The sequence below is a fragment of the Kingella potus genome, from assembly GCF_900451175.1.
Classification (GTDB): domain Bacteria; phylum Pseudomonadota; class Gammaproteobacteria; order Burkholderiales; family Neisseriaceae; genus Neisseria; species Neisseria potus.
The window spans coordinates 166,396-220,788 of record NZ_UGJJ01000002.1 but is presented as its reverse complement, the minus strand read 5'-3'; the positions used below and the strand labels follow the sequence as shown (position 1 = coordinate 220,788).

At 55.5% G+C, this 54,393-nt stretch carries 62 protein-coding genes and 2 pseudogenes (2 of these 64 cut by a window edge); 11 read left to right on the top strand and 53 right to left on the bottom strand.

Translation table 11 applies throughout. The features are described 5' to 3' along the window. From DYE40_RS07560 to DYE40_RS07545, 3 genes are all read right to left on the bottom strand, one after another. Window positions 1–81: the beginning of a hypothetical protein gene (locus tag DYE40_RS07560; protein WP_115308935.1), read on the bottom strand. The gene continues 264 nt to the left of window position 1, outside the view; 81 of the gene's 345 nt are visible here — the first part of the coding sequence; the start codon lies at window positions 79–81; its stop codon lies off the left edge, out of view. 150 nt (window positions 82–231) lie between these two features. Further along, on the bottom strand, window positions 232–453 hold the full coding sequence (locus tag DYE40_RS07555; protein WP_115308518.1) for a hypothetical protein: 222 nt from the start codon (window positions 451–453) through the stop codon (window positions 232–234). A 124-nt stretch (window positions 454–577) separates the two neighbouring features. After that, window positions 578–937: an immunity 8 family protein gene (locus tag DYE40_RS07545; protein ID WP_002215099.1), complete on the bottom strand. Its 360-nt coding sequence runs from the start codon at window positions 935–937 to the stop codon at window positions 578–580. Between the two features lie 257 nt (window positions 938–1,194). Between DYE40_RS07545 and DYE40_RS13300 the strand changes: the two are divergent. Then, window positions 1,195–2,090, top strand: a pseudogene (locus DYE40_RS13300) (integrase core domain-containing protein). Window positions 2,091–2,198: 108 nt separating this feature from the next. On the opposite strand, the gene DYE40_RS07530 reads toward DYE40_RS13300, so the two are convergent. The 6 genes and pseudogenes from DYE40_RS07530 to DYE40_RS07505 form a co-directional block, all read right to left on the bottom strand. Further along, on the bottom strand, window positions 2,199–2,432 hold the full coding sequence (locus DYE40_RS07530) for a hypothetical protein (protein WP_115308934.1): 234 nt from the start codon (window positions 2,430–2,432) through the stop codon (window positions 2,199–2,201). Between the two features lie 10 nt (window positions 2,433–2,442). Further along, window positions 2,443–2,715 (bottom strand): annotated as a pseudogene (locus DYE40_RS07525) (hypothetical protein); the annotation flags it as partial. A gap of 42 nt (window positions 2,716–2,757) precedes the next feature. Further along, window positions 2,758–3,072: a MafI2 family immunity protein gene (locus tag DYE40_RS07520; RefSeq protein ID WP_115308516.1), complete on the bottom strand. Its 315-nt coding sequence runs from the start codon at window positions 3,070–3,072 to the stop codon at window positions 2,758–2,760. Further along, entirely contained in the window at window positions 3,072–4,502 is a 1,431-nt protein-coding gene (locus tag DYE40_RS07515) for a MafB family polymorphic toxin (RefSeq protein WP_218564339.1), read from the bottom strand. The genes DYE40_RS07520 and DYE40_RS07515 overlap by 1 nt, the downstream gene beginning before the upstream one ends. Window positions 4,503–4,541: 39 nt before the next feature. Then, the gene (mafA, locus tag DYE40_RS07510; protein WP_115308515.1) at window positions 4,542–5,504 is read right to left on the bottom strand and encodes an adhesin MafA; all 963 of its coding nucleotides are present in this window, start codon (window positions 5,502–5,504) and stop codon (window positions 4,542–4,544) included. Window positions 5,505–5,544: 40 nt separating this feature from the next. After that, window positions 5,545–6,240: a replication initiation protein gene (locus tag DYE40_RS07505; protein WP_115308514.1), complete on the bottom strand. Its 696-nt coding sequence runs from the start codon at window positions 6,238–6,240 to the stop codon at window positions 5,545–5,547. Window positions 6,241–6,806: 566 nt separating this feature from the next. On the opposite strand from DYE40_RS07505, the gene DYE40_RS07500 reads away from it, so the two are divergent. From DYE40_RS07500 to DYE40_RS07490, 3 genes are all read left to right on the top strand, one after another. Next, entirely contained in the window at window positions 6,807–7,889 is a 1,083-nt protein-coding gene (locus tag DYE40_RS07500) for an alkene reductase (protein ID WP_115308513.1), read from the top strand. Window positions 7,890–7,999: 110 nt separating this feature from the next. After that, a complete protein-coding gene (locus DYE40_RS07495) occupies window positions 8,000–9,235 on the top strand; it encodes a YihY family inner membrane protein (protein ID WP_172461255.1) in 1,236 nt (411 codons plus the stop codon). Between the two features lie 189 nt (window positions 9,236–9,424). Further along, window positions 9,425–9,925: a MarR family winged helix-turn-helix transcriptional regulator gene (locus DYE40_RS07490; protein WP_115308512.1), complete on the top strand. Its 501-nt coding sequence runs from the start codon at window positions 9,425–9,427 to the stop codon at window positions 9,923–9,925. Between the two features lie 194 nt (window positions 9,926–10,119). Here DYE40_RS07490 and DYE40_RS07485 read toward each other — a convergent pair whose 3' ends face one another. The 7 genes from DYE40_RS07485 to DYE40_RS13295 all read right to left on the bottom strand — a co-directional run bounded on the left by DYE40_RS07485 (window position 10,120) and on the right by DYE40_RS13295 (window position 15,565). Continuing rightward, window positions 10,120–10,629: a hemerythrin domain-containing protein gene (locus DYE40_RS07485; RefSeq protein ID WP_115308511.1), complete on the bottom strand. Its 510-nt coding sequence runs from the start codon at window positions 10,627–10,629 to the stop codon at window positions 10,120–10,122. 356 nt (window positions 10,630–10,985) lie between these two features. After that, the gene (azu, locus tag DYE40_RS07475) at window positions 10,986–11,585 is read right to left on the bottom strand and encodes an azurin (protein ID WP_115308509.1); all 600 of its coding nucleotides are present in this window, start codon (window positions 11,583–11,585) and stop codon (window positions 10,986–10,988) included. Window positions 11,586–11,698: 113 nt separating this feature from the next. Next, the gene (locus DYE40_RS07470; RefSeq protein WP_115308508.1) at window positions 11,699–12,148 is read right to left on the bottom strand and encodes a DciA family protein; all 450 of its coding nucleotides are present in this window, start codon (window positions 12,146–12,148) and stop codon (window positions 11,699–11,701) included. A gap of 33 nt (window positions 12,149–12,181) precedes the next feature. After that, window positions 12,182–12,634 carry a ribonuclease HI gene (rnhA, locus tag DYE40_RS07465; protein WP_115308507.1) on the bottom strand — a complete coding sequence of 151 codons (453 nt, stop codon included), beginning with the start codon at window positions 12,632–12,634 and terminating at the stop codon, window positions 12,182–12,184. A 136-nt stretch (window positions 12,635–12,770) separates the two neighbouring features. Further along, window positions 12,771–13,121 (bottom strand): hypothetical protein, encoded by a 351-nt coding sequence (locus DYE40_RS07460; RefSeq protein ID WP_115308506.1) that lies wholly within the window; start codon window positions 13,119–13,121, stop codon window positions 12,771–12,773. 509 nt (window positions 13,122–13,630) lie between these two features. After that, complete coding sequence (locus DYE40_RS07455; RefSeq protein ID WP_115308505.1) at window positions 13,631–14,998, bottom strand: FAD-binding oxidoreductase; 1,368 nt, start codon at window positions 14,996–14,998, stop codon at window positions 13,631–13,633. Between the two features lie 273 nt (window positions 14,999–15,271). Then, a complete protein-coding gene (locus tag DYE40_RS13295) occupies window positions 15,272–15,565 on the bottom strand; it encodes a hypothetical protein (RefSeq protein ID WP_115308504.1) in 294 nt (97 codons plus the stop codon). Between the two features lie 178 nt (window positions 15,566–15,743). On the opposite strand from DYE40_RS13295, the gene DYE40_RS07445 reads away from it, so the two are divergent. Then, complete coding sequence (locus DYE40_RS07445; RefSeq protein ID WP_115308503.1) at window positions 15,744–16,013, top strand: hypothetical protein; 270 nt, start codon at window positions 15,744–15,746, stop codon at window positions 16,011–16,013. Window positions 16,014–16,079: 66 nt separating this feature from the next. After that, window positions 16,080–16,553, top strand: a complete 474-nt coding sequence (locus DYE40_RS07440; RefSeq protein WP_115308502.1) for an FKBP-type peptidyl-prolyl cis-trans isomerase — start codon at window positions 16,080–16,082, stop codon at window positions 16,551–16,553. Between the two features lie 265 nt (window positions 16,554–16,818). Here the strand turns inward: DYE40_RS07440 and DYE40_RS07435 are convergent, their stop codons facing one another. The 12 genes from DYE40_RS07435 to prfB form a co-directional block, all read right to left on the bottom strand. Beyond that, window positions 16,819–17,628 (bottom strand): competence/damage-inducible protein A, encoded by an 810-nt coding sequence (locus DYE40_RS07435; protein ID WP_115308501.1) that lies wholly within the window; start codon window positions 17,626–17,628, stop codon window positions 16,819–16,821. 126 nt (window positions 17,629–17,754) lie between these two features. After that, window positions 17,755–17,973: a 50S ribosomal protein L31 gene (gene rpmE, locus DYE40_RS07430; protein WP_115308932.1), complete on the bottom strand. Its 219-nt coding sequence runs from the start codon at window positions 17,971–17,973 to the stop codon at window positions 17,755–17,757. Window positions 17,974–18,107: 134 nt separating this feature from the next. Further along, entirely contained in the window at window positions 18,108–18,326 is a 219-nt protein-coding gene (locus tag DYE40_RS07425; protein WP_115308500.1) for a SlyX family protein, read from the bottom strand. Continuing rightward, a complete protein-coding gene (locus DYE40_RS07420; protein WP_115308931.1) occupies window positions 18,327–19,694 on the bottom strand; it encodes a Na+/H+ antiporter family protein in 1,368 nt (455 codons plus the stop codon). A 391-nt stretch (window positions 19,695–20,085) separates the two neighbouring features. Further along, a complete protein-coding gene (gene rpmG, locus DYE40_RS07415; RefSeq protein ID WP_003684373.1) occupies window positions 20,086–20,241 on the bottom strand; it encodes a 50S ribosomal protein L33 in 156 nt (51 codons plus the stop codon). 31 nt (window positions 20,242–20,272) lie between these two features. After that, on the bottom strand, window positions 20,273–20,506 hold the full coding sequence (rpmB, locus tag DYE40_RS07410) for a 50S ribosomal protein L28 (RefSeq protein WP_040659145.1): 234 nt from the start codon (window positions 20,504–20,506) through the stop codon (window positions 20,273–20,275). A gap of 157 nt (window positions 20,507–20,663) precedes the next feature. Further along, window positions 20,664–21,413 carry a UDP-2,3-diacylglucosamine diphosphatase gene (locus tag DYE40_RS07405; RefSeq protein WP_115308499.1) on the bottom strand — a complete coding sequence of 250 codons (750 nt, stop codon included), beginning with the start codon at window positions 21,411–21,413 and terminating at the stop codon, window positions 20,664–20,666. Window positions 21,414–21,658: 245 nt separating this feature from the next. Further along, the gene (locus tag DYE40_RS07400) at window positions 21,659–22,234 is read right to left on the bottom strand and encodes an SMI1/KNR4 family protein (protein ID WP_115308498.1); all 576 of its coding nucleotides are present in this window, start codon (window positions 22,232–22,234) and stop codon (window positions 21,659–21,661) included. A gap of 14 nt (window positions 22,235–22,248) precedes the next feature. Beyond that, complete coding sequence (gene ruvC, locus DYE40_RS07395) at window positions 22,249–22,785, bottom strand: crossover junction endodeoxyribonuclease RuvC (RefSeq protein ID WP_115308497.1); 537 nt, start codon at window positions 22,783–22,785, stop codon at window positions 22,249–22,251. Further along, entirely contained in the window at window positions 22,782–23,078 is a 297-nt protein-coding gene (locus DYE40_RS07390) for a GIY-YIG nuclease family protein (RefSeq protein ID WP_115308496.1), read from the bottom strand. Before DYE40_RS07390 ends, ruvC begins: the two co-directional genes overlap by 4 nt. 101 nt (window positions 23,079–23,179) lie before the next feature. Next, window positions 23,180–23,611, bottom strand: a complete 432-nt coding sequence (locus tag DYE40_RS07385) for a hypothetical protein (protein ID WP_115308495.1) — start codon at window positions 23,609–23,611, stop codon at window positions 23,180–23,182. A 103-nt stretch (window positions 23,612–23,714) separates the two neighbouring features. Continuing rightward, complete coding sequence (gene prfB / locus DYE40_RS07380; RefSeq protein ID WP_115308494.1) at window positions 23,715–24,818, bottom strand: peptide chain release factor 2; 1,104 nt, start codon at window positions 24,816–24,818, stop codon at window positions 23,715–23,717. Window positions 24,819–24,978: 160 nt separating this feature from the next. Here prfB and lpxB point away from each other — a divergent pair, with 160 nt between their 5' ends. Beyond that, window positions 24,979–26,136: a lipid-A-disaccharide synthase gene (lpxB, locus tag DYE40_RS07375; RefSeq protein WP_115308493.1), complete on the top strand. Its 1,158-nt coding sequence runs from the start codon at window positions 24,979–24,981 to the stop codon at window positions 26,134–26,136. Between the two features lie 116 nt (window positions 26,137–26,252). On the opposite strand, the gene DYE40_RS07370 is transcribed toward lpxB, so the two are convergent. The 3 genes from DYE40_RS07370 to DYE40_RS07360 all read right to left on the bottom strand — a co-directional run bounded on the left by DYE40_RS07370 (window position 26,253) and on the right by DYE40_RS07360 (window position 28,816). Further along, a complete protein-coding gene (locus tag DYE40_RS07370) occupies window positions 26,253–26,768 on the bottom strand; it encodes an Lrp/AsnC family transcriptional regulator (protein WP_115308492.1) in 516 nt (171 codons plus the stop codon). A 782-nt stretch (window positions 26,769–27,550) separates the two neighbouring features. After that, complete coding sequence (locus DYE40_RS07365) at window positions 27,551–28,015, bottom strand: nuclear transport factor 2 family protein (protein ID WP_115308491.1); 465 nt, start codon at window positions 28,013–28,015, stop codon at window positions 27,551–27,553. Window positions 28,016–28,159: 144 nt separating this feature from the next. Further along, window positions 28,160–28,816 carry an NAD(P)-dependent oxidoreductase gene (locus DYE40_RS07360; RefSeq protein WP_115308930.1) on the bottom strand — a complete coding sequence of 219 codons (657 nt, stop codon included), beginning with the start codon at window positions 28,814–28,816 and terminating at the stop codon, window positions 28,160–28,162. 34 nt (window positions 28,817–28,850) lie between these two features. On the opposite strand from DYE40_RS07360, the gene DYE40_RS07355 reads away from it, so the two are divergent. Then, window positions 28,851–29,882: a LysR family transcriptional regulator gene (locus DYE40_RS07355; protein WP_244731502.1), complete on the top strand. Its 1,032-nt coding sequence runs from the start codon at window positions 28,851–28,853 to the stop codon at window positions 29,880–29,882. 59 nt (window positions 29,883–29,941) lie between these two features. Here DYE40_RS07355 and DYE40_RS07350 read toward each other — a convergent pair whose 3' ends face one another. Next, a complete protein-coding gene (locus DYE40_RS07350; protein WP_115308489.1) occupies window positions 29,942–30,451 on the bottom strand; it encodes an HPP family protein in 510 nt (169 codons plus the stop codon). Between the two features lie 79 nt (window positions 30,452–30,530). Between DYE40_RS07350 and DYE40_RS07345 the strand changes: the two genes are divergently transcribed. From DYE40_RS07345 to DYE40_RS07335, 3 genes are all read left to right on the top strand, one after another. Then, window positions 30,531–31,076 (top strand): TetR/AcrR family transcriptional regulator, encoded by a 546-nt coding sequence (locus DYE40_RS07345; protein WP_115308929.1) that lies wholly within the window; start codon window positions 30,531–30,533, stop codon window positions 31,074–31,076. A gap of 83 nt (window positions 31,077–31,159) precedes the next feature. Next, a complete protein-coding gene (locus DYE40_RS07340) occupies window positions 31,160–32,032 on the top strand; it encodes a DUF808 domain-containing protein (protein WP_115308488.1) in 873 nt (290 codons plus the stop codon). Between the two features lie 53 nt (window positions 32,033–32,085). Next, window positions 32,086–32,889 (top strand): carbon-nitrogen hydrolase family protein, encoded by an 804-nt coding sequence (locus tag DYE40_RS07335; protein WP_115308487.1) that lies wholly within the window; start codon window positions 32,086–32,088, stop codon window positions 32,887–32,889. 295 nt (window positions 32,890–33,184) lie between these two features. On the opposite strand, the gene nuoN is transcribed toward DYE40_RS07335, so the two are convergent. The 21 genes from nuoN to DYE40_RS07220 form a co-directional block, all read right to left on the bottom strand. Further along, complete coding sequence (nuoN, locus tag DYE40_RS07330) at window positions 33,185–34,627, bottom strand: NADH-quinone oxidoreductase subunit NuoN (RefSeq protein ID WP_115308486.1); 1,443 nt, start codon at window positions 34,625–34,627, stop codon at window positions 33,185–33,187. A 9-nt stretch (window positions 34,628–34,636) separates the two neighbouring features. Then, window positions 34,637–36,157, bottom strand: coding sequence for an NADH-quinone oxidoreductase subunit M (locus tag DYE40_RS07325; RefSeq protein WP_115308485.1), 1,521 nt, complete (start codon window positions 36,155–36,157; stop codon window positions 34,637–34,639). Window positions 36,158–36,772: 615 nt separating this feature from the next. After that, the gene (locus tag DYE40_RS07320) at window positions 36,773–37,084 is read right to left on the bottom strand and encodes a GIY-YIG nuclease family protein (protein ID WP_218564338.1); all 312 of its coding nucleotides are present in this window, start codon (window positions 37,082–37,084) and stop codon (window positions 36,773–36,775) included. 426 nt (window positions 37,085–37,510) lie between these two features. Then, window positions 37,511–38,263: an NYN domain-containing protein gene (locus tag DYE40_RS07315; protein ID WP_115308484.1), complete on the bottom strand. Its 753-nt coding sequence runs from the start codon at window positions 38,261–38,263 to the stop codon at window positions 37,511–37,513. Between the two features lie 76 nt (window positions 38,264–38,339). After that, window positions 38,340–40,364: an NADH-quinone oxidoreductase subunit L gene (nuoL, locus tag DYE40_RS07310; protein WP_115308483.1), complete on the bottom strand. Its 2,025-nt coding sequence runs from the start codon at window positions 40,362–40,364 to the stop codon at window positions 38,340–38,342. A gap of 963 nt (window positions 40,365–41,327) precedes the next feature. Further along, window positions 41,328–41,759: a GFA family protein gene (locus DYE40_RS07290; protein ID WP_115308479.1), complete on the bottom strand. Its 432-nt coding sequence runs from the start codon at window positions 41,757–41,759 to the stop codon at window positions 41,328–41,330. A gap of 210 nt (window positions 41,760–41,969) precedes the next feature. Next, window positions 41,970–42,275, bottom strand: coding sequence for an NADH-quinone oxidoreductase subunit NuoK (gene nuoK, locus DYE40_RS07285; protein WP_115308478.1), 306 nt, complete (start codon window positions 42,273–42,275; stop codon window positions 41,970–41,972). Further along, window positions 42,272–42,931 (bottom strand): NADH-quinone oxidoreductase subunit J, encoded by a 660-nt coding sequence (locus DYE40_RS07280; RefSeq protein WP_115308477.1) that lies wholly within the window; start codon window positions 42,929–42,931, stop codon window positions 42,272–42,274. The genes nuoK and DYE40_RS07280 overlap by 4 nt, the downstream gene beginning before the upstream one ends. A gap of 50 nt (window positions 42,932–42,981) precedes the next feature. Beyond that, window positions 42,982–43,617, bottom strand: a complete 636-nt coding sequence (locus DYE40_RS07275; protein WP_115308476.1) for an SMI1/KNR4 family protein — start codon at window positions 43,615–43,617, stop codon at window positions 42,982–42,984. Between the two features lie 16 nt (window positions 43,618–43,633). Beyond that, window positions 43,634–44,113: an NADH-quinone oxidoreductase subunit NuoI gene (nuoI, locus tag DYE40_RS07270; protein ID WP_115308475.1), complete on the bottom strand. Its 480-nt coding sequence runs from the start codon at window positions 44,111–44,113 to the stop codon at window positions 43,634–43,636. Window positions 44,114–44,293: 180 nt separating this feature from the next. Beyond that, entirely contained in the window at window positions 44,294–45,364 is a 1,071-nt protein-coding gene (nuoH, locus tag DYE40_RS07265) for an NADH-quinone oxidoreductase subunit NuoH (RefSeq protein ID WP_115308474.1), read from the bottom strand. Window positions 45,365–45,367: 3 nt separating this feature from the next. Next, window positions 45,368–47,623, bottom strand: a complete 2,256-nt coding sequence (gene nuoG, locus DYE40_RS07260; protein WP_115308473.1) for an NADH-quinone oxidoreductase subunit NuoG — start codon at window positions 47,621–47,623, stop codon at window positions 45,368–45,370. A 143-nt stretch (window positions 47,624–47,766) separates the two neighbouring features. Further along, the gene (locus DYE40_RS07255) at window positions 47,767–48,732 is read right to left on the bottom strand and encodes an MBL fold metallo-hydrolase (RefSeq protein ID WP_115308472.1); all 966 of its coding nucleotides are present in this window, start codon (window positions 48,730–48,732) and stop codon (window positions 47,767–47,769) included. A gap of 214 nt (window positions 48,733–48,946) precedes the next feature. Continuing rightward, a complete protein-coding gene (locus tag DYE40_RS12615; RefSeq protein ID WP_172461235.1) occupies window positions 48,947–49,093 on the bottom strand; it encodes a hypothetical protein in 147 nt (48 codons plus the stop codon). A 45-nt stretch (window positions 49,094–49,138) separates the two neighbouring features. Beyond that, window positions 49,139–49,501, bottom strand: coding sequence for a hypothetical protein (locus DYE40_RS07250; RefSeq protein ID WP_115308471.1), 363 nt, complete (start codon window positions 49,499–49,501; stop codon window positions 49,139–49,141). A 5-nt stretch (window positions 49,502–49,506) separates the two neighbouring features. Further along, window positions 49,507–50,802: an NADH-quinone oxidoreductase subunit NuoF gene (nuoF, locus tag DYE40_RS07245; protein WP_115308470.1), complete on the bottom strand. Its 1,296-nt coding sequence runs from the start codon at window positions 50,800–50,802 to the stop codon at window positions 49,507–49,509. A 193-nt stretch (window positions 50,803–50,995) separates the two neighbouring features. Then, on the bottom strand, window positions 50,996–51,436 hold the full coding sequence (locus DYE40_RS07240) for a pyruvate kinase (protein WP_115308469.1): 441 nt from the start codon (window positions 51,434–51,436) through the stop codon (window positions 50,996–50,998). A gap of 578 nt (window positions 51,437–52,014) precedes the next feature. Then, complete coding sequence (gene nuoE / locus DYE40_RS07235; RefSeq protein ID WP_115308468.1) at window positions 52,015–52,488, bottom strand: NADH-quinone oxidoreductase subunit NuoE; 474 nt, start codon at window positions 52,486–52,488, stop codon at window positions 52,015–52,017. Continuing rightward, window positions 52,488–53,744, bottom strand: a complete 1,257-nt coding sequence (gene nuoD, locus DYE40_RS07230; protein WP_115308467.1) for an NADH dehydrogenase (quinone) subunit D — start codon at window positions 53,742–53,744, stop codon at window positions 52,488–52,490. Before nuoD ends, nuoE begins: the two co-directional genes overlap by 1 nt. Next, complete coding sequence (locus tag DYE40_RS07225; RefSeq protein WP_115308466.1) at window positions 53,734–54,324, bottom strand: NADH-quinone oxidoreductase subunit C; 591 nt, start codon at window positions 54,322–54,324, stop codon at window positions 53,734–53,736. The genes nuoD and DYE40_RS07225 overlap by 11 nt, the downstream gene beginning before the upstream one ends. 9 nt (window positions 54,325–54,333) lie before the next feature. Continuing rightward, on the bottom strand, window positions 54,334–54,393 hold the end of the coding sequence (locus tag DYE40_RS07220; protein WP_115308465.1) for a NuoB/complex I 20 kDa subunit family protein. It continues 420 nt past the right edge of the window; the window shows 60 of its 480 coding nt (coding positions 421–480); the start codon falls outside the window, past its right edge — the gene reads right to left on this strand; its stop codon occupies window positions 54,334–54,336.

The following is a 54,393-nucleotide window of genomic DNA, read 5'->3' as shown; positions in this document are numbered from 1 at the left end:
TAGAGTTATTTCTAAAAAATTATGTTGGTTTCCAGTCATTCTAGCAATCTTATGTATACTTCCATCATGCTTGATTATCATTTTATTTTTTCCAAGGATTTCCTGTCCACTTTTTCTCTGCTGCATCATGAGATTCACTGTATCCAGCATTGTGCGTTTTCTCATGTCAGATGCTCATAATTGGTACTGTCAACAGAAAAATTTAACATTTTTCCATATTTAAAAAAATTATTAACTATCAATTCTTTCGTCCAGTAAATCATATGCTTCAATTAACTGTTGCTCTAATTTTTGTACCAATTTGGGATTGCGAATTCCTGACACAATTTCAAACTCTGCTGCATCGATGCATACACCTGCATAAATTTCAATCACAAGGGAGCTAAATAGTTGAAGTTCTTCTTTTGTTAAAGAAATAATAATATTGCTTTTTTCAAAATTTATTATATTCATAATCAAGCCTACTGTTGCTTATCAAAATAAGTTTTTCCTGATGTTGGCCTAAATGCTGTTCCACCATCTTTTGAATTTGGGTCTCTAATTACAATTGTTCCAGACTTATCATCCCAAATTGCTCTTATGTGTTTGGATTGTAATCTTCGAATTCCCAAGAAAAAAATCGTAATAAGTTTGAAAGTGTCAAATCCCAAGTTTCTTTTGAGCAATATTCTAATATTTTATCAATTTCACTTTTAATAATCTTATGATCAAACTGTTCTAATATTAATGCATTAGACCAAAAAAAACCTTCTTTATTACAATGATGGGAAATCCATTTAGGAGAACAAATGCAAAGTGAAAAAATAGATGAGCCTTGTTCTCCTTCGATTCCGATATCCAAATCTATCCATCTATGAAAATTATCTGGAATTTCGGGGGTGAATTTTTCAAAATCAATATCATATAAATTTATGCTTTTTAAATCTAATTTAATCATTTTATATTCAAATGTCCATTAGTTAATGGTTTTTCCATCAACACTTCTAGTAACAAAATTAGCTTGCACTCCCGTTGGGTTAAGTGATTCAGGGGTGTTTGATTTTGTAGTTGGAGGACGATATAGCCTTGTGCCATCTGCACTTAACATACATCCTTGACAAGATGGACTATTAACTGGTTTAGCCCCGTCTCCAACCCAAGTTAGATGTAGAAATCCCTAGCGTTGTTTACAGTATTTCAAGGAAAATACCGTAAATGAACATCCACAAAAACACCCGCCTCGTCCCACACGACCGCCAAGCCATCTGGCTCGCCTACACACAGAACAAAGAAAGCGTTACTTCATTAGCACAACGCTTTATGGTCAGCCGTACCACCATCTATCGTGTGCTCAAAGCCGCACGAGTCCAATTACTTGTGCCGCAGAACAGCACCAACAACCGCTTCAAGCAGGCCTATTACGGAATGCGCCGTTTGGCCAAAGCAGAACGCGCCATCTAAGAGAAGCTTAAAAAGCAAGCCAAACGCTACAACAAGTCCTACCCGGGCGAAATGGTTCATGTGGACACCAAACGGCTGCCGTTGCTCAAAGGGCAGAGAGTTAGCGACAAACGCGATTACCTGTTTGTTGCCATTGATGACTTCTCACGAGAGCTATACGCGGCTGTCTTGCCCGACAAAACGGCAAACAGTGCCGCCATGTTTCTTAACGACCACGTTATCAAACCCTGCCCGTATCTGATTGAATGCATCTATTCGGACAACGGCAGCGAGTACAAAGGCGCGGCTAATCATGCGTTTGGCGTTGCCTGTTTTGAGAACGGCATCAATCAGAAGTTTACCCGTCCTGCGCGTCCGCAAACCAACGGCAAAGCCGAAAGGGTGATACGGACGATTATGGAGATGTGGCACGACAAACAGCAGTTTGACAGCCCCAGTCATCGGCAGAAAGAGCTGTGCCGCTTTGTGAATTTCTACAATACCGTGAAGCCGCACAGCAGCCTGAAAGGGGATACGCCTTTTGAGGTGTTGCAGGCTTATTTTTCCCAACCTGTTGTGTAAACAACGCTGTTGATTTCTACAAGTTAGAGCGGATGAGTTCTAACGCGTTTTCATACAGGGGCATTTTTGTCCTTCTGCCTGACGATTGACCAAGCAGGGGAAGCGTTTGTACAGATTAAACAGCAAGAGCAGAAACTTACGTTTTTTGGTTGTGGACGTGTCTATTGACTAAACAGCATTACGTCTTTGCTGGGTCTTCAATCCAGTCTACGCGTGCTATTGCTATTAGTTGTCATTTTTTTATAAATTTCAATAAATTGTTGCTGTAAGTTCTCTACTTCATGTTTTCTAACCCCAGAAACATTTTCAAACTCTCTTGCATCTACACATACGTCAGCATATATCTCATTCAAGATGGCTCGTAAGACAAAAACTTCATCTTGAGTTAATGAGATGGTTGAATTTTGATTGTTTATAGATAGTATATTCATAACCTTACCATTATAAGCCATCATAATATTTTCTACCTGATGTTAGTCTAAATGCCGTACCTCCATCATCAGAATTTTTATCTCGGATAACTATTGTTCCTGTTTTATCATCCCAATACGCGGTTCTACCACGAGGCAGCTCTTTCATATCTGTCGGGTTGGAAACAATATTTTCAATATGTTGGGCAAAATCTGCTCGTGAATTGATATTTAGGTCAGTAAATTCTTGTTGTCTTATGACATGCTTGTCATAAGCATAACTACCACTAATTTGTTCACCAATTGAGTTTTAACTTTATCAGGACTTAAAATACCAAGTGCATTCTTACTCTTTTCTTCTGAATACTGCACCATATGTATGATTTAGTTCCCGAGTAGAAAGTAAAGAGTAAATGCATTCACAATCACAATCATATGAACCATACCCTGCTGATAATTCTGTTATCATTATTTCCATATCTTCTCTATCATCATCAGTTACCTCTCTATCTAAATAGCATCTAATAATAAGTTTCTGTTTTAATTCATCAAATTCCGCTGTAATTAATCTTATATCGGCATGAATCATGCCTAGCATTGCACGATTCATGCCAACTATTAGCCAGTCAGGTGTAGTTAGGTTGGGATTTGAAATTTTCATTATTTAATTTTTTCTATTGTATTAGGATTGTGAGGAACAATATGCACACCTTTATTTCCAGTGTGAACAGCACCAAAATTAGTGCTTAGACCAGATGAAGCATCCACACCAATTGTTTTACCAAAATCAACTACTGGCATACCGCGGCTAGTTTTGGAAATAACTGGGTAATTGCCAGAGTGTATACCATTAAGCAGTTCTTGTGGGTCAACATTGCTATCCAGTACACTTCTACCTGGGAGATAATTATTATGGTCTAAAATGTGCTTTCCTTGCACTCCTTCATGAATTTGTTTTCCGATGCTGTCAGTGCTGAAATCTACATTTTTGGTTGCAAACATCTCCCCATCTACAGGTTGCATGATGCGCGTGGTGGGCATTTCATAGTCAGTACCTTTAACCCAATCCCACTTGGCAGGATTGACTTCTACCTTTTTGCCACCCCAAACCGTAGCTGCTGCCTCTGCACCGGCAAGAGCAGTTTGTGCCGTTGCAGTCGTATTTGGATGGGCATCTGCCCATTGTTTGGCAGAGTTGATACCGTCCCGAACCGCAAAAGCACTGTCTTGTAATGAGGTTGCAGCTGCAAGTTGTGCTGCGGGACTTAAATTTCCTAAATCATTAATACCCTGTAAAGTTTTCTGTGTGGTCGTATCGGTTACCGGATTTACCGCACTGTCTGTAATTGCCCCAATGCCCAATCCCTGAAAACCTGTTAAAAAAGGATTGGCTGCGCCTTGGATGATGCCGCGAACATCATCCATGCGGTTACCCCACCAATTTTTATTAGGGTCGCTTTCCCATATCAGTTTTCCTGCCTCATCTGCTCGGCTGAAAAAATCAGGAACGGCATCGGCATTTTCTTTTAGCCAACGGTCTGAAAAAGGGGCATATGGGACAATGTTAATTTTTGTTTTTGTAGATGTTCCTTTGACATGGTAGCTGTATATATCCCTTGCACCTTTTGGCACGGGATAGCCGCCGCCCTGCGGCCCGTCATATCCATCCGCAGGATGGATTTCCGATCCTGTCCGATGAAGTTGGTAAACAGTAAAACCACCATCTACACCGCCACTGAAATCAGAAAGGCTTTTTGAATTATGGTTATCAAACGGAGCATGTACTTCATGTCCGTGTCCTGAAAAATGGGTTTCGTAACCGATAACACCTTCAAATCCTGTTCGTTCATGCGTAATAGGCAGTACAGGTCCGACAGCAGTCCCTCCAAATGTGCGAACGGCATAAACCCGATTTGTAATGCTGCCACGACCATTGCCAAACAGATGATATTTACCACCAGGCTCGTAGTGTTTTGCCTGCATATCATCGCGTAAACGTGCATCTAAGCCGTTAGCATGGGCAATAGGCATTTGTAGTAAGGATGTTGCTACTACAAACAGCAGCATGAATTTTTGAATAGAAAATTTCATTTTATTTTCCTTGACAGCAGGCGGGTATGACAGTGTAAATCAAGGTTGCTCTTGTCTGCGTTGTCGTATTACTTCATCACTGTATCCATATCCTTTATGGCTGTTATCGTTTTCTACGGATGGAGCAGTGCTGCCTGTCTGATTGCCGTATGGTTGAATATCAGAGAAATCGACCATTAATCCTTCAGTCGGTTTAATTCCTTTGCTTACTTTGTACGGTCCCATCCATAATGCGTAATTTTCTTTATAGGCAGCTTCAAATGCGTTGGTTTTGGGTTTAATCAGCAATTGCTTGTTGGTTCTGTCTACTGCGAAATATTCCAGTTTTGTTTGGGCTCTCAATGTTTCGGCATTGTACAGGTGCATTTCGGTTCTATTACGGATAGTTCCGAATACATCAATGTTAATAAATACATCCGTATCTGCATTGGCAGGAGAAACAACATCTATGCCTCTCAGGAAAAATACGGTCTGCACCAAATGGGAAAGAAAAGCAGTGTCGCGCGGGTTGGTAGTCAAGGTTTCATTACGATAGTCGCCCATTCCGCCAATATTCAATCCGATACTGCTTCTGCTTCCACTGCCGTCTGATTGGGTACGCGATACCGCAGGGGCATTAAGTGTAGATAAAGAAGTGGTTAAACCTGTCAAGCCGCCTGATGTTGTTTCTGCGGTGGTTTCGTAACGCGGGTAGGTGTAATCGGTACGGCTGGCAGGGCTGTTTATGTATTCGCCACGCACTAAGGCATCTATGGAATAACGGCCGCCCGTCAAACTCCCTGACCCTTGGTCACCCATAGTCGCAATGTACAGTGCAACTTTTCGTCCCTGCAATGCCTGTAAATCCATATCTTTAACGGCAGCTCTTGCCGAAGCAGCTACGAGTTCTTGCTCAACCGCAAAACGTTTGCCGCCGCCATGCGACGGAATACCCGTTAGCGTACCGCAGGCGGATAAGATCAAAACTGAAAACAGTACAGGTATCAGCAGCCGTGCTTGCATAAAGTTTCTCCTTCGGACAAGTGGTAAATTAAATAAATAATTAGAAAAGACTTTTCTGTGGATTGCGTTGGAACTTAAACAGTAGTGTTGCCACTTTACGGCCACGTTTACGCGCTTCCCACTCAATCAGCCAATTATCTTTTTCGGTCAGTTCTTTAATTGCAGGCTCAATAACGCGTTTACGCAATAATTGGAAATTTGTTTTGTAACTTTCGGTTGCCTCCATAGCGTGCCAAAACTCTTCAATCGGTATAGACAGCCAACCCGAGCCGTCTGTCTTGTCTTTCATCTGTTCAAACAATTCAAGCAGCCGCCATGAGTAAATAGAGCGCAAGGCGGCAGCCTGTTGTAGTTGGTATTTGGTAAATTCTCTTTGCAATTCAAATAAAAAAGGGAAGATGTACTCAGAAAATCTGAATTTAACTAAGCCTTCATCTTTGAAATAATCATAGCCCTGAACCCAAATTGTCGTACGCGTACCGATTTTTTTACCGTCCGTTATTTGCCAAGACAGCGTTCGCTTCATCAATGTGCCTACCGCCCCTTTGAGCTCGTTATAGGCGGTACGGATATCTACGCCGTAGGTGTCGGCGTACTCTTGGGCAGTCAATTTAACTTCTCCATTCACACCGCCGAGCTTGGCAATTCCTGCCATTAAAATCCGTTTTTCCACTAAATTCAAAGTTTGAGCGGAACGCGTGATGTAATTTGAGATTACAACATGACTAGTAGTCAAATGACTAGATTTTTTTTACAAGTTTTCCCATTATTGAAACACTCTTACTACAATCAAAACTTTAAATATTATGTTTTAATATTCGAAATAAATTAAATATTTTTTTGCTTTATTTGTAGCAAAGGTGTTTTATTTTTACTTGTGGATTGAGTAGCAAAAATGTTTCAAGTTCTTTTACTCTAAATACCCTTTAGGGAAACCGTTGCGCCCAATAAAACCGCCCGCGTCCAAGCACCACAGCCCTATCCAAACAAAGGCACAACCCGCTTTCAGCCTGCCTTGCCTGATTTCCGTTCCGCCGTTCCACTCCGCTCCGCCACACAAACCGCCCCCCGATGCCGTCTGAAAAGCAGCCCGAAAACACCAAAACGCCGTCTGAACCCCATGTGCAGACGGCGTTTGATTATTCCATATACAGATAAGACTTATCCGTTTTACCCCATTTATCCCCGTTCCCATCCCCCCTATACTGGCAACACCCTCACAGGCAGCCTGAAACGCCGACCGCACCGCCCACCCCGTTTTCAGACGGCCTCCCCCAACCCCAACCCATAAGAACCAACAACATGAAACTCCTGCAACCCTACACCCTCGGCAGCCTGAAACTCAAAAACCGCATGGTAATGGCCGCCATGACCCGCAGCCGCGCCGATGCCGACGGCGTAGTCGGCGCAATAACCGCCGAATACTACGCCCAACGCGCATCCGCAGGGCTGATACTGTCCGAAGCCGTCAACATCTCCGCCGACGCACTCGGCAGCCCGCTCACCCCCAGCCTGTACACCCCCGCCCAAATCGAAGCATGGCAAAAAGTAACCGCCGCCGTACACGAAAAAGGCGGGCTGATATTCGCCCAACTCTGGCACACAGGGCGCGTCGCCCACTCCGCCGACCGCCACGGCATACTGCCCGCCGCCCCCAGCCCAATCAAAATCGAAGGCATGCAGCACTTCACCTCGCAAGGCGCAAAAGATTACGAAACCCCGCGCGAACTCACCACCGCCGAAATCCAACAAATCATCGCCGACTACGCCCAAGCCGCCCAAAACGCCATCGCCGCAGGCTTTGACGGCGTAGAACTGCACGCCGCCAACGGCTACCTGCCGCAGCAATTCCTCGCCGACAGCAGCAACCACCGCCAAGACGCATACGGCGGCAGCACCGCCAACAAAGCCCGCTTCACGCTGGAAACCATGCAGGCAATCATCGCAGCCGTGGGCGGCGAGCGCGTCGGCATCAAAATCAGCCCCCTGCACCCCTACGCAGGCATCGCGTTTGACAACCCAACCGCCACTTATGAATATCTAATCAACGAGTTAAACAAACTGGACTTCGCCTTTGTAGAAATCATGCAGCGCGCGCCCATGTTCCCCCTGCTGCCGCACTATCCGCAAAGCGACGAACTCGCCCTGTTCGGCAAAATGGTGCAGGGCAAAACCCTCATCGCAGGCACAGGCTACACCGCCGCCACAGGCGAAGCCGCGCTGGAAAGCGGCGCAGCCGATTTAATCGCCTACGGCGCAGCCTTCCTCGCCAACCCCGACCTGCCGCGCCGCTTCGAGCAAGGCGCAGAGCTGAACACCCCCGACCGCGCCACCATGTTCGGCGGCGGCGAGCAGGGGTATGTTGATTATCCGTTTTTAAAATAGCGCAGCCGACAGCAGGCAGCAAGGCCGTCTGAAAACACATTTCAGACGGCCTTTTGGGCTACAATGCCGCCGCCGCGTTTTCAGACGGCCAAACCAATACGGAAAACCATATGAATCTGCGCCTACGCCGCATCCCACAGGCCGTGCGCCGCTCCCGCACATTCGGCTTCGCCGCCTTCCTCTGCCGCCGCTTCGACGAGCTCAACGTACCGCAGGTGGCCGCCAGCCTGACCTTTACCACGCTGCTGGCACTCGTCCCCGTCCTCACCGTCGCCCTCTACATCCTCTCCGCCTTTCCCATGTACGGCCGCCTCTCCGCCGCCGTGCTGCAATTTATCGACAGCAACCTCGTTCCCCAGGGCGCGGGCGCGGTGCGCGGCTACCTCGCCACCTTCCAAAACAACGCCGCCAACCTCACCGCCATCGGCATCGCCTTTCTCGGCCTCACCTCCCTGCTGCTCATCCGCACCATCGACCTCACTTTCAACCGCATCTGGCAGGTACAAAACCTACGCCCCCTGCGTATGCAGCTCCTGCTGTACTGGATGATGCTCACTTTCGCCCCGCTGGCCGTCGGCTGCGGGCTGGCTACATGGGAAATCCTCATCAAAGACAAGCTCCTGGCCGCGTCCGACCCGTTTTCAGACGGCCTGCGCATCCTCGCCGCCACGGCAGGCGGCTCCGTCGCCCTCTTCTTCCTCTACCGCTACATTCCCAACCGCTACGTCCCTGCCCGCCACGCCCTCGCCGGCGCGGCCGCCACCGCCCTCCTGCTCGAACTGCTGCGGCGCGGCTTTGCCTGGTATATCGGCACATTCAACAGCTACACCCTGATTTACGGCGCATTCGCCGCCATCCCCGTCTTCCTGCTGTGGATTCATCTCGTCTGGATGCTCCTGCTCTCCGGCGCGGTATTCACCTCCTCCCTGTCCTACTGGCATGGCGACGCGTTCCGCACCGCCTTCGGCGCGCGCACCCGTTTCGACGACGTACTCAAAATCCTGCTCCTGCTCCACCGCGCCCGCAGCGCAAACCGCAGCCTGCACATCCAAGACTTCCGCCGCCGCATCAGCCTGGGCTACGACGAACTGGGCGGCCTCCTCGACGCACTCGTCCGCCACGGCTACATTTGCTGCGGCAAACGCGGCTGGACGCTGCAAACCGATGCCGCACACATCCGCCTCGACGAACTCTTCGCCCTCTTCGTCTACCGCCCCGCCCCCGAAGGCACCGACACCGTGGCCGACGCGGTATCCGAACGCGTCCGCCCCGTTCTCGCCCGCATGGACGACACCCTGGAAAGTTTCGCCGCCGCCCTGCCCGAACACGGCAGAGAGGCCGTCTGAAAACGGCACACGCTCCTTTCAGACGGCCTCCATCTTTTCCCCGCACCCTACCGCCGGAAAAAAATCCGCAACCGATTATCGGCGGAACCGCTCGTTTACCTGTTATCGAGCCTATGATTTGCCGCACCAAAGCTGCGGATTTCCCACACAATCCCGCTGCGGCAAACCGCTAACAAACCCGGACGCGACATGAGTTTTTCCCACACCGAATTGAGCAAACGCTTCTCCCTCCTCACCGGCACCCTGCCCGAATTCAACCTCCCCCGCACCCTCACCGCCCAGCTTCTGCGCGTAACCGCCGAACGCCTCAGCACCCACATGAACCGCTGCCTCAGAGCCGAAGGCATCACCGAAAGCCTGTGGTACGCCCTGCTCTTCGTCTACGTCAGCCCCAACCGGGAAATCATGCCCTCCCAGCTGAGCGACCTGCTCAACCTGACACGCACCAGTGCCACCCGCCTGTCCGACGAAATGTCCGCACGCGGCTGGATACGGCGCGAACGCGGCACCAACAGCCAAGACCGCCGCCAAATCATCCTGCGCCTCACCCCCGAAGGCGAAGCCTTCATCCACAAAATCCAGCCGCTGATTGCCGCCAAACGCGACCGCATCTGGGCAGACTTCACCGAAGCCGACTACGCCGAACTGCAACGCCTGTTTGCCAAGCTGCTCGACAAACTCCAAGACTGACCCGAGCGCACGGCACACGGCAAAGGCCGTCTGAAAACACAGTTTTCAGACGGCCTTTCAATATGGGGCAAACCCGCAGAGCCGGCAGAGGCAAAACAGAAATCCGCGCCCGCACCGGCCGCAAACAAAGGTTTTTATCGCGGCAGATACCGTTTTGCAGCACAAAAACCGCCGCCGCCGAACGCAAACAGCCGCTAGCCCCGCCTGCGCCGCGCCATATTTTTACCGATACGCGCCAGCTCCTCTGTGGGAATATGCGTTTTACCCAACTCAAACAAACCCTCTTCCAAAGCCAGATGCACGGCATAGCCGTCGGCAAAGGCCTTGAACACCGCCGCGTCCGGGCGGTAGGCCGCATCCGCTTCCAGCCCGGCAAACTCGGCGGCCACCGCCGACCAGTTGGCATGAAGCAGGCCGTGCTGGCGCAGAAGCTCGTCCACATCGGCCTGCGCCTGCGGCGCGTAACGCAGCAGCAGCGGAAAATAATCCAGCTCCTCGTCTTCGTGGTGCAGCGGCGCGGCAACATTGAAATAGCGGGCAATCTGACGCACGGCCTGCATCACCACATCGTTGCAGCCGTGTTCGGCAATATAGCCGTCGAGCATTGCGACCTGTCCGCAAAAGCGGCGCACCTTGCCGTGGCAGGCATAGAGCATTGCGATCGGATCGTCGAAAGTAACGCTTTTTGCATTGAAAAAATTCATGTTTTTCCGTTTCAGGCCGTCTGAAACCCGTTCCCGCAGGAAACAGGACGGCGGCACGCATTCTGTAGTTGGCAGAGGGCGCAGTATATAGCGGAACAAAACAGAAAAGATACAAGGCAGCAAAACGCAGGCGGCACGGGGCGGATTTCCCCTCATTGGTTTTTAAACGCCTGGACATCCGCCTCTTCAAACAGAAACGCGGCCGGGCCGCAGATTTTTTATTTTGTCCCGCCGCCGCATCCTGCACCGCCCCCGCCTTTTTCAGACGGCCTGATACCGTACCGCCTGCGGAACAAGCTGCGGCAGACGGCAAAAACGGCCTGCATATGCAGGCCGTCTGAACAATGGCGGATACCTTATTTCAGGGTAACGTGGCCGATCATCTGCGCAGCGTGGGCGGGGAAGGAGCAGTAGAACTCGTATTTGCCGTCGGCTGCCAGCTTGGATGTGTCTACGGTTACGCTGGTTTCTTCGCCGCCGCCGATCAGTTTGGTATAGGCGATGACGCGCTCGTCGCCGGCTTTCACATAGTCGCCGTCCGCACCGGCAGACGCACCGTCGGCAATCACGGCTTTGGTGTCTTGCGCTTTGGAAATCACGATGTTGTGTCCCATTGCGGTTTTGGGCATTTTGCCGGTGTGTTTGAGGGTTACTTTGAACTCTTTGCAGTTGGTTTTGTCGATAACCAGCTCTTTGGTGTTGAAGTTCATCATGTCGTCGGATTCGACCACGGTTTCACACGCACCTGCGGCGGGCGCGGCGGCTTCGGAGGCGGGAGCTTCGGAAGCGGCTGCGGCAGGCTCGGAGGCTTCGGATGCAGGTGCTTCGGAAGCGGCGGAAGCCGGTGCTTCGGCGGAGGCCGCAGGCGGCGCGGGCGGGGTCTCGGCGGGTTTTTCGCCGCCGCACGCGCTCAAAGCCAAAGCCGCTGCGGAAATCAGTGCCAGATATGCTTTCATGTTTCATCTCCTTGATGATGACGTTGGAAAATAATCGGAAACAAAAAACAATCCGTTGCAGACAACCAACGGAAATCGGGCGCAATTTACCATGATTTGACAACAAAGGATAATTATTTTTGATATTTGCCGACCAAACGGCGCAGGGCGGCGGCCAGCTGCGGATGGTGTTCCAGCCTGTCCGCGCCGTCTGCCAGCGCATCCAGCGCGGCAGGGCTGAGTTTGAGGCTGTTTTGCCGGGGCGGTGCGGCGGTTTTGGGGACGGTTTTGACGCGGACGGCGGTAATCAGCCCGCTGCATTGCCGCAGCTTCGGCAGCAGGGCGGGAGCGAGCATTTTCAGACGCGAGGCGGCGGTGCCGTTGGCAGCCAGCAGCACGAGGCTGCCGTCTTGGTCGATACGGGCCGTTTGCACATACGGATGGAGGTTGGCGGGCAGGTGCTGTTTGACGGCGCGGTCGAGCTGCCGCCATGCCTGCGCGCTTTGCAGCAGAAATTCAAGCTGCGTACGGGCGGAAGGGTCGTCGCCCTGCCCGCTGCGTTTGCCGATTTGTTTGAAATCCATTTTTCAGACGGCCTCTTCCGTTTTTGCGATGTGTCAGGTCTGCACGTTCCGTTTTACCGCTGCCGCACCCATGTTGGCAAGCGCGTCGGCGCGTTCGTTTTCGGGATGGCCGGCATGGCCTTTGACCCATGTCCAGATAACTTCGTGTTCGGCGACAAGGCGGTCGAGTTCGCGCCACAGGTCTTCGTTTTTCACCGGCTGTTTGGCAGAGGTTTTCCAGCCGTTTTTCTTCCAGCCGTGTATCCAGCTTTCCATGCCGTTTTTGACGTATTGCGAGTCGGTGCAGATTTGCACGCGGCTTTTGCGTTTGAGGGCTTTGAGTCCTTCGATGACGGCGGTCAGCTCCATGCGGTTGTTGGTGGTTTCGGTCTCGCCGCCGCAGAGTTCTTTTTCGTGGCGGCCGTAACGCAGCAGCGCACCCCAGCCGCCCGTGCCGGGATTGCCTTTGCACGCGCCGTCGGTGTAGAGATAGACGGTTTTTTCCATATTTCAGCGCACCGGCAGCGTTACACGGCGCGGCATGATTTTTGCCCGACTGCTTGGGATAAGTGGGTGTCTGCCATTTTCTTTCCTTTTAATCAATATGTTGAACTGGCAATAAGGTTTTAAGGCCGCCCGAACGCTATTTGCCCGTCAGCCAATATTCGCCCTGTATCACATTGCCTGCTTGCGGCGTATCGGCAAAGGCTGCGGCAGGATAAACCGCCGACCATATGCCGCCGAACGTTTCTATTTCGCAGTAGTAAAACGGGCTTCGGCTGACCGTGTTATACCGTTGCTCCGCCGAGCGCACTATACCCGTAAACAAAGCACGGGCGGCCGGGCGTGTGCCTTCGGGCGCGTTTTCGTCTGCAAACATTCCGACGGGAATAAAACTCTGCGTTGCCCATTCGAATTCCTGTTTTTCCTGCCTCGCGGCAAACGCGGCTTCGTCGGCAAACCATTCCGCCGATTCGGCAAAGGCACATACCAATTCTCTGCGCAGTACCCTCCGTGTGCTGCGGGAAGGATGCAATATCGGGAATATCCAGCACAAAAGGATAATCGCCGTCCGCGCACCCGCCGTCTGCCGCCTGACTGCCGTTTTGCCATACTTGGGCAAAACCCGTGCCGTCACCGTATCCGCTGTCTTGCACGCTTTGCACCCAAACCGGCTGCAATCGGCCGGGAAAATAGGGTTCGGCCACGCAAAGCCTGTTGTCTTTATCCGTGCCGATCCAAAGCTCTGCGCCGCCGGCATCACGCTACACCGCGCAGGCACCGACTGTTTGCGTGTGCGGCAAAATGTGTTGGACCAGGGCAGACAATGCTTCGTTGCCGGTGATGTCCGTGAAAGCAATCGCATCGTAATGGTTCATGGTTTTTTTCCTTTGCCGGCTTGGAGGCCGTCTGAAAACGGGCTTGTTTGCCGTGTGCGGCCGGGACGGCTGCGGCGGATTATAACAGGCCGTCTGAAAGCGGATTTTCAGACGGCCTTTCGTGTCAGTCGGGCAGCAGCTTGCCGGGATTCATGATGCCGCGCGGGTCGAAAGCGGCTTTCACGGCCTTCATCAGGGCAATTTCCGCCGCGCTGCGCACGCTGTTCAGGCGGTGGCGTTTAATTTGGCCGATGCCGTGTTCGGCAGCGATGGTGCCGCCGCAGGCCAAAACGTGTTCGTACACGATGTCGTTTACCGCGTTTTCAAAAGCATAAACACCGTTGTCGGACGCTTCGGGCAGGAAGGTGTTGTAGTGCAGGCTGCCGTCGCCGAGGTGGCCGAAAACGACAATGCGGATGCCCGCGAAAGCCGACTGCAAAGCCACACCGCAACGTTCGACGAAAGCGGCCACGCGGGTAATGGGAACGGCAATGTCATGCTTGATGCTCACGCCCAAGCCGCGCTGGGCGGCGGAAATGTTTTCCCGCAAAGCCCACAGGGTTTGCCGCTCGCCCTCCGATTGCGCCAATACGCTGTTGGCAAAACCGTTTTCCAGCAGACACTCGGCCAAAAGGCCGCCGAGATCGGGGCGCGCTTCGCTGTCGGTCAATTCGAGCAAAACATGCCACGGCGCATCTGTCGGTTTGGCGGTGCGGCAGAATGCGGACGACAAATCCAGCGCGTCCCGCCCGACCAGCTCGAAGCTGCTCAGCCGTTCGCCGAAGCGGCTCCGTATCAGGGCAAGCAGCTCCACGGCCTCTGCAATGCCGTCCGCACCCGTCCAAACGGTTTCGCGCACCTGAGGCAGGGGAAAGAGTTTCAAGGTGGCGGCGGTAATCACGCCCAGCGTACCTTCGCTGCCGGTAAAAAGCTGGCGCAGGTCGTAGCCGGTGGTGTTTTTGTGCAGCGGCGACAAGTGGGACACAAGCTCCCCGTCGGGCAGCACCACTTCCAGCCCCATTACCAAATCGCGCATGGTGCCGTAGCGCAATACGTTCAGCCCGCCCGCGTTGCAGGCAATGTTGCCGCCGATCTGACACGATCCCTCGCTGGCCAGACTGAGCGGAAACAGCCGCCCGGCTTCGGCCGCCGCCGCCTGCACGTTTTGCAGAATGCAGCCTGCTTCGGCGGTCAGGGCGTTGTCGGCGGTGTCGATGGCGCGTATGCGGTTCAGACGGCCTAAATTCAGCAACACCCCGCCATCAGGCACGGCCGCTCCGCACAAGCCGGTATTGCCGCCCTGCGGGGTAACGGGAATGCAGTTTTCAAAACAAAAACGCATGATCTTGCGCACGGATTCCGTGTTGCGCGGCAATAAAAGCAAATCCGCCCGCCCCGTGTAGCGGCGGCGTTGGTCGGTAAGCAGGGCGGTATTGTCGGAAATTTCGTCTGGCGCAAGCAGGGCGGCGAGACGGCGGCAGGAAGCGTGCATGGCGTATTGTTCTCTAATGTGTGCGGACGGTTTTCAGACGGCCTGTTATCTTGTTATACAGCGGAACAAAATAAAAAATCTACGGCGTGGCTCCGGCTTGGCTCAAAGAGGAGGGTTTTCCAATGCATTAAAAAAACAATACCGAGAAAATCCGCCTCCGTACCGTCCGCGGCCTTGTATCTTTTCTATTTTGTTCCACGATACCTATCGTACTCTGTAACCATAGGAAAACGGGACGCTTGCGCGTCCCGTTTTCCATACTGCAAAAGCAGCTTATTTGCTGGCAGCAGCTTCGGAAGCAACAGCTTCCATAGCGGAAGCGGCAGAAGCAGCAGCACCTTCCACAGCGGCAGTAGCGGAAGCGGCAGCACCTTCGGCAGCAGAAGCGGCGGCATCGGCAGCCTCAACAGCAGCGGATGCGGCACCTTCGGCTGCGGATGCAGCTTGGGCAGAGGCTTCGGATGCTGCGTTTACAGCGGCGGAAGCGGCCTCGGTAGCGGCTTTTTCACCACCGCAGGCAGCCAGGAACAAAGACATCAGGGTAGCGGCTAACAGGGATTTTTTCATTTTTGAACACCTTACGAAATAACTATAAATTAATTGAATGGATAAAACATCAGCAAAATATTGTTGCCTGCAACAGCTTGCCCGCAACAATTCGGTTTGCAGGCTTCGGCATATGCTGAACCCCGACATTATGCCCATGCGCAAGTGCAAAATCAATTGCGCTTTGATTTGAATCACAATGCGCCGCCGCCGCACAGGATATGATGCGCAGTTTTCCGCAGTAAAAATGCAGGCCTTTCCCGCACATCACGCGGCAATCCGCCTGTTTTTTCAAATTTATCAGACAATTGTTTTATTTTTTGCACTGCTTCGCCATTTCCTGCTGCTCCGTCCGCATCCGCCATACTTATTAGTAGCAAAAATGCAACAATCCTGCATAGCCCTTGGAAAATACCGCATACAAAACCTCTGTCCCGTTCGGGAAAAGCAGGCCGGAAAGGCAAAATAATACAGGCCGTGCCGCTGTCATGATGTTACAATCCGCGTTTTCCAAATCCTGTTCCGAAAGACAGCCATGATTAAAAAAGACACCGTTGTCGGCCTGCATTACCAGATGTTTGATGCCGACGACCAGCTCATCGACGAAACCCAACAGCCCATTGTGTATCTGCACGGCGGCTACGACGGCATTTTCCCGCTGGTGGAAGAAGCCTTGCACGAAAAGAAAGTCGGCGACGAAGTGGACATCGTCCTGCAACCGGACGACGCTTTCGGCGAACAGGATCCCTCTCTCGTCCGTATCGAAGCCGCCGATGCCTTCCCTTCCGAAGTGAAGCCCGGCATGATGTTTGAAGCCGATATGCCCGACGGCGATGTGGTCGTGTTCCGCGTTACCGATGTGGCCGAAGGCAAGGTGGTGGTGGACGGCAACCATCCTTTGGCAGGTATGAAAATCCGCTTCAAAGCCAAAGTGGAAAGCATCCGCGAGGCGACCAAGGAAGAAACCGAACACGGCCATGTCCACGGCCCGCAAGGTCATCACCACTAAGCGTTTCCAAACCGTGCAAGCGCATTTCCCTCATCAATAACAATCTGTTTTGAGCGGGATTTGTGTCCGTACCGGCAGTATGAAAAAGGCCGTCTGAAAATATTCAGACGGCCTTTTCCTTTACACATTCCGCTATATGCCGCCAACGGATTTTTATGGTGGAACAAAATAGAAAAGATATAAGGCTGCAAGGCACGGTAACACATTGTTTTTTATTTCGCCCCACTATATTTTCCATGCGTTCCTTTACACAAAATATCCGTTTTCAGACGGCCTCTTGTGCTTCTTCCAACTCCGCACCCAGTTCGCGCAAAACGGCCAGAGCCTGCGCCCAAGCAGTATCGATATGGACACAGGCCCCACCTTCGGCTTTGAGGCCGAACTCGATATGCGGGAGGATATGTGTACCGTCGGCTTCGGTGCGGCCGGTACTGGGCAGGCTGTATGTGCGGATGCCTGCGTAGGTGCGTTCGAGGTCTTCCATCAGGGGAGTAATGCGCGATTCGGGCAGGCCGTAAACGAGGATGGTGCGTTGCGCGGAGGAAATACGGTGGAAGCTGTCGGCATAATGGCTGCGCAACACCCATTCGGCCATGGGGTGCGCCATAACGGGGAATCCGGGCAGGAAGTAGTGGCGCATGAGTGAGAAGCCGGCAATGCCGTTGTAGGGATTGGGGATGGTTTGTGCACCTTGGGGAAAATCGGCCATATGCAGGCGTTGGCGGTGTTCGGGAGAGTCGAGGGCTTCTCCGCGCTTGCGGGTTACGGCTTCAATCAGGGCGGCGGCTTCGGGATGGCGTTCGAGCGGAAGGCCTGCCGCTGCTGCCGCTGCCTGCCGTGTGTGGTCGTCGGGAGTGGCTCCGATGCCGCCGGTTACAAATGCGGGCAAGCCGTCTGAAAAACTGCGGGCAAGCTGTTTGGAGAGTACGGCGCGTTCGTCGGGCAGATATTGGACGAGGCCGAGTCTGAGGCCGTGTGTTTCCAACAGGTTCTTAAAAAAAGGGAAGTGTTTGTCTTGGCGGCTGCCGTGGAGGATTTCGTCGCCGATGATGATGAGGTTAAAGTCGCGGATCATGTTTCCTGCCGTCCGATGGGATTTGCCGTACAAGAGAGGCCGTCTGAAACCAAAGGTTTCGCGTTTTCCGGCTGCCGAATGTGTAAAAAAGACTGCCGGAGCAGTCTTTTTTGGTATTCCGGCAATTTAGCTGCGTTTGAACAGATTGCCGAATTTGCTGTTGAATTTGTCCACGCGGCCGGTGGTATCGACGATTTTCTGGGTGCCCGTGTAGAAGGGGTGGCACTGGGAGCAGACCTCGATGGAGAAGTTTTCTTTTTCCATGGCCGACTGGGTAACAAACTGGTTGCCGCAGGAGCAGGTTACTTTGACTTCGTGGTAATTGGGGTGGATGTTTGCTTTCATTTGTTTGTCCTTTGGGTTGGCGGGCATAGGGGTTGTGCCTATGCTGCAAAAACGACGGGCATCCCTGCCTGTCGGGCAAGCGGCGGATTATTGCGCAACCATTCCGTTTTGGCAAGTTCGGCGCGGAATCTGTGTCAGTAATGCGGCGGAATTTCGTCGCGCAATCCGTATGCTTCCGCACCGTCGCCGCTTTTGTCCTGCATACGGCGGTAAAGCAGCCGGAGCTGGGCCTGCTGCAAATCCAGCGTTTCGCGCATTTGGGCGATGGTGTCGCTGAGACGGGAAATCAGATCTTCCTGCAAGGCCGTCTGAATTTCCAATTCGGTGATGCGGTGTTCCAAATCGTCCGTCATTTACAGCACCATCGCAGCAATCCAGCCGGCAATCATCAGCGGGATATTGTAGTGGATAAAGGTGGGGATGACGGAATCACGGATGTGGTCGTGCTGTCCGTCGGCGTTCAAGCCCATAGTGGGGCCGAGTGTGGAATCGGATGCAGGCGAGCCGGCATCGCCTAATGCGCCGGCCGTGCCGACAATCGCCACGGTAGCCAGCGGCGAAAAACCGAGACTGATACACAGCGGCACATAAATCGCCGTGATAATCGGCAGGGTGGAAAACGACGAGCCGATACCCATCGTTACCAGCAGGCCGACCAGCAGCATGGCAAACGCCGCCATGCCTTTGCTGCCGCCAAACATTTTCATGCTCCCGTCCACCAGCGGCTGTATATCGCCCGTAGCCTGCATCACAGCCGCAAACCCTTGTGCGGCAATCATGATAAAACCAACCATCGCCATCATTTTTATACCCGCACCAAACACATCGTTGGCATCATGGCGTTTGACCACACCCAATGTCATAAACACGGCAAAACCGAGCATCGCGCCCAACAGCAGCGCGTCTTTGTACACCAACTGGATGGCAAAGCACACGGCAATCGCCACACCCGCCACCAGGCTGCGGTAAGACGAAGGCACCGGCTGCTCGGCTGCGGCACGGTTGTCGGCCGCATCAACCCGGTTGTCTTCATACACACGCGGCCTGCGGTAGCGGACAAACGCCAGCAGAAGCCCGGCCACCATACCGAGAGCGGGAATAGCCATCGCCTCCATCACATTGATGTTCTTCACATCCATTCCGGCCGCGTGGATATTGCCCAACAGAATTTCGTTCAGAAAAATCGCGCCGAAACCGTAGGGCAGAAACATATAGGTCGTTACCAAACCGAAAGTCATGACGCAGGCAAGCAGACGGCGGTCGATTTTCAGACGGTTGAATACCAAAAGCAGCGGCGGCACCACCATCGGGATAAAGGCGATATGGATGGGCACGACGTTTTGGCTCATCACGCCCATAGCCAAAAGCAGCATCAGCAGAGTCCACTTCACCGCCCCGCCGCCCGACGCGCTGTTGCGGTTCAACTTGCGCACCACCGCTCCGGCAAGCTGCTGCGGCAGGCCGGAATGGGTAATCGCCATCGCAAACGCACCCAGCATCGCATATGACAGCGCAATCTTCGCACCGCCGGACAAACCGTTTTGAAACACGGTAATAATGCCCTGACGCGACACATTTCCGGCAGCATCGGCCACATCGTCCAGCGGCATCCCCGCCAGCAGGCCGCCGGCAAACGCGCCCACGGCCAGACTCAGCACGACATGCACCCGCGCCACGGACAACACCAGCATAATAACCACCGCAACCACCACGGCATTCAGGTGTCCTGCAACAAAATCCATCTCTACTCCCATGATTTTATTTGATTATATTTGAACAAAATCAGACAGGCCGTCTGAAAAACCATCCGCGGCAAAGCGGAACCCATCCGCACCTGCTTTTGTACCGTTTTTCAGACGGCCTCAATTGTAAACATTTTGCGAATATTAACATATTGTCGCAGCAATACCCACAAAAGACGCACCCGACACCGACACCCAATCGTGCAAAACGGCAGACATCATCAGATACAGGCCGTCTGAAAACCTTTCCCCGCACAGGCTTGCCCCTGCACAGACTGTTTTCAGACGGCCTGTATAGCTATGCAAAGCCGCAAAACAAAACCGTCTCCCGCAAGCGCATGGCTTGCGGGAGACGGCGGCGGAAACCGGATTATTTCAGCTTGGTTTCTTTATAAATAACGTGTTTGCGGGCAACGGGATCGAATTTTTTGATTTCCAGTTTGCCGGGCATGGTGCGTTTGTTTTTGGTCGTGGTGTAGAAATGACCGGTACCGGCACTCGATTCCAGTTTGATTTTGTCGCGCATTGCTGTAATTCCTTATTGAAAATCTTGAAAATCAGGCTTCGCCACGGGCGCGCAAATCGGCCAGAACGGCATCGATGCCCAGCTTGTCGATGGTGCGCAGACCCGCATTGGATACGCGCAGGCGAACCCAGCGGTTTTCACTTTCAACCCAAAAACGGCGTGTTTGCAAGTTAGGCAAAAAACGGCGTTTGGTTTTATTATTGGCGTGCGACACGTTGTTCCCGCTCATCGGGCGTTTTCCGGTCACTTTACAAACTCGTGCCATGATTTAACTCCAAACTTCTGAAAAAATAAAACGCGGTTTATACCACAAAATCCAAGACCGCTTCAAGCGCGTATGCCTTTCTGCGGCAAAACCGCCTTTCAAGCCGCTGAAAATGTGGCTTTTTGCCAACCGCCACACCCTGCCCTGTCTTTTTCTTTCAGACGGCCTCTGCCGGCTTTTCCGGCAGAGGCCGCATTTCGCAGCCTGTTTCCGACACGGCAAGATAGCCGCCGCGTCCGTCGTGCCAGTCGGGCAGGACGCAGCGTGGGACTTCCCGCCCGTCAAATGTATGGTGGTGGATGGCGGGGCGGTGGGTATGGCCGTGGATGACGGCGGCGGCCTGCGGATGGCGTGCTAGGGCGGCACGCACGCCGCTTTCGCTAACATCGGTAATGGCGGAGAGGCCGGTTGCGCCTTTGCGGCGGCGGCTGGCGGCGCGCATATCGGCGGCAATTTTCCTGCGCCATGCCTGCGGCAGCGACAGCAGGATTTTCTGTACGGCTTTGTTGCGCATGATGCGGCGGAAACGCAGATAGGCTTTGTCTTCGGTACACATTTCGTCGCCGTGCGAAATGAGGTAGTTTTTTCCATACAGCGTGATTTCCCGCACTTCGGGCAGCAGGGTCATGCCTGCGGCGGCGGCGTAGCGTTCGCCCAGCAGGAAGTCGCGGTTGCCGCAGATGAAATATACGGGGGCGTGTGCGGAAAAGGCTTTAATCTGCGCCGCCGCTTCCCGTGCCGCCGCGTCTGGCATATCGTCGCCCAACCAGGCTTCAAACAGGTCGCCCAGGATGTAAAGCGCGTCGGTATTGTGCCGCCAGAGTCCGAGGGCTTGGGCGAAGAGACGGTTGAGCTCGGGTGTGTCGTCGGAAAGATGGAGGTCGGCAATGAAGACGGTTTGGCGCATGGCGGGATGGGCGTGGGGAGGCGGACGGCGATTATACCTGTCCTTTGAGGCCGTCTGAAAACGGCGGCGGCAGACTGGATTTGACATAGGCGGCTTTGTCGGTATAATTGCGCCCACATTTCATCGTAAATTCCTTTCATAAATAGGTTCCCCGCAAAATCTTAAGGTTTTGCGGGATTTTTTTGTCTGATTGCTACGTATGAGGCCGTCTGAAAACACATTTTTCAGACGGCCTCATCTGTTTCCTACCAGTTGCCTTCTACATTGTCGCGCCAAAATCCGCTTTCCGTGCTTTGGGTTGCCGCAAGGATTTCCCGCAGCAGGTTTTCCGTCGGATGCTGCCGTATGCGCCCGATGTCCGACGCGGCCATCGAGCGCAGGAAGATCCCGAAACCGCAGGAGACGGTGCGCCATGTCTGCCACGGGTCGTCGGGTAGCATGGCGCAAACCGTGCCGTCGGCGCAGTTTAGGATGTAGGTGTAAGGATCGGACATGGCAAACACAATCAGGTCTTTGGGGCGGTTTGCGCCCTGCCACCATTTGCCGCCCCATTCGTCGGGGCGGTTCCATGCGGCAAGCTCGCGCAGATAGTCGCCGCGACTGCCGAAACGGATGTTGTTGGTTTCAAAATTGCCGAGGTCGTACCGGGATATGATCTCTGCAAACTGCTTGGGAAAACGCACATTCAAAAGGCGTTCGGCTTCGGCGGCTCCCATGCCTGCGTTTTGCTGCGGCAGCAGGCGCATTCCGTTTATGCCTTCCTGTTCCAAAGGCAGGTAGATTTCGTCGAGTTTGCGTCTGAGGGTTTCCAAATCGTCCATGTTTTGTCCTGCCCCTATCTGAACCGCCCGCCTTTGATTTGCAGGCCGTCGGGGTGGAGCTTGGCGGCAAGGCTGTTGTTGCGCAGGGCATGGGTAAGTGCGGCGGCGAGGCCGTCGGCGGCATCGGCCTGCGGGGTGCCGGACAGGCGCAGCATACGTACAACCATGTGCTGCACTTGTTCTTTGGCGGCTTTTCCTTGTCCGACAACGGCTTGTTTGACTTGCAGGGCGGTGTATTCGTATACGGGCAGCCCGTGTATGACCAGGGCGGCAATTGCCGCGCCGCGTGCCTGACCGAGCATAAGGGTGGAGGCGGGATTGGCATTGACGAACACTTTTTCCACGGCGGCCTGTTGCGGGCGGTATTGGGTGATGATGGCGGTAAGGTTTTCAACGATGATGCCGATGCGGCCGGCCAGTTCGTCGCCGGCGATGGTTTTGATGCAGCCGGAGGCGACGTAGTGGTGTTCGCGGCCGATGACATCAATGATGCCGAAGCCGGTGGTGCGGCTGCCGGGGTCGATGCCGAGGATGCGCAGGGGTTTGTTCATGCCGGTTTTTCTGTGTCGGTGGGTGGGACGGCGGTGTGCCAGAGCTGTGTTTTCTGCGCTTTGTTCAGGCGTTTGACTGCCGCTTCGCGTTTTTGCGCCGCGCTTTTGTCGAGGCCGCCGCAGGTAAGGCGCATTTCTTTCGGTTTGTGCATACGGGTGTAGCGTGCGCCGCGTCCGGCGAGGTGGGCGGCGAAGCGTTGCGCGGGGCGGTTGCTGATGCCGCAGTAGAGTGCGCCGTTTTCGCACAGGATGAGGTAGACGCTCCAATCGGCGGCGGACGGGTTCGGGGACATGGTTTGGGCCGTTTGAAAAAGGGAAGAGGCCGTCTGAAAACAGGCAAAGGCGTTGCGGCTGTGCCGGACGCGCGTTTTCAGACGGCCTCTTTGCCGCGTATTTACTTGATGCGGTTTACCGGCAGGGGGACGACGCGGCCGTCGGCCAGGGCAAACCACCAGTAGCCGGTGCGGCCTGCTTCCGTGGCGTGATCCACGCGGCAGAAGGCGAAGGCTTTGTTGTTGATGCAGCCGAAGCTGTGCGGCCGCCAGCTTTCTGGCAGGTGTTGTTTCCATTTTTCCACGTCGCCTTTGGCGGAGGTAACGAGGCGGCAGCCGCCCGTACCACGGCAGACGCTCTGCCATTGCCCGTCTCCTTCGCGCCCGTTCATAACCCATTGTTTGCCGCTGAGGGCAAACTGCATCTGCATGGGGGTGGGGTTTTCGTTTTGGTCGAGCAGGACGTAGTCGCCCTGGTCGGCTGCGGTGAGCGGGGCGGCGGCCAGCTGTGCGGCGGCGGCGAGAGCGAGGAATGCGGCGAGGGTTTTTTTCATAACGTTGCCTTTCTGCTTGGCAGGTTGGTGGGGGAAAGAGGCCGTCTGAACGCGCGGTTTCCGGGCGGCCGGTGCGGCGTTGTTTTCAGACGGCCTTTTGGCATTATACGCCCTGTTTCAGGCTTGCTTCGATGAAGCCGTCGAGGTCGCCGTCGAGGACGGCTTTGGTGTTGCCGACTTCGTGGCCGGTGCGCAGGTCTTTGATGCGGGAGGAATCGAGTACGTAAGAGCGTATCTGGCTGCCCCAGCCCACGTCGGCCTTGCCTTCTTCGAGGGCTTGTTTTTCTTCGTTGCGCTTGCGCATTTCCAGTTCGAACAATTTGGAACGCAGCATTTCCATAACGATGCGGCGGTTTTCGTGCTGCGAGCGGCTGGATTGGGATTGGACGACGATGCCGGTGGGGAGGTGGGTGATGCGCACCGCCGAATCGGTTTTGTTGATGTGCTGGCCGCCCGCGCCGGATGCGCGGTAGGTGTCGGTGCGCAGGTCGGCCGGGTTGATTTCGATTTCAAAGCTGTCGTCCACTTCAGGATAAACGAAAACGGAGGCAAACGAGGTGTGGCGTTTGTTGTTGGAATCGAAGGGGGAATAGCGTACGAGGCGGTGTACGCCGGTTTCTGTGCGCAAAAGGCCGTAGGCGTATTCGCCTTCGACGCGGATGGTGGCGCGGTTGATGCCGGCGATTTCGCCGTCGTCCTCTTCGATGACTTCGAGTTTGAAGCCTTTGCGTTCGGCATAGCGGCTGTACATGCGCAGCAGCATACCCGCCCAGTCTTCGGCTTCGGTGCCGCCCGCGCCGGCGGTAATGTCGATGAAGCAGTTGTTGGGATCGGCGGGCTGGTTGAACATCCGCTTGAATTCCAAATCCGCCATCTGTTTTTCGAGGCCGGCCACGTCGTTTTCGATGGCGGCAAAGCCGGCTTCGTCGTTTTCTTCCACGGCCATTTCGATCAGCATTCTGTTGTCGCCGATGCCGGAGGCGATGCTGTCGAGGGTCAGCACCACGCCTTCGAGGATTTTGCGCTCTTTGCCGATTTCCTGGGCGCGTTTGGGGTCGTTCCAGAGCTCGGGGTCTTCGGAAAGGCCGACCACTTCTTCCAGGCGTTCTTTTTTGCCCTGGTAGTCCATGTAGGCGCGGATGTCCGCGCTGCGCTGTTCGAGATCGTCTAACTGGTTGTTGAGCTGGTTGATGCGTTCGGCTTCCATGATGGTTCTGCTGGTTGAAATAAGGGGCGCATTTTAAAGGATTTGCCTGTGCCGCGCCATTTGCCGCTGCCCGCAGGCCGGCGGCAGCCTTTCAGACGGCCTCTACATCCGTTTTCCAGTACAATGCGCGGCTTTACAAAAACACGCTTTTTCCAAACACATGACAGCCCCCTCCCCCCTTATCGCCCTCTGCGCCGGCGAAGCCTCCGGCGATCTGCTCGGCGCGCATCTGATCGAAGCCATACGCAGCCGCTGCCCGCAGGCGCGGTTTGCCGGCATCGGCGGCGCACGCATGGCCGCACTCGGTTTCGAGAGTTTGTACGAACAGGAAAAACTCGCCGTGCGCGGCTTTGCCGAAGTGGTCAAACGCCTGCCCGAAATCCTGAAAATCCGCAAAGGCCTCACCGCCGATATGCTGCGGCTGCGCCCCGATGTGTTTGTCGGCATCGACGCACCCGATTTCAATCTGCACGTGGAAGGCCGTCTGAAAGCGGCGGGCATCGCCACGGTACACTACGTCAGCCCCTCGGTGTGGGCGTGGCGGCGCGAGCGTGTGGGGCAAATCGTCAAACAGGCCGACCGTGTGCTCTGTCTGTTTCCGATGGAGCCGCAGCTCTACCGCGATGCGGGCGGGCGGGCGGAATTTGTCGGCCACCCGATGGCGCAGACCCTGCCGCTGGAAGCCGACCGCGCCGCCGCCCGCAAACGCATGAAGCTCGATGAGAATATTCCCGTGTTCGCCCTGCTTCCCGGCAGCCGCGTCAGCGAAATCGACTACATGGCACCGGTATTTTTCCAAACCGCCCGCCTCGTGCTGCAACGCCTGCCCGCCGCCCGCTTCCTGCTGCCCGTCGCCACCCACGCCACCCGCGTGCGCCTGCTCGAAATTCTGGCGCGGGAAGAATACAAAAACCTGCCCGTCCAACTGATGACCACCCATACCGACCTGGCCTGCACCGCCGCCGACGCGGTACTCGTTACCAGCGGCACGGCCACGCTGGAAGTGGCTCTGTGCAAGCGGCCGATGGTCATCAGCTACAAAATCTCGCCGCTTACCTACGCCTATGTGAAACGCAAAATCAAAGTGCCGCACGTCGGCCTGCCCAATATCCTGCTCGGGCGCGAAGCCGTGCCCGAACTCTTGCAGGGCAAGGCCAAGCCCGCCCTTTTGGCCGACGCGCTGGTCAAATGGTACGAATCGCCCGAAGAAGCCGCCGCGCTGGCAGACGATTTCCGCGGGCTTCACCTGATGCTGAAAAAAGACACCGCCGCCCTGGCCGCGCAAAACGTGCTGGAAGCGGCAGGCGTGCAGGCGTAAACGCGGAAAGAATACGAGAGGCCGTCTGAAAACAAAGTTTTCAGACGGCCTCTTTAAAATAAATATCCTTAAACGGAAATGTCTTCAAAGCAAAAGCAGATGCGCAAATGCGGCCCTCACACGCCCTCCTGTTCCACAAACACCTCCATCGTTTCCCCGTGCAGATGTCCCAAAGGCAGCGCGGTGGTGTTTTTCAGCTCGTCGAGCACGAAACTCGATTTCGCGTCGCGCACGCCCGGATGCGACAGCAGCACATCCAGCACGAAATGGGAAAACGCGGTCATGTCGGTAAAAAAGGCGTGCAGCAGATAATCGGTTTCCCCCGTCAGCGCGAAGCAGCTCAACACCTCCGGCCAGCCGCGCACCGCCTGTGCGAAATCCCCCCGCGCCGTTACCGATTTGTCGATGGACACGCGGATAAACGCCTGCAAGCCGAGCTTCAAAGCCTTGGGCGAGAGCAGCGCGGCATAGCCCCGGATATAGCCCTCGCTTTCGAGCTGTTTGAGCCGCCGCAGGCAGGGCGAGGGCGACAGGGAAACGCGCTCGGAAAGCTCCACATTGCTCAGCCTGCCGTCGGCCTGCACCACTTGCAGAATCCGCAAATCGGTTTTGTCTATCGTAAACTGCGCCATACTGTTTTTCCTTCATGTTTTTCTGATCGGCGGCACCGTTTTCGTGCCGTGCATGAAATATAAAGTAAATCCGCTTAACGCACAATAGACCAAAATCACGGCTTCATTGGCATAAACCGCTGCAATTTGCCGCTTATTGCGAATATTATTCCCAATCAAAGCAGGCAGACGGAAAAACGTAAAGAACGCCGCCGAAACAGAGGCCGTCTGAAAAACCGTTTTAAGGTTTTCAGACGGCCTCACGCAGCAGAAAACGCGTGCGCCGCTTGGGGCGACACACCCTACGCGGGTTGGGCGCGGGAAAACAGGTAGTCAAAGCAGGGGGTATGGCACGGCCACGCACGCGTCCCGTACCGTCCGAATACTATTTTCAGACGGCCTAATTACCCGATAAAAACGCGTGCGCCGCTTGGGCGACACACCCTGCGCGGGTACGGCACAGGGCAACGGGCAGGCCGTCTGAACAGCAGATTGTGCTTTTTCAGACGGCCTCCGCCGCTAAGGTAGGGTGTGTGGCGCAGCCACGCACGCGGTTGCCGAATTGCAATAAAGATGCGGGCTGAATCCCGCACACGGGCAAGCCGACTCCCTCCCCTGCGCACGCTGTACACACGCGCGGGGGAGGGTTGGGGATGGCGGTTTGCAGAACCGCTTTTCCCGCCGCCAATGCAGCCGGAGCGGCAGCTTCTACCGCCCCTGCCCTCCCGAAGAAACAGAGGCCGTCTGAAAACCCGTTTTAAGGTTTTCAGACGGCCTCTGCCGTGCACGCTGTGTAAAGCGGCTTAAAACACCGAATGTCCGCTGACGGTTTTTTCCGGCACGGGCTGGATGACATCCCAATGCTCGACGATTTTGCCCGCCTTGTCCACGCGGAAAATATCCACTACGGCTTCGCCCCTGTCCTGCGGCGAAGTGCGGCTGAACACGTGCAGCACCACCAAATCGCCCTCGGCAACCACGCGTTTCACTTCGGCACGCGATTGCGGGTTTTCTTTCAGAAACGGGGCAAACGCTTCGACAAACGCCTTGCCGCCGTCGGCCACGGTGGGATTGTGCTGGATGTAGGGTTCGGCAACGTATTTTTTCACGGCCTCTTCGGGCTGGTGTTTGTTAAACGCCAAGTCGTAAAACGCCAATACGTTGGCTTTGTTGCGCTGTAGCCGGCTGTGGCCGTCTTTGGGGGCGGCTTGGGCAAAGCCTGCGGAAAGTGCGGCGGCGGCCAGAATCAGGGTGAAGGTTTTTTTCATTGCGGTGTCCTTTTCGGTTGGTTTTACTCGGTTGGTTTTGCGCTGTGGGAAAACAAGTATTGCAAACGGTATGGCCGGAACGCGGGGCCGTCTGAAAACGCCGTTTGCGGTTTTATCCGTGGTTTTCCGGACAACGGGTGCGCATCATGCTCCGGCCACGGTAAAGCGCGCAAACAGATGCGCCTTGTTTTGCACATCGTCGGCGATGGCGCAGGCGAGGTCGGCCACCGAAATATCGGCGGGCGCGCCGTCGGCATCCAGAAGCACATCGTCTTTTCCTATGCGGTAGCGGCCGGTTTTTTCAAAGCGCACGGGATTGACGGCAAACATGGCGGCGGGCGAGAGAAACGCCCAGTTTACGTCGCGGCGGGGGCGCAGGCCGTCCAGAAGATTGCGGGCGGCATTTGCGCCCGGATAGACTTCTTTCGGAAAGTCGGGCGTATCGACAAGCTGCACGCCGGGTGCGGCGTTCAGGCTGCCCGCGCCGCCGACAATCAGAAGATAGGGCACGGCGGCGGCTTTGGCCGCTTCGGTGATGCTGTTTGCGCCGCGTGTGAAATCCGCCGCCAGATTCGGATTGTCCCAGCCGGGATTGAACGCGCTGACAACGGCATCAAAGCCTGCGAGCCTGCCGGCAAAATCCGCCGCGTTCACATCCGCCGCCACGGCGGTTACATTGTCTGCGCGGAATACTTTTTCGGTGTTGCGGGCAAAGGCCGTTACTTCGTGGCCGCGTGCGGCAAGTTCCATTACGGCGGCGTTGCCGACCAAGCCTGTTGCGCCGATAACTGCGATTTTCATGATGCTGCCTTTCTGTTGTGTTGTTGGAAAATCCATGCCGCGCATTGTATTGGCGATGCCGCCTTATGATAATAGCGTGCAGGCTTATATTTCGATTAAGCTCCGCTTAACAATAAAACGCGCCTGCACGGAAACGGATGCCCCGTTTTCAGACGGCCTCACAAGGAATCCGCCCATGCGCGAAATCAAGCCCCTTTTGGTGTTTGCCACCCTGCTCGAATGCAAAACAATGGCCGCCGCCGCGCAAAAGCTCGGCATGAGTGCACCTGCGGTCAGCCAGCATATCGCCCGTTTGGAACGGGAATACGGCGTGAAGCTGTTCAACCGCAGCACGCGCAGCCTCACGCCCACCGACGCGGGACGCGCCCTGGCCGATTCCTGCCGCCGCCTGCTGCGCTGCACCGACGACGCGTTTGCCCAACTTGCGCAGGTAAACGGCGAAATCGGCGGCGAAATCCGCATCGCCCTGCCCTCGGGCATGGCCGCCCATCCCGCGCTGCACCGCAGCCTCAATCGCCTGCTGCGCGAACATCCCGCCGTGCGTCCCGAGCTGGTGTTCGACGACGACCTGGTCGATTTGCCGCGCGACGGTGCCGACATCGCCCTGCGCGGCGGCGAACACGCGCTCGACGACGAGAATCTGATTGCCCGCCCGCTTGCCCGCCAGCAGCAGTTGGTCTGCGCCGCGCCCGCCTATCTCGCGCGGCATCCCGTGGCTTCGCCGCAGGATTTGTCCGAATGCCGCTGGCTGTATTGCCGCACCGCCCGCCTTTCCATGCGGCGCGGCGCGGATTTTTTCGACCTCGCCGCCGACGGGGAAGGCATACGCTGCAACCGTATCGGCGCGCTGCTCGAACTGGTACGCGCGGGCTTGGGCTTGGCCGTCCTGCCCGCAGGCGATATTGCGGACGACTTGTCCTGCGGCCGTCTGAAAAACGTCCTGCCCGACTGGACGCTGCCCGCCGTGGACGTATATGCGGTAACGCCCTACCGCGTCCAATCCGCCCGCACCAAAGCCGTGCTGCGCATCCTGTCGGAAGAATTTGCCGCAGAAGAGGCCGTCTGAAAACAGCCGGAACAGGCTTTTCAGACGGCCTCGCCGACATCCGGCCCGCACCGCGCGTTTTACCACCAATACGTCGGATAACGCCTGCCCGTACCGCAATTGTTGTAAAGCAAGGCCACGGCAACCAGAATCAGCGAACCCAACAGCGTCGGCATCAGCAGAAAATCCCAAGACGCACCGGCGAGCATCACGATAAACGGGTTCGACCCCGCAGGCGGATGCGGCACGCGCAAAACCAGCATCAGCGCCACCGCCGTTCCCACCGCCAGCGCCATACTCCACCAATGCGCACCGAAAACGGCAAGAAAAACCAGCCCCGTAAGCGAAGCGGCAAAATGCCCGCCGACCACATTGCGCGGCTGGGCAAACGGGCTTTGCGGATAGGCAAACACCAGCAGACAGCTCGCACCGAACGACCCCAAAATCAGTGCCACCGCCAAGCGGTCTTGGGCAAAAGCCACGGCGGCAGCAGCCAGACATGCGCCCAGCCACGCCAAAGCAATGTTTTTCCACGGCAGGCGCGGCGGGCAAAGCTCCGTAGCGGCAAAAAGAGGGTTTTTCACATTCATGATTTTCTCCTGTTACAATAACTATACCGATTGGTATATCAATGTACACCAATCGGTATACAAAAGACAAGGAAAAACCATGGATACCCGCGAAAAAATCATCACCACCGCCTATAACACCTTCTACCGGCACGGATTTCATGCCTGCGGTGTCGAGCTGCTCGCACAACGCTCAGGCGTAACCAAACGCACTCTATACGCCCACTTCGGCAGCAAAGAAGGCTTGGCCGAAGCCGTGCTGGCCTACCGCCACGCACAGTTTATGGACAATATGCGTGCGGCACTCGACCGCCTGCCCCCGGCGCAAACCGTTGAAGCCTATCTGCAATTTATCGTCGATTGGACACAGTCGGAAGATTTCTACGGCTGCCTGTTCATCAACGCCTGCGCCGAATTTTCCGAAAACACCGCCTTGCCCAAGCGCCACGCCGCCGCACACAAACGGGAAATCCGTGCCCTGCTGTTGGCGCGTTTGCAGGAGGCCGGCTTTGCTGAAGCGGAACAAACCGCAGACATGCTGTTTTTGCTGGGTGAAGGCATGATTGTTGCCGCACAAACAGGCCAGGGTGACGCGGTAACAGCACAGCAGGCGGCCGCACAGGCATTGTTGCAGGCGGATTTGTGAGGATGCCACAGCCGAAACAGGCTTTTCAGACGGCCTTTCCCTTATAATCCGCCCTTCCGTCATTCCCTTACAAAGGCTTCATTATGGCTTTCGCTTCCCTTTTCACCCTGCTCGACGACATTGCCTCCGTTCTCGACGATGTGGCGCTGATGACCAAAACCGCCGCCAAGAAAACCGTAGGCGTGGTGGGCGACGACCTCGCCCTCAATGCCGGACAGGTAACGGGCGTGTCCGCCGAGCGCGAGCTACCGGTGGTGTGGCGCGTAACGAAAGGATCGCTGAAAAACAAGCTGATACTGATTCCCGCTGCGCTACTGGTTTCCGCCCTGCTGCCCGCGCTGGTTACGCCGCTGCTGATGATCGGCGGCCTCTTCCTCTGCTTCGAGGGCGTGGAAAAACTGCTGCACAAATTCCTGCACCGCCCCGCCGCAGGCCACTCCCCGCACGCCGTTCCCGACGAATTGGCAAACGAAGACGACAAAATCAAAGGCGCGGTGCGCACCGACTTCATCCTCTCGGCGGAAATCATCATCATCTCGCTGGGCACGCTCGCCCCCGAAGCGACGCTGGCCGACCGTGCGCTGGTGCTGACCGCCATCGGCTTGGGCATGACGGTATTCGTTTACGGGCTGGTGGCCGTTATCGTCAAACTCGACGACTTCGGACTCTTTCTCGCCCGACGCGGCGGCATACTCAAAAGCATAGGCGAAGGACTGGTATCGGCCATGCCGTATCTGATGCGCGGCCTGAGCGCGGCGGGTACGCTGGCGGTATTCCTCGTCGGCGGCGGCATGATCGCCCACAACGCGCCCGTGCTGGCCGACTTCCTGCACCAAATGCATTGGCACGAAGGCTTCGCGGGGTCGCTGGCCTCCCTGCTGACCGGCCTCGCCTCCGGTGCGGCAGCCTGCGCCGTGGTTCTGCCGCTGATGAAGCTCTTCGGCAAAAAACATTGAGGCCGTCCGAACATCCCGATTGAGGCCGTCTGAAACTTTTTACGAAACCTGCCATGCAAAAAATCCGTGCCGCCGTTATCCAAACCGTCTCCTCTGCTCATCCCGAATCCAACATCCGCACCATGCGCCGCCTCGTGCGCCAAGCCGCCGAAGCGGGCGCAGACTGGGCGGTGCTGCCCGAATACTGGCCTCTGATGGGGCATTCCGACAGCGACAAACTCGCCTTGGCCGAACCCTTCGGCGCAGGACGTTTTCAGACGGCCTTAGCCGAAGCTGCCGCCGAATGCCGCCTCATCCTGTTCGGCGGCACCATTCCGCTGCAAAGCGGCGAAACGGGCAAAGTGCTCAACACCCTGCTGACGTACGGACGCGGCGGCGAACTGCTCGGCCGCTACGACAAAATACACCTCTTCGGCTATTCCGGCCTCGGCGAACGCTATGCCGAAGCCGACACCATTCAGGCAGGCGCAAGCGTGCCGCAGCTTGCCGCCGACGGCTGGAAGCTGGCGCAGGGCATCTGCTACGACCTGCGTTTTCCCGAGTTTTTCCGCGCCCAATCCCCTTTCGACGCACTCGTCCTGCCTGCCGCTTTCACTTACACCACCGGCAAAGCGCATTGGGAGCTGCTGCTGCGCGCCCGCGCCGTAGAAAACCAATGCTACGTTCTCGCGGCGGGACAGGGCGGCCGCCACGAAAGCGGCCGCCGCACCTTCGGCCACAGCATGATCATCGACCCGTGGGGCGACATTCTCGCCGTCCTGCCCGAAGGCGAAGGCGTGATTACCGCCGACCTCGACCCCGTACGCCTGTCCAGCGTCCGCACCCGCATGCCCGCACTGGCGCACCGGGTTTTGTAGAGGCCGTCTGAAAAAACAGACGCAACCATCCTGCCAAACGGCAGGCATACGAAATGCCGTCTGAAAAAGTTTCAGACGGCATTCTGCTATTGCGACAAACAGAAATTCCTTGCCTGCCGCAGGACATACCGCCCCGACGGCACACGCACTCCCCTGCAACGCATTCCGTTTTTCCCGCCAATCCCGAAGCCGCATACGCCGCCAAGCGGCATATCCTGCACAACGACAGGCATGAAAGAGGCCGTCTGAAAACCCGTTTCCAGTTTTCAGACGGCCTCCCGCTTTATCCGGACTGTCAGCCCGCCGCAGACTGCACGGCCTGCACGCACCAGTCCATCACGCTCTGCGGCAGGATGCCCCATGCCAAAAGCAGCAGGGCGTTGGCCGACAGCAGCACGTTGGCGGGAATATTGGCGGCGGGCGCACGTTCGCCCTGCGGGTCTTCAAAATAGATGCAGCGGACAACGCGCAGATAGTAAAACGCGCCAACCAGCGACATCACCACGGCAAACACCGACAACCACAGATAGCCTTTGCCCACCAGCATCTGTATTACCTGCAATTTGGCATAGAAGCCGACCAGCGGCGGAATGCCGGCCATCGAAAACATGGTAAGCAGCATCAGGAAGGCATACCAGGCATTGCGCTGGTTCAGCCCGGCCAGATCGCTGATGTTTTCGCATTCGGACGATTCGTTGGAAAGCTGCATCAATACACCAAAGCCGACTAAGGCGGTAAGGACATAGGTCAGCGCGTAGTAGAGGCCGGAAGAGAAGCTGATGCTGCCGCCGAGAAAACCCATCAGCACAAAGCCCATGTGCGATACGGTGGAATAGGCCAGCATACGTTTCATATTGGTCTGCATGATGGCGGCCAGATTGCCGATCAGCAGGGAGGCGACGGAGAGGATGACCAGCATCTGCGTCCAATCGCCGTGTTCGTTGCCCATCGCACCGTACAGGATGCGGGCGGCAAACACGGCAGCAGCCATTTTCGGCGCACTGCCGACGATGGCGGCAACAGAGGTGGGCGCACCCTCGTATACGTCGGGCACCCACATATGGAAAGGCACGGCCCCGAGCTTGAAGGCCACGGCCACAACGACAAACACCAAGCCGAGCTTCATCAGCCACGGGCTTTCAAGGCCGTTGTAGCTGTTGGCAAGGACGGTGGCGAAATCAAGCGACCCGCTTGCGCCGTAAATCATGGAAATACCGTACAGCAGCAGGCCGGAAGCCAGTGCGCCGAGTACGAAATATTTCAGCGCGGCCTCGGCGGAACGGGCGGAATCGCGGCGCAGCGCAATCATGGCATACAGCGAAAGCGAGAGCAGCTCCAAGCCGATATAGGCAACAAGAAAATGCCCCGCGCTGGCCATCACGCTCATACCCAGCAGGCCGAACATCGACAGCGTGTAAAACTCGCCGCTGAATATTTTGCGCGCATTGTTGTACGGCTTGGCATATACGAAAGCAGCGGCCAAAGCGGCATACATTACCGGTTTTGCCAAACGCGACAGGCCGTCTGAAAGATACATATCGCTGAAAATGCTGGACGCTCCGGCGGGAACATAAAACTGCGCCGCCGCCGTCAGAGCCAGCACCAGCAGGCTCAAATAATGGGTAACGCCCCGCCGCTCCTGCGGCAGCCACAAATCAATCAGCAGCACCGCCGACAAGCCGCACAACAGCACGATTTCAGGCAGCGCCGGAAGCAGGTTCAAACTAGTCGTATTCATTCACACACCTCAAATCTTGCTTTGCGCTACTTGTACAATCAAATCATTGGCCGCCTGGTGGATTACCGCAACAAACGGCTCAGGCCACAAACCCATGCCCAACACGGCAACCGCCAGCACCGCCAGAATCACAAACTCGCGGCAGTTGATGTCTTTCATTTCGGCAACGTGCGGATTTTTGATTTCGCCGAAAATCACGCGCTTATACATCCACAGCGTGTAAGACGCGCCGTAAATCAGCGTAACCGCCGCCAGTGCGCCCATAATCAGATTCACTTCCACCGCGCCCATAATCACCATAAATTCGCCCACAAAACCCGAAGTGGCGGGCAGGCCGGCGTTGGCCATGCCGAACAGCATCATAAAGGCAGCAAACTTGGGCATCACGTTCACCACACCGCCGTAGTCGGCGATATTGCGGCTGTGCAGACGGTCGTACATCACGCCGATACACATAAACATCGCCGCCGACACAAAACCGTGCGAAATCATCTGCACCAGCGCACCCTTCAATGCCCAATCGTTCAACTGCCCCAGCGGCCCGCCTGAAAACAGGCCGGTAAAGGCAAACAAACCCAACGTTACGAAACCCATATGGCTGATGGAAGAATAGGCCACCAGTTTTTTCATATCGGTCTGCACCAGCGCCACCATGCCGATGTAAATCACCGCAATCAGGCTCAACACCACAATCGCCGGCGCGAAATAGCGCGATGCGTCGGGCAGAATCGGCAGGATAAAGCGTAAAAAGCCGTATGCACCCACCTTCAGCGTAATCGCCGCCAGCACCATAGAGCCGCCCGTCGGCGCTTCAACGTGCGCATCAGGCAGCCAGGTATGCACCGGCCACATCGGCACTTTCACCGCAAACGACAGGAAAAACGCCACAAACAGAAGCTGCTGCACGCCCAGCGGAATCTGTTTCAGGTTTTGGAAATCGGCAATCATAAAGCTGCCGCCCGCCTGATACGACAGATAAACCATCGCCACCAGCATCAGCAGCGAACCCATCAGCGTATAAAGAAACAGCTTCACCGACGCATACACGCGGCGCGGGCCGCCCCACACGCCGATAATCAGATACAGCGGAATCAGCATGCCCTCGAAAAACACATAAAACAGCAGGGCATCCTGCGCCGCAAACGCGCCGTTAATCAGGCCGCTCATAATCAGAAACGCCGCCATATACTGCGCCGGCCGCTTCTGAATCACTTCACAGCCCGCCAGCACCACCATCAGCGTGATAAAGGCGTTCAGAATGACAAACAGCACCGAAATACCGTCCACGCCGAGCGCGTAATTGATGTTCAGTGCCGGAATCCAGCGGTGGAATTCCTGAAACTGATAGCCGCCGCTCAAACGGTCGAAGCCCGCAAACAGCGGCAGCGTAACCAGAAATCCGGCCAGCGCGCCGATAAGGGCGAGTATCCGCGCCAAAGGCGCACGGCGGTCGGAGCCGGTTGCGAGAACCAGAATACCGGCCGCAATCGGCACCCAGACCGCTAAGCTGAGTAGGTAGTGTGAAAACATAGTGTTAGCCTGTGGTTTGTAAAATAATTCAGTTGGTTTTCGGGTTGGTTTAAAAAATATTTTTCAGACGGCCTCTGGGGTGGTTTCTTGTTGGTGCATATTTTTGTTTTTTCATAATCTTGGTTTATCTGTCATTTCAGGCAGCTTTTTCATATTTTTGTTGGTACATCATTTCAGGCAGACTGCGGCCGTCTGAAAACGGTGTTTGTCCTGCGGCCTGCCGAATTCTTGCCTACCTCATTTTTCAAGCTGTTTAAGACTGCCTGAAACGGTGTTTCTTCTGCTGCCGTCATTCCCGCGCAGGTGGGAATCTTGTTTCCGCTTCAACCGCCGTCTGTTTTAACCACCATTCCCGTTTCCCCGCCAAGATTCCCGCCTGCGCGGGAATGACGGGGTGGAACAGTAATAGCGGGGCGTTTGCGGTCGAAAAGACATCCTGCGTGGTAGCTGTTTGTGGTATTGCAAGCATTCCTCTTTTTTCAGGCAAGGCCTAAGTCAGAAATCTAAACCAGGCCTGCTTTGCCCTGCTCTTTCAGGCTGCCTTTCAGACGGCCTGTTTGTTTTCAGGTAGCCTCATTTCTTAGGCCGCCTTGTCTGTTCGACTTTTCAAACAGCCTAGCGTATCAAACTGTCGAACAAATCCAACCATTCGGGATTCTGCTCTTCTACCAGCCTGATTTTCCATTCGCGCCGCCATTTTTTCAGGGCTTTTTCTCTGGCGATGGCGGCGGGCATATGCTCAAACAGTTCGTACCACACCAAATCATACACACGGTAGCGGGCGGTAAAACCGTCAGGTGCGAGGCCGTTTTTATGCTGCCACACTCTTTCGGGCAAATTCATGGTAACGCCGATATACAGCACGCCGTATCTGCCGCTTGCCATGATGTACACGGCGGGCTGCCTGCTTAACGGGTAGTGGTGCATAGTTGCTTTCTGTCCGCTGTTTTCTATTTTTTGTTTCCAGATGCTTGTTCAAACAACTCTCGTTTTTTCATACATCCTTTGAGAAAGTTTTTATTTTTCATATTTTTATACATCATTTCAGGCAGATTGAGGTCATCTGAAAACAGTATTGTCCCGCAAACAACGTTTGTCCTGCTGCCGTCATTCCCGCGCAGGCGGGAATCTTCTTTCCGCTTCAACCGCCGTCTGTTTTAACCACCATTCCCGTTTCCCCACCAAGATTCCCGCCTGCGCGGGAATGACGGCGGTGCTGGCAAACTGTCTGCGGGCCTGCTTCAACTACCTATAGTTTCAAGCTCCGTTTGATTTCTAATTACCTCACGGCTGTTCTTCTTTATTTGTTGCCTGCCTGATTCCTGATTACCTTATTTTTCAGGTAGCCTTAATTTAACACTTTGTCTTGTCCCTCTTGTTCTTCAGATAAAGTTGCGAACGGTCAAGCTTGGTCTCAAAAATATCAATCGCTCTAACTAAATCACCGAGTTTGGCATACCCATAGTTTTTACTGTCAAACGATGATTGGTTTTTTATAATCTGTCCGACACGGTTCAACGAAGCCCACCCTTCATCATCACGGCAATGCGAAATCGCATCACGCAGCAAGTTCATAAGTGTAGTATTACCCTTCAATTCCGTACCCGTCATTTTTCGGAGACCGTTTTGAGCAGAAGAATCTTGAAGGCCGTCCTTATTTTCGGACTGCAAACTGTCTAAAAACAAAAATTTGTTACATGCTGCAACCAATGACTTAGGTGTTTTTTGTTCTCCAAAACCGATAACCTGCTTTCCTTCCATTTTGATACGCATGGCCAAAGGGGTAAAATCACTATCTGATGAAACGATACAGAAAACATCGATTTTCCCTTGAAACAACAAATCCATAATATCAATGGTCATCACCATATCAGTAGCGTTTTTGCCTTTGGTATAGTCAAACTGCTGTATGGGCGCAATCGCATAATCAAGCAGAATTTCTGCCCATCCGCTCAATCTGTCATCTTTCCAGTTTCCGTAGATTTTACGCACCATTACAGAACCGTAAGCAGCGAGCTCATTAACAATAAAATCTATCTTTTTGGCCGGAGCATTGTCTCCATCAATAAACAACCCCACTATCGGCTGTTCGTGGGTATGCTTCATTTTCTGTTTATCCTTATTTCAACTACATTGTTATATGTTATTTTCAGACTTTCTTCAGGCCGTCTGAAAATCCCGTCTACTTAAACCACAGTCCCCAAAAGAACGCGGCCACCAGCACGAGTACGCCGGTTACCATAAAGGCGGCGTAGGTGTAGATAAAGCCGGTTTGCATTTTGCGTACTTGGGCGGCGAGTGCGCCGACGGCTTTGGCTGCGCCGTTGACGATGCCGTTGTCGATAATGGCGGTGTCGATGGCTTTCCAGAAGAATGTGCCCAATGCGCGGCTGCCTTTGGCGAATACGTTGAAATAGATGCTGTCGAGATAGTATTTGTTTTCAAACAGCACATACACGGGGCGGAACGCGGCGGCGATTTTGGCGGGCAGGTGCGGGGCTTTGAGGTATAAGAACCAGGCTGCGGCCACGCCGGCGATGGCGAGATAGAGCACGGGCGAGCTGAAGCTGTGCGTTACCATGCCCAGTGCGCCGCCGTGGTGTTCGAAAGCGTGCGCCATTTGGTGCATCACGGGGTGGGCTTCGTGGTTGACGTGGATCACGTCTTTAAAGAAGCTGCCGTACAGCAGGGGTTCGATGGCGATGTAGCCGATAATCAGCGAGGGAACGGCCAGCAGCACCAGCGGCAGGGTAACGACCCACGGGCTTTCGTGCGGGTTGTCGTTTCTGCCCAGTCCGTGATGGTGGCCGTCTGAATGATGGTCGTCGTGGTGTTCGGGCAGTCCGCGCCATTTTTCTTTGCCGTGGAACACCATAAAGTATTGGCGGAAGGCGTAAAACGCGGTTACGAACACGCTGGCGAGTACGGCGAAATAGGCAAAGCCGCTGCCGGGAAGCTGGCTGAATTTCACCGCTTCGATAATCGAATCTTTGGAATAAAAACCGGAGAAAAACGGCGTGCCGATCAGCGACAGGTTGCCGATAAGCATGGTAATCCAAGTGATGGGCATGTATTTTTTCAGGTTGCCCATGTGGCGCATGTCCTGATCGTGGTGCATGCCGATAATCGCGCTGCCTGCGGCAAGGAACAGCAGGGCTTTGAAGAAGGCGTGGGTCATCACATGGAACATGGCCACCGAATAGGCCGACACGCCCAGCGCCACGGTCATATAGCCCAGTTGCGACAGGGTGGAATAGGCCACCACGCGCTTGATGTCGTTTTGAATCGTGCCGAGAAAGCCCATAAACAGGGCGGTAATCGCGCCCACCACCATAATCACGCTCAGGGCGGTGGTGCTCATTTCATACAGCGGCGACATGCGCGACACCATAAACAGGCCGGCGGTAACCATGGTGGCCGCGTGAATCAGCGCGGAAATCGGGGTCGGGCCTTCCATCGAGTCGGGCAGCCAGACGTGCAGCGGAAATTGGGCGGATTTACCCATTGCGCCGACAAACAGCAAGAGGCAGGTGAGCGTAATCAGGTCGATGCCGCCCAGCGTGTCGCCCGCCACATTGGGCAGATAGGCGAACACGTCCTGATAGCGCAGGCTGCCGCCGAAATAGGCCAGCACCAGGCCGATGCCCAAAATAAAGCCGAAATCGCCCACGCGGTTGACCAAAAACGCTTTGAGGTTGGCGAAAATCGCGCTGTCGCGTTTGAAATAAAAACCGATAAGCAGATAGGAAACCAAGCCCACCGCTTCCCAGCCGAAGAAAAGCTGGATGAAGTTGTTGGACATAATCAGCATCAGCATGCTGAATGTAAACAATGAGATATAGCTGAAAAAGCGCTGGTAGCCGACTTTTTCGTCGTGCATATAGCCGATGGTGTAGATGTGCACCATCAGCGAAACCGACGTAACCACCACCATCATCATCGCCGTGAGCGTGTCAATCAGAAAGCCCACCGAAAAATCCACTCCGCCCATTGTGAGCCAGGTATAGACGTTTTCGTCGAACTTCGCACGCGAGCCGTCGATAAAGCCCCACAGCACATAAGCCGAAAGCACGGCGGACACCGCCACGCCGAGTATCGTTACCGTATGCGCCCCACGGCGGCCGATGGCGTTGCCGAACAGCCCCGCCAGCAGGCAGCCTGCCAGCGGAACGAGCGCGATGCTTAGGTATAAAGTCATGTCAGTCATGTTGTGAACCTTGTCAGCTTTATTTGGATTGGTTTTTTTATGGTGGAAATTTTTTGCAGCCTGCTCAAGCCTGCGCCAGTGTTTCTGCCTGTCCTGCCGCCCTTGTTGCCGGTATTTTTCAGGTAGCCCGAACTGTTTTCAGACGGCTTTCCAAGCGGCCTTTGTTTTTTCAAATCTTTCTTCATGCGGTATTTCAGACAGCTTTCAGGCCGTCTGAAAACGGTGTTTTATTACACCGCCGCCATTCCCGCATTTATGCCCAAAGGGTACAGGCGGGAATCCTGTTTCTGTTTCAACAGCCGTCCGCCGCAACCGCAATTCCCGCAGTCCTGCCAAGATTCCCGCCTGCACGGGAACAGCGGCGGAGCAGAAAGGCTGTTTTGAGAACTTGCCGGCTATCCCGCTTTATATCTCGCCTTTCCCGCTCGGATTGAGACCCGAAACGGCTTCCGGTTTCGGCATCAGGCTTCAAACACAGCCTGCTTTTCCGGCTTCCGGCAAACCCGTTATTTTACCGCAAGCCGCCGTGCGGCACTTGCGGTTTCAGGCAGCCTGTTACGCGCTGCCGCCCGCATGGAAACCGTCGAGGCCTCCGCTTAAAATTTCAAACGGCAGCCAGCCTGTTTCGCCGTCCTTGCCAACCAGTGCCCATTGGTAGCAAACCGCCGCCAGCATAACCTTATCGCCTTTACTTACCCGCAGTTCGGTCGGGTTGTAATCGCACAGCAAACGCCCGTCAGCAACAAAACATGCGGGAACGTAAGTGTCCCGTCCTGCAATCCGGCAGGCAAACCAGTTTGGGTATTGCGGGCACGGCGCAAGGTTTTCTACCGCGCTGCCTTTGGCAAAAGTCGGAAAAACGCCCCCCGCCCTTATGGTCGGCATTTACGTCCAATATCATTTTCCCGCTCCCGTCCCGTCCCGCTACAGGCTGCCTGAAAACTTTTCAGACGGCCTGCCGCCCTACTGCGCCGCGCCGATAAAGGCCAGAAATTCCTGCTCGGTCATTTTCGGCGTATCGTCGGCCAGCGTGTAATACGGCGCTTTGCAGTCGATAAACATCTGCATCTCCAGCCTGAAGGCGGCGTTGTCGGCAAACAGTCCGGCGTTTACATAATAATCATCACCCACCTGCACAAACAGGTCTGTGCCGCACTGTTTGCAAAACGCCCGCTGCGCCCATTCGGTCGACCGGTAACGGCTGATGTTTCCGCCGCCGCTGATTTCGGGCGGCTCGGACGCGGTGAGGGCAAACGCCGCGCCGCCGCTTCTGCTGCGGCATCTGCCGCAATGGCAGGCGTGCACTTGGCCGTTGTGCGCCACTTTGAGCGATACCGCGCCGCACAGGCAGCGGGCGTTGGTTTCGGTGTGCACTGCGGTATTTGCGTCTGTCATCGTATTGTTCCTTTCCTGATTCTGCGTTGGTGTTAAAGCGTTTTTTCAGACGGCCTTTGTTTTTCATATATTTGTTTATACGGCGTTTCGGGCAGTTTGAGGCCGTCTGAAAACGGTTTTTTGTTCTGCTTCTCTTTCGGATTGGCATCCGAGCCGCTTCGCCATGCTCTTTCAGACGGCGTTTCAGGTAGCCTGCGGCCGTCTGAAAGGTTAGCCCTTGAGCGTATCCAAATCGGCCACGTTGATGGTTTTGCGGTTGCGGTACACCAAAACCATAATCGCCAAACCGATTGCCGATTCGGCAGCGGCTACGGTGAGCACGAAAAACACGAAAATCTGTCCGGCGGTGTCGCCCAGATACTGCGAGAAGGCGATGAAGTTGAAGTTTACCGCCAGCAACATCAGCTCTATCGACATCAGCAATACCAGCACGTTTTTGCGGTTCATAAAAATGCCCATGGCGCTGATGCCGAACAGCAGTGCGGCCAACACCAGATAATGCGTAATCGTAATCATGCTTTGCCCTCCTCGGCGGCGGTTTCTGCGGGGGTTTCGGGGGCGGACGGCTGCTGCACCACCGGCTGCATTTTCACCATTCTCATGCGGCCTTTGGATGCGTCCACTTTTACCTGGTCGGCAGGATCCATGCGTTTGGGGTTATGCGATTTGCGGTGCACCAGTGCGATGGCGGCAACCATACCCAACAGCAGCAGCACGGCGGCCAGCTCGAAGGGCAACATATAGGTGGTGTAAATCTGACGGCCCAGATCGCGCACATTACTGTGGTCGGCAGGCACGTCGGCCATCGCGCCGAAGGCGGCAAGGTTGGTTTTCGGCGATACCAGTATCAGGATCAGGGCAACCGCCATCAGCACGCCGACGGTGGCGGCCACGGGGGCGTTGCGCCAGAAGCCTTTGCGCATTTCTTCGATGTCGATGTTCAGCATCATCACGACAAACAGGAACAGCACCATCACTGCGCCGACATACACCACCACGAGGGTAATGCCCAAAAACTCGGCCTGCATCAGCATCCACATCATCGCGCTCATGCAGAAAGTGAGCACCAGCCACAGCGCGGCGTGTACGGGGTTTTTGGCGGTTACGGTTTGCAGCGCGCCAAACAGGATGATGGCGGCCAGGGTGTAGAACATAATCAGGGAGAAGCTCATAAAGGTCTTTCCGGTGGGGGTTTTTAATACTCGGGGGCTGCCTTTGGGTTTCAGGCTGCCTGCCGCTCCAGCGACTGCACGATAAGATCCAGCAAACCGGTGTAGCTGTCGGCGATTTTGTAGGCGAAGAAGTGCGGATAGTAGGGGCGCAGGTTGTAGATTGCGCCGTAGTGTTCCGACCCTTCGATCAGGTTGGCAAACAGGGTTTCGGCATAGCTGTCGCCGATATAGACAAATGCGGGATTGTCGATTGTTTCCTGCGTGCAGCCGTCATAAAAGGCTTGTCCGCCCTCTTCCGCCATGGCTTCCGGCAGGCGGCGGTATTCTTCTTTCGGGTTGTACAGTTCGTCTGCCGTACCCCATTCGCCCAAACGCTTGATTTGGACGATGACCAAATCGTCTTGAAATCCGCTGTCGTCTGCTGCAAGGCAGCCTGCGGCGGCGATCTTGCTGCGCAGCGTTTCAAAACGCCCGCCCATAAAATAAGGCGTTTCATGGCTGATGCCGGAAAAGCTGCGGAAGACGGTTTTCACGTCTTCGGGCAGGCGCACGCCCAGCCGCATTTCGGCGGCGCGGATTTCGGCTTCGCTTGCGGCGGCTTCGTGCCACTCCGGCACAACGCCATATGGCGGATTGAGGCGGGCAAACAGGCTGTCGAGCCTGCTTTTCAAGGCGGCGGCATTCATGGTTTTCAGACGGCCTTTAACGATAAGGCGCGTCGGCCGCTTTGCGTTTGGCGATTTCTTCTTCGTATTGGTCGCCGATGGCGAGCAGCATGGGTTTGGTAAAGTGCAGATCGCCTTTTTTCTCGCCGTGGTATTCCAAAATATGGGTTTCCACAATCGCGTCGGTGGGGCAGGCTTCTTCGCAGAATCCGCAGAAAATACATTTGGTCAAGTCAATATCGTAACGCTTGGTGCGACGCGTGCCGTCTTCGCGTTCTTCGCTTTCGATGTTGATCGCCATGGCCGGGCAGACGGCCTCGCACAGTTTGCAGGCGATGCAGCGTTCTTCGCCGTTGGGATAGCGGCGTTGGGCGTGCAGGCCGCGGAAACGCACCGACTGCGGCGTTTTCTCTTCGGGGAAATAGATGGTGTCTTTGCGGGCGAAGAAGTTTTTGAGCGTTACGCCCATGCCTTTGACGAGTTCGCCGAGCAGGAAGGTTTTGACTAGGTTTGCCATTTGGTTTGCCTCCTCCGTTTGAGGGGATTTTGGTGTTCGGGTTTGGTTTTCAGACGGCCTTCGGCGTTTGTCCGCGTGCGCGGCTGCGCCGCTGTTTCTGCTGCACCACCAAGATTCCCGCCTGCGCGGGAATGACGGCAGTTTAAGGTTTTCAGGCCGGATCTGCGTTTTTCAGACGGCCTATTGCCACAAGCTCCACGGAGTCGCCATCCACACGGCGTAAACGACGATGGCGATAAAACCGATGGGGATCAGCACCTTCCAGCCGAGGCGCATGATTTGGTCGTAACGATAGCGCGGGAAGGTGGCGCGTATCCACAGGTAGCCGTAAAGCACCACCGCCATTTTGGCAAACATCCAGATTGCGCTCGGGGTTCCGACAATGCCCCAGCTCTGCGGAAATGGCGAGAGCCAGCCGCCGAGGAACATGATGGCAGTCAGCGCGCCAATCAAAATCATAAAGATGTATTCGGCAAGGAAAAACAGGGCGAAGGCGAAGCCGGAGTATTCGACGTGGAAACCGGCCACGATTTCGCTCTCACCCTCGGCCACGTCGAACGGGGCGCGGTTGGTTTCGGCCACGGCGGAAATCAGGTAAACGATAAATACGGGAAACAGGGTGAACCAGTTCCACGAGAAAATCGAGCCGCCGGCGATGCCTTTGGCCTGCGCGGCCACGATTTCGTTAAAGTTCAGGCTGCCGGACACCATAATCACGCACACAAGGGCGGCGGACATGGCGATTTCGTAGGAAATGGTTTGGGCGGAAGAACGCATCGCGCCGAGCATGGCGTATTTGGAGTTGGAAGCCCAACCGGCGATGATCACGCCATAAACGGACAGCGAGGTAATCATCAGGATGTACAGCAGGCCCACGTCCACATTGGTAAGCAGCCATTTGTCGGAAAACGGCACCACCGCCCATGCGGCGAACGACGGGGCAAGCGAGAGCATGGGGCCGATGTAGAACAGCCATTTGTTGGAGCTGCTGGGACGGGTTACTTCTTTAAACAGCAGTTTGAACACGTCGGCAAACGGCTGGATAAGCCCCCACGGACCGGTTACGTTGGGACCGACGCGCAGCTGCATAAAGCCGATGACTTTGCGCTCGAAGTAGGTAAGGTAGGCCACGGTCAAAATCAGCGGAATCAGGATAATCACGATTTTGACAATAATCGACACAATCAGGCCGATGTCGCTGCCCATCGGGCCGAACCAGCCGGAAAAAAGGGTTTGGAACCATTCCTGCATTTGTTATGCCCTTTCCAATACGATGGCGTTCATCAGGCCGCCGAGTGCGGCGTTGGCGGGGTGCAGCGGCAGGTGCACCACGTTTTGCGGCAGCGTGTCATCCGCTTCGAGGGAGACGCGCACGGCCGCGCCGTTTTGTTTGGCTACGGCTTCGCCCGCCCCTGCCAGCCCCAAGTCGGCCAGCGTCTGCGGATGGATGCGTGCCGCCGGAATCTGCGCATGGCTGGTTTCCTGCAAAGGCGCGGAACGGCGCACGATGGGGTCGGTGTGGTAGATGCCCACGCCGCCCACGCGGGTGAGTTTGGCGACGGTCTGCACGGCAGCGAAGCTGCCGCCGGCGCGGTTGTCCAGCTTTTCGGGCAGCCGTGCGCCATCCAGTGCGTCTTGCAGAATGGCTTCGGTATTGTCGTAATCGAAGCCGTCGATTTCCAGCAGGTTGCCCAATACGCGCAGGATTTTCCACAGCGGACGACTGTCGCCGCAGCCCTGTACCACGCCGTGGAAGGATTGCAGGCGGCCTTCCATATTGACAAGGCTGCCCGAAGTTTCGGTGAACGGCGCAATCGGCAGCAGGATGTCGCATACTTCGAGCAGGGTGTCGCTCTCAAACGGCGTAAACGCCATCACGCTTTTGGCCTGCTTCAACGCGGATACGGCCGCCGCACCTCCCGCCACGTCGATTTCGGGTTCGACGTTCAGCAGCAATACCGCCTGCCTGGGCTGCGCCACCATTTCGGCAATGCTGCCGGAATCGAATCGGAGCAAGTCCGCGCCGACGCTGTTGGCGGCCTGCGGCAGGATGCCGAGCTTTGCGCCCGCCGCATCCGCCAGCTCCTGCGCGGCGGCATAGACGGCGGCGTAATCGGGATGGTTTTGTGCGTCTGCGCCGAGCAGCACGAAAGCCTTTTCGGCGGCTTTCAGGCTGCCTGCAATGCCGTTTTCCAAATCGGCGGTAAGGCTTTTCAGACGGCCTGCCCACTGTGCGGGGTGTACGCTTTCCTGTGCCGCGAGCGGCATAAACAGTTGTTCCTTATTGGCGGCGAGTATGCTGATCTGCGTGCCGTTGCCGGCGGCGCGGCGCAGGCGGGCAGTCAGCAGCGGCTGCTCTTTGCGCAGGTTTGCGCCGACAACCAGCACCGCGCCCGCGTCGTTCAGATCGGCAATCGCGCCGCCGAGCCACTGCGCGCCTTTCAGGCTGCCTGCGAGGCGGCCGTCCTGCTGGCGCAGGCGGCTGGCGGTGTTTTTAATGCCCAGGCCGTCGGCCAGCTTTTTGGCGAGAAACAGCTCTTCGACGGTGTTCATCGGGTTGGCCCAGATGCCTACCTGGTCTTGGTTGCCGTCTTTGGCGATACACTCGATGCCGTTGCGCACATATTCGAGCGCGGTTTTCCAGTCCACATCCATCCATTCGCCGCCCTGCTTGATTTTCGGATTTTTCAGACGGCTCTCGTGATACAGGCCTTCGTAGGCGAAGCGGTCGCGGTCGGCAATCCAGCATTCGTTGACGGCTTCGTTTTCCAGCGGCAGCACGCGGCGCACGGTGTGGTCTTTGGTCTGCACGATCAGGTTGCTGCCCAGCGCGTCGTGGGCGGAAACGGATTTGCGGCGGCTCAGCTCCCACGAGCGGGCGTTGAAGCGGAACGGTTTGCTGGTGAGTGCGCCGACGGGGCACAAATCAATCACGTTGCCCGACAGCTCGGTTTCCACCACTTTGCCGACAAACGGCATGATTTCGGAAAATTCACCTCGGTACGACATGGCGATTTCCTGCATACCCGCCACTTCTTCCGTGAAGCGCACACAGCGGGTGCAGTGGATGCAGCGGCTCATTTCTTCCGCGCCCACCAGCGGCCCCATGTCTTTGCCGGGCACGGCACGTTTGGCTTCTGTGTAGCGGCTGGCCGTTTTGCCGTAGCCCATCGCCAAATCCTGCAGCTGGCATTCGCCGCCCTGGTCGCAAACCGGACAGTCGAGCGGGTGGTTGATGAGCAGAAACTCCATCACCCCTTCCTGCGCCTGCCTGGCCTTGGCCGAATGGGTGTGCACCACCATGCCGTCGGTAACGGGCGTGGCGCAGGCCGGCAGCGGCTTGGGGGCTTTTTCCACTTCCACCAGACACATGCGGCAGTTGGCGGCGATGGAGAGTTTTTTGTGGTAGCAGAAGTGGGGGATGTAGGTGCCGATTTTCTGCGCGGCTTCGATTACCGTCGCGCCCTGCTCTACCGAGACTTCTTTACCGTCGATCTGGATTTGTAACATGGTGTGTTTCCTAGTTACGGGTTTTTTAATTGGATAATGGCTTGCGGCAGCCTGAATGCGGGTTGGCGGCTTTCAGACGGCCTTTGTTTTGTTTGTTTTTCAGGCTGCCTGAAAATTTTTCAGACGGCCTTTTGCTGCGGCGGTCAGCGGGCGCAGCTTCCGGTTTTTTCGCCGCTGTGTACGGCGTAAATATCGCAGTCCCGCGCAAACGCCAGCTTGCCTTTGTAGCGGCTGCCGATGGCGGCGGCGGTTTCTTTCATCACGTTTTCGGTGCGGTTCATAAAGTGCGACAGCACCACGCTTTTTGCGTTGGCGGCGGCGGCGATGCGGCCGATTTCAGACGGCATCATGTGCAGTTTCAGGGCGATGCGGTCGGTGCTGCCTTCGGGTATCGCGTTGTGCGCCACAAACAGGTCGGCACCGGCGGTGATTTTGTCCAAAGTGCGCCCCATATTGCTCGTACCGCTGGAAAACACCATCGCGCAGCCGTCTTTTTCCACCCGCCAGCCCAGCGCGGGAATGATGCTGTGCGTTACCGGCACGGCGCTGATGCGGAAACCGCCCTCGGCTGCGGCAAATACTTTCGGATGCGATGCGTCGGCCGCCACGGTAACGGGTTTGAGGCGGAACGATTCGCTGCCGTCCAAAAAGCCCGACAGATAAGAGTACGCGCCTTTGCTGCCGATCAGCCGCGACAGATACTGCGGCAGGGACGGCACAATGTGGTTGCCGGACGGGCCGTAAACGGGCAAATCGCGGCTGCGCCCGGTGAAAAACGCGCCTTTGACCAATGCGGGGAAGTCGTTCACATGGTCAACGTGGAACTGGCTGAGCAGCACGGCCTGCAAGTCTTCTATTTTCGCGCCCGCACGCTCGAAGTTCAGCGATGTGCCCGAACCGAAATCCACCAGCACGGCGGCGCGGCCGTTTTCGCGCACCAGATAGCCCACCGAAGCGCGGCCGTCGTCCAGCTCCGGCCCGCCCGAGCCGAGCACCACCACGTCGAGGTTGCGGTTGCTGCAAACCGCCGCCTGTGCGCTTGCGGAAAAAGCCAGCAGCACTGCCAGCGCGAGTCCGCCTGTTTTATGGAAACGTTTTTTTGTTTTCATTTTGTTGCCGTGTGTTATCTGCTCTGTCGCATTTGTTGGTTCAGGCTGCTTTGCCGCCTCGGGCGGCTGTCGGATTCAAGAATCCGACCTACTGCCGTATCTGTTTTTTCAATCTGCCGTCGAGGCCGTCTGAAACAGGTTTTTCCTACTGCTGCCGTCATTTCCGCAAAGGCGGGAATCTTGCCGCCGTTTCTGTAACCCGACTGCCTCCACCCTAACCCTCCCCCGCACGCGGGAGAGGGAATTGGTTTGCTACGGTTTTGGCTTTTTCAGACGGCCTTTCAGGTTTCAGGCTGCCTTGCCGCTTCGGGCGGCTGTCGGATTCAAGAATCCGACCTACTGCCGTATCTGTGTATTCCAATCTGCTGTCGAGGCCGTCTGAAACAGGTTTTTCCTACTGCTGCCGTCATTTCCGTAAAGGCGGGAATTCGGGTTGCTCGTGCAGTTTGACACATTCCGAAGAGTTATAAATATCAATCAGCGTTTCAACTTGCCCTTCAAAAGACTGCCCTTCTAAATTCATCTCATCACGGATTTCCTGTCCAAGATCAAGATACATAGCATCATGAGCTGAAGCTTGTATATTTTTCTCTTTTGTGTACTGCTCCATTTTTCGCCAGATCACTTCCAATGCCGTACTTTGCTCAAGCTGCTTTGCAGCAATGCCACATTTCATAAAGGTCTTTAAATCATCATGCTCAGCAGAACAAGCAACTAACAATCCCATTAGAGCAATCAATGCCAGCTTCTTTATTTTTATATTCCCCATTCAATTCAGCACCACTTGTGCGCTTTCGCCGGCCCGCCGTGTTCGATGTAGTGTTCGAACTCGTGGCGGAAGTGTTTGGTAAAGCTGCGTACGGGGAATACGGCGGCATCGGCGAGGGCGCAGATGGTGCGTCCGGCCATATTGTTGCCGACGGAATCGAGCAGATCCAAATCTTCGGGGCGGCCTTTGCCTTGGGCGATGCGGTGGACGACGCGGTAGAGCCAGCCCGTGCCTTCGCGGCAGGGGGTGCATTGACCGCAGGATTCTTCGAAATAGAAGTAGCTCAGGCGCTCCAAGGCTTTGACCATGCACACGTCTTCGTCCATCACTATCACCGCGCCCGAGCCGAGCATGGAGCCGGCTTTGGCAATCGCGTCGTAGTCCATGGTCAGACCCATCATGATTTCGCCGGGCAGTACGGGGGCGGACGATCCGCCGGGAATGACGGCTTTGAGTTTTTTGCCGTTTTTCATGCCGCCTGCCATTTCGAGCAGTTCGGCAAAGGGCGTGCCCAGCGGCACTTCGTAGTTGCCGGGGCGTTCGATGTGGCCGGAAACGGAAAACAGCTTGGTGCCGCCGGCGTTTTCTATGCCTTTGTCGGCAAAGGTTTTGCCGCCGTCGCGGATGATGAACGGCACGGAGGCGAAGGTTTCGGTGTTGTTGATGGTGGTGGGCTTGCCGTAGAGGCCGTATGAGGCGGGGAACGGCGGTTTGAAGCGGGGCTGGCCTTTTTTGCCTTCCAGCGATTCGAGCAGGGCGGTTTCTTCTCCGCAGATGTATGCGCCGTAGCCGTGGGCGGCAAAGAGTTCGAAATCGAAGCCTGTACCCATGATGTTTTTGCCCAAAAATCCGGCGCGGCGGGCTTGTTCGAGGGCTTCTTCAAAGCGTTGGTAGCCTTCGAAGATTTCGCCGTGGATGTAGTTGTAGCCGGCTTCCGCGCCCATGGCGTAACCGGCGATGATCATGCCTTCGATCAGCGCGTGGGGGTTGTAGTTGATGATGTCGCGGTCTTTGAATGTGCCGGGTTCGCCCTCGTCGGTGTTGCAGACAACATATTTTGCGCCGGGGAACGAGCGGGGCATAAAGCTCCATTTGAGGCCGGTGGGAAAGCCCGCGCCGCCGCGCCCGCGCAGGCCGGAGGCTTTGACTTCGGCAATCACGTCGTCTTGCGAAAGTTTTTCGGTGAGGATTTTGCGCAGCGCCTGATAGCCGCCGCGCGCCTGATAGGCTTCCAAGCGCCAACAGTCGGGGGTGCGGGTATCGACGTTTTCGAAAATCACGCCGGATTGGAATATCGCCATTTGCTTAGCCCTACTCAAATATGGTTGTTTTTTAGTCTTGCGTTTTCAGGCTGCCTGCGCGGCCTGCGGTTTGTGTTTTTGCTGCCTGAAGTGCGGGATTTCTGCGGTTTTCAGGCTGCTTCAAAGGGTTTCAGACGGCCTTGTTACCGCCCTGCCGCCTTTCGGATTTGTGAATCCGACCTACGGTTTGTTGTTAAACTGTCAAATCTAATTTACGTTTTTGAAATGACTCCATAACTCGCTGATACCAGTCTTTAATAACCTTAGTAGTCTCAACATCATCACTTACGCAACGATTCAATGTGCCGCGCGGCTGTGGCAAAGTACGCTCCCCTATCACCCAGTCTAGAACACGGACAGGACGGCGGTTAACTATCCAAGCAGTATCAGGGTTTGTATCATCAATTACTTTATATGCTCCACCTGTAACCTGAACAAGCGCAATTAGTTTCCCTCCACGCTTCAATGCAACAACATCATTAACTTGAATATCGTTAATAAATTGATTAATTTGCTCTTTGCCGCCATCCCACTGCCCCAAACCAATAATCTTTTTATGCTCCAAAATCCAATCAATATTTTGAGAAAATTCTATTTCATCAGTTGGGTGCATTTGCATATGCCAGAAATTCATTTTCCATCCTTTCTCAAAATAAACAATTTAATAATTTTTAAATTAGACATTGATGAGCAACCTACACAGCGGTGTTATCTGATTTCCAACCCAAGCTGCTTTGCTGCGTCAGACACCCGCCTGTATTCCTCCGCCGCCGTCATTCCCGTGCAGGCGGGAATCTTGTTTGGGATTCGGCGGTTTGCGGGCTTGGCCGCTGTTGCTGCTGCTCTGCCAAGATTCCCGCCTGCGCGGGAATAACGGCGTTAATTTTTTGTTTTTTCAGGCAGCCTTTAAGGCCGTCTGAAAGCGGTGTTTTTTTACACTTTCTCCTGCCTTGCGGGGTAGTGTTTCTGCGAAAGTTTTTTTATCGGCGGCTATTTGGCAAAGGTTGCTGTTGTGCCACTGCCCCCACCCCAGCCCTCCCCCGCAAGCGGGAGAGGGAATTGGGTTGCTGCGGATTTTGCTTTTTCAGGTAGCCTGTTGCATTTCAGGCTGACTTACTCAGTAACTCGGGGCTTGCCACACATGGTTTTGCGGTTTGCCGTTGCGTTGGGTCTGCAATCCAAGCTGCTTTGTTTTCAGGTAGCCTTTCTCCGTTAGCGCAGTTCGGCCAGTTTGGCTTCAATCGCTTCGGCATCCATAAAGCTGCACATTTTGTGGTTGTTGACCAGCATTACGGGGGCATCGCCGCATGCGCCCATGCACTCGCCTTCTACCAAGGTGTAGAGGCCGTCTGAAGTGGTTTCGCCGTAGCCGATGCCGAGTTTCTTCTTCAAATATTCGCCGGCATCGACACCGCCGCGCAGGGCGCAGGGCAGGTTGGTGCAGACGGTGAGTTTGTATTTGCCGACGGGTGCGAGGTCGTACATATTGTAGAAGGTGGCGACTTCGTAGGCGGCGGCGGGGGCGATGCCGACATAATCGGCAACGAACTCGATGGTTTCGGGGGCGAGCCAGCCTTTTTCGGTTTGGGCGATGCGCAATGCGGCCATGATGGCGGAACGGCGCTGGTCGGCGGGATATTTGGCCAGTTCGCGGTCGATTTGTTGCAGGGATTCCGGGCTTAACATTAGCGGTCTACCTCTCCGAATACGATGTCTTGTGTGCCGATGATGGCGACGACGTCGGCCAGCATGTGGCCGCGCGCCATTTCGTCCATGCCTTGCAGGTGTGCAAATCCGGGGGCGCGGATTTTCAGGCGGTAGGGTTTGTTGGCACCGTCTGAAATCATGTAGATGCCGAACTCGCCTTTAGGGTGTTCGACGGCGGCGTAAACTTCGCCTTCGGGCACGTGCATCCCTTCGGTAAACAGTTTGAAATGGTGGATCAGGTCTTCCATGCCCAGCTTCATGTCGGTGCGTTTGGGCGGGGCGATTTTGTGGTCGCCTGTGATGACGGGGCCGGGGTTGTGTTTTAGCCAGTCGGAGCATTGCTGAATGATACGCACGGACTGGCGCATTTCGTTGATGCGGCAGAGGTAGCGGTCGTAGCAGTCGCCGTTTACGCCGACGGGAATGTCGAAATCGACGTTGGCATAGGCATCGTAGGGGGCTTTTTTGCGGATGTCCCATTCGATGCCGGAACCGCGCAGCATCACGCCGGTGAAGCCTTTTTGCAGGGCGCGTTCGGGCGTTACCACGCCGATGCCGACGGTGCGCTGTTTCCAGATGCGGTTGTCGGTGAGCAGGGTTTCGAGGGTGTCGATGCGGCCGGGGAAGCGTTGGCAGAAAGCATCGATAAAGTCGAGCATGGTGCCTTCGCGCGCTTCGTTGAGCTCTTTCAACACTTTGGCGTTGCGGAATTTGCTGGACTCGTATTTGGGCATGAAGTCGGGCAGGTCGCGGTACACGCCGCCGGGACGGAAATAAGCGGCGTGCATCCGCGCGCCGGAGACGGCTTCGTACAGATCCATCAGCTCTTCGCGGTCGCGGAAGGCATAGAGGATGGCAGTCATGGCGCCGATGTCGAGGGCGTGCGAACCGATGCCCATCAGGTGGTTGAGGATGCGGGTTACTTCGGCAAACATGGTGCGGATGTATTGGCCGCGGATGGGCACTTCGGTGCCGGTAAGCCGCTCAACGGCAAGGCAGTAGGCCTGCTCGTTGACCATCATGGAAACGTAGTCCAAGCGGTCCATATACGGCAGGGCTTGCAGATAGGTGCGGGTTTCGGCCAGCTTTTCGGTGCCGCGGTGCAGCAGACCGATGTGCGGGTCGGCACGGACGATGGTTTCGCCTTCCAGCTCCAAAATCATACGCAACACGCCGTGGGCGGCGGGGTGCTGGGGGCCGAAGTTGATGGTGTAGTTTCTGAGTTTAGTGGCCACCGTAATTCTCCTCACGGACGATGCGCGGGGTAATTTCGCGCGGCTCGATGGTTACGGGTTGGTAAATCACGCGCTTTTCGGCCTCGTCGTAGCGCATTTCCACATAGCCGGAAACGGGGAAGTCTTTGCGGAACGGATGGCCGACAAAGCCGTAGTCGGTGAGGATGCGGCGCAAATCGGGGTGGTTGTTGAACAGGATGCCGAACAAATCGAAAGCCTCGCGCTCATACCAGTCGGCACTGTTGTAGATTTCGGTAACAGAATCGACCACAGGGAAACTGTCGTCTTGCGCCCACACGCGCACGCGGATGCGCTGGTTGTTTTTTACCGACACCAACTGGCTGGCCACGGCAAAGCGTTTGCCTTCCCACGGCTCGTTTTTGTAGGTGCTGTAATCCACGCCGCACAAATCCACCAGCGATTCGAAATGCAGATCGGCGTGGTCGCGCAGCACGGTCATGATGTCCAGATAGTTTTCAGGCAGGCATTCGACGGTGATTTCGCCCAAGGCCAGAATCACTTTGCTTGCCTTGCCGCCCAATATGTTTTGAACGAGCGGATACAGATCGTTAACGTGCATCTCGTGCTCCTAGTTGCGGGCGATGGTGTAGGTGCGTTTGATTTTGCCTTGAAGCTGGATCAGGCCGTA

What these genes read in the sequence shown, in the direction of transcription:
- DYE40_RS07485 (WP_115308511.1), bottom strand. Translation starts at nt 10,629, where the DNA reads ATGAATTTTTTCAATGCAAAAAGCGTTACTTTCGACGATCCGATCGCA.
- nuoH (WP_115308474.1), bottom strand. Translation starts at nt 45,364, where the DNA reads ATGCAGGAATGGTTCCAAACCCTTTTTTCCGGCTGGTTCGGCCCGATG.
- DYE40_RS07250 (WP_115308471.1), bottom strand. Translation starts at nt 49,501, where the DNA reads ATGGGGAATATAAAAATAAAGAAGCTGGCATTGATTGCTCTAATGGGA.
- DYE40_RS07290 (WP_115308479.1), bottom strand. Translation starts at nt 41,759, where the DNA reads ATGACAGACGCAAATACCGCAGTGCACACCGAAACCAACGCCCGCTGC.
- mafA (WP_115308515.1), bottom strand. Translation starts at nt 5,504, where the DNA reads ATGCAAGCACGGCTGCTGATACCTGTACTGTTTTCAGTTTTGATCTTA.
- DYE40_RS13295 (WP_115308504.1), bottom strand. Translation starts at nt 15,565, where the DNA reads ATGAAAAAATCCCTGTTAGCCGCTACCCTGATGTCTTTGTTCCTGGCT.
- DYE40_RS07440 (WP_115308502.1), top strand. Translation starts at nt 16,080, where the DNA reads ATGATTAAAAAAGACACCGTTGTCGGCCTGCATTACCAGATGTTTGAT.
- DYE40_RS07435 (WP_115308501.1), bottom strand. Translation starts at nt 17,628, where the DNA reads ATGATCCGCGACTTTAACCTCATCATCATCGGCGACGAAATCCTCCAC.
- lpxB (WP_115308493.1), top strand. Translation starts at nt 24,979, where the DNA reads ATGACAGCCCCCTCCCCCCTTATCGCCCTCTGCGCCGGCGAAGCCTCC.
- rpmE (WP_115308932.1), bottom strand. Translation starts at nt 17,973, where the DNA reads ATGAAAGCAAACATCCACCCCAATTACCACGAAGTCAAAGTAACCTGC.
- azu (WP_115308509.1), bottom strand. Translation starts at nt 11,585, where the DNA reads ATGAAAGCATATCTGGCACTGATTTCCGCAGCGGCTTTGGCTTTGAGC.
- DYE40_RS07320 (WP_218564338.1), bottom strand. Translation starts at nt 37,084, where the DNA reads ATGCACCACTACCCGTTAAGCAGGCAGCCCGCCGTGTACATCATGGCA.
- DYE40_RS07365 (WP_115308491.1), bottom strand. Translation starts at nt 28,015, where the DNA reads ATGAAAAAAACCTTCACCCTGATTCTGGCCGCCGCCGCACTTTCCGCA.
- DYE40_RS07425 (WP_115308500.1), bottom strand. Translation starts at nt 18,326, where the DNA reads ATGACGGACGATTTGGAACACCGCATCACCGAATTGGAAATTCAGACG.
- DYE40_RS07325 (WP_115308485.1), bottom strand. Translation starts at nt 36,157, where the DNA reads ATGTTTTCACACTACCTACTCAGCTTAGCGGTCTGGGTGCCGATTGCG.
- DYE40_RS07500 (WP_115308513.1), top strand. Translation starts at nt 6,807, where the DNA reads ATGAAACTCCTGCAACCCTACACCCTCGGCAGCCTGAAACTCAAAAAC.
- DYE40_RS07545 (WP_002215099.1), bottom strand. Translation starts at nt 937, where the DNA reads ATGATTAAATTAGATTTAAAAAGCATAAATTTATATGATATTGATTTT.
- DYE40_RS07280 (WP_115308477.1), bottom strand. Translation starts at nt 42,931, where the DNA reads ATGAGCTTCTCCCTGATTATGTTCTACACCCTGGCCGCCATCATCCTG.
- DYE40_RS07350 (WP_115308489.1), bottom strand. Translation starts at nt 30,451, where the DNA reads ATGAATGTGAAAAACCCTCTTTTTGCCGCTACGGAGCTTTGCCCGCCG.
- DYE40_RS07255 (WP_115308472.1), bottom strand. Translation starts at nt 48,732, where the DNA reads ATGAAAACAAAAAAACGTTTCCATAAAACAGGCGGACTCGCGCTGGCA.
- DYE40_RS07455 (WP_115308505.1), bottom strand. Translation starts at nt 14,998, where the DNA reads ATGCACGCTTCCTGCCGCCGTCTCGCCGCCCTGCTTGCGCCAGACGAA.
- DYE40_RS07225 (WP_115308466.1), bottom strand. Translation starts at nt 54,324, where the DNA reads ATGCACGTTAACGATCTGTATCCGCTCGTTCAAAACATATTGGGCGGC.
- DYE40_RS07530 (WP_115308934.1), bottom strand. Translation starts at nt 2,432, where the DNA reads ATGAATATACTATCTATAAACAATCAAAATTCAACCATCTCATTAACT.
- nuoL (WP_115308483.1), bottom strand. Translation starts at nt 40,364, where the DNA reads ATGACTGACATGACTTTATACCTAAGCATCGCGCTCGTTCCGCTGGCA.
- nuoK (WP_115308478.1), bottom strand. Translation starts at nt 42,275, where the DNA reads ATGATTACGATTACGCATTATCTGGTGTTGGCCGCACTGCTGTTCGGC.
- DYE40_RS07390 (WP_115308496.1), bottom strand. Translation starts at nt 23,078, where the DNA reads ATGTCCCCGAACCCGTCCGCCGCCGATTGGAGCGTCTACCTCATCCTG.
- DYE40_RS07240 (WP_115308469.1), bottom strand. Translation starts at nt 51,436, where the DNA reads ATGAATTTCTGGCATATGCAAATGCACCCAACTGATGAAATAGAATTT.
- DYE40_RS07370 (WP_115308492.1), bottom strand. Translation starts at nt 26,768, where the DNA reads ATGGCGCAGTTTACGATAGACAAAACCGATTTGCGGATTCTGCAAGTG.
- DYE40_RS07275 (WP_115308476.1), bottom strand. Translation starts at nt 43,617, where the DNA reads ATGAATGCCGCCGCCTTGAAAAGCAGGCTCGACAGCCTGTTTGCCCGC.
- prfB (WP_115308494.1), bottom strand. Translation starts at nt 24,818, where the DNA reads ATGGAAGCCGAACGCATCAACCAGCTCAACAACCAGTTAGACGATCTC.
- DYE40_RS07470 (WP_115308508.1), bottom strand. Translation starts at nt 12,148, where the DNA reads ATGGATTTCAAACAAATCGGCAAACGCAGCGGGCAGGGCGACGACCCT.
- nuoN (WP_115308486.1), bottom strand. Translation starts at nt 34,627, where the DNA reads ATGAATACGACTAGTTTGAACCTGCTTCCGGCGCTGCCTGAAATCGTG.
- DYE40_RS07335 (WP_115308487.1), top strand. Translation starts at nt 32,086, where the DNA reads ATGCAAAAAATCCGTGCCGCCGTTATCCAAACCGTCTCCTCTGCTCAT.
- DYE40_RS07355 (WP_244731502.1), top strand. Translation starts at nt 28,851, where the DNA reads ATGCCGCGCATTGTATTGGCGATGCCGCCTTATGATAATAGCGTGCAG.
- ruvC (WP_115308497.1), bottom strand. Translation starts at nt 22,785, where the DNA reads ATGAACAAACCCCTGCGCATCCTCGGCATCGACCCCGGCAGCCGCACC.
- DYE40_RS07405 (WP_115308499.1), bottom strand. Translation starts at nt 21,413, where the DNA reads ATGCGCCAAACCGTCTTCATTGCCGACCTCCATCTTTCCGACGACACA.
- DYE40_RS07495 (WP_172461255.1), top strand. Translation starts at nt 8,000, where the DNA reads ATGAATCTGCGCCTACGCCGCATCCCACAGGCCGTGCGCCGCTCCCGC.
- nuoG (WP_115308473.1), bottom strand. Translation starts at nt 47,623, where the DNA reads ATGTTACAAATCCAGATCGACGGTAAAGAAGTCTCGGTAGAGCAGGGC.
- DYE40_RS07490 (WP_115308512.1), top strand. Translation starts at nt 9,425, where the DNA reads ATGAGTTTTTCCCACACCGAATTGAGCAAACGCTTCTCCCTCCTCACC.
- DYE40_RS07400 (WP_115308498.1), bottom strand. Translation starts at nt 22,234, where the DNA reads ATGGACGATTTGGAAACCCTCAGACGCAAACTCGACGAAATCTACCTG.
- DYE40_RS07520 (WP_115308516.1), bottom strand. Translation starts at nt 3,072, where the DNA reads ATGAAAATTTCAAATCCCAACCTAACTACACCTGACTGGCTAATAGTT.
- nuoI (WP_115308475.1), bottom strand. Translation starts at nt 44,113, where the DNA reads ATGGCAAACCTAGTCAAAACCTTCCTGCTCGGCGAACTCGTCAAAGGC.
- DYE40_RS07555 (WP_115308518.1), bottom strand. Translation starts at nt 453, where the DNA reads ATGAATATAATAAATTTTGAAAAAAGCAATATTATTATTTCTTTAACA.
- rnhA (WP_115308507.1), bottom strand. Translation starts at nt 12,634, where the DNA reads ATGGAAAAAACCGTCTATCTCTACACCGACGGCGCGTGCAAAGGCAAT.
- nuoE (WP_115308468.1), bottom strand. Translation starts at nt 52,488, where the DNA reads ATGTTAAGCCCGGAATCCCTGCAACAAATCGACCGCGAACTGGCCAAA.
- DYE40_RS07385 (WP_115308495.1), bottom strand. Translation starts at nt 23,611, where the DNA reads ATGAAAAAAACCCTCGCCGCATTCCTCGCTCTCGCCGCCGCCGCACAG.
- DYE40_RS07315 (WP_115308484.1), bottom strand. Translation starts at nt 38,263, where the DNA reads ATGAAGCATACCCACGAACAGCCGATAGTGGGGTTGTTTATTGATGGA.
- DYE40_RS07360 (WP_115308930.1), bottom strand. Translation starts at nt 28,816, where the DNA reads ATGAAAATCGCAGTTATCGGCGCAACAGGCTTGGTCGGCAACGCCGCC.
- DYE40_RS07345 (WP_115308929.1), top strand. Translation starts at nt 30,531, where the DNA reads ATGGATACCCGCGAAAAAATCATCACCACCGCCTATAACACCTTCTAC.
- rpmB (WP_040659145.1), bottom strand. Translation starts at nt 20,506, where the DNA reads ATGGCACGAGTTTGTAAAGTGACCGGAAAACGCCCGATGAGCGGGAAC.
- DYE40_RS07445 (WP_115308503.1), top strand. Translation starts at nt 15,744, where the DNA reads ATGCGCCGCCGCCGCACAGGATATGATGCGCAGTTTTCCGCAGTAAAA.
- rpmG (WP_003684373.1), bottom strand. Translation starts at nt 20,241, where the DNA reads ATGCGCGACAAAATCAAACTGGAATCGAGTGCCGGTACCGGTCATTTC.
- DYE40_RS07340 (WP_115308488.1), top strand. Translation starts at nt 31,160, where the DNA reads ATGGCTTTCGCTTCCCTTTTCACCCTGCTCGACGACATTGCCTCCGTT.
- nuoF (WP_115308470.1), bottom strand. Translation starts at nt 50,802, where the DNA reads ATGGCGATATTCCAATCCGGCGTGATTTTCGAAAACGTCGATACCCGC.
- DYE40_RS07515 (WP_218564339.1), bottom strand. Translation starts at nt 4,502, where the DNA reads ATGAAATTTTCTATTCAAAAATTCATGCTGCTGTTTGTAGTAGCAACA.